This is a genomic window from Streptomyces sp. NPDC054975 (assembly GCF_053609105.1).
The window spans coordinates 1-47,192 of sequence record NZ_JBSGWV010000049.1 but is presented as its reverse complement, the minus strand read 5'-3'; the positions used below and the strand labels follow the sequence as shown (position 1 = coordinate 47,192).

The following is a 47,192-nucleotide window of genomic DNA, read 5'->3' as shown; positions in this document are numbered from 1 at the left end:
CGCCATGGCGGAGCCATGGCAACCGACGACAACGCGGCGAGGCGCGGTGCCAGACTCCGCGAGCCCGGCCTGATCCAAACGAGAGGCCCTAGCGGGCGGGTCAGCCCATTCTGCGCTGGAGGGCGGCCAGGGCGCCGGCCTTGCGGCCGGGGACGCGGCGGCGGAGTGCGACGAGGGCGTTGCCCAGCTCGCGGGCGCGGGCGGGGTCCTCGATCCGTTCCCACTGGTGGTGGGCGCGGTCGACCGCGCCCTCGACGTCGGGGTCCTGGGGGCCCTGGCTCAGGGCGAGCCGGGCGCGGGCGGCACCGATCCACAACTCGCAGCTGCGGGCGGGCTGCCCGGCGAGCCGGGCGAGGTCGGCGCGTACCTCCATCCAGTGCACGGCCTCCGGCGACCGCGCCCCGTACCGCCGCAGCGCCGCCTGCTCCCAGGCCACGGCGACCGCCACGGCCTCCCCGTGCCGCCCGGCATGCGCGGCGGCGAGGATGGTGGGGTGCGGGTCGGGCTCGTGCACCGTGGCGGCGGGGGTGCGCGCGGGCCCCGCAGCACGAACGGCCGGGTCGCCGACGGCGGTTGCGCGCCCGTGCTCCGGCTGTGGCTCGGGTACCGGCGTGGGCATCGGCTCGGGTGCGGCGCCGTCGCGTGGCCGCGCGACGGCGCCCGTCAGGACGATCGAATCGTTGCCCACCGACACGGGCGGTGAACCCACCCACCCCTGAGGCGGGTGCACCGTCGCCGAGGCCCCCGCCTCCTCCGTCAGATATACGGCCTCGCCCGAGCCCGCCTGCGCGGCCGCGTCCGCGTGGAGGTGAGCGAGGGCGGGGCGGGCGCCGGTGCGCCAGACCGCGGCGAAGTGGCGCAGGTACTCCGGCGTCGTGGGCGCGTCGCTCCGACGCGGGGCGGGGGCGACGCGGCCGTAGAGCCGGATGCCTGGGCCGAGCGAGAGGAGACCCGGGGCGGAGCCGAGGCGCTCCCAGAGCTCGGCGTCGACGACCAGGTCCGCCACCACCGTGGTCGTGCCCTGCCGCCGTACCGCCAGCTCCGCCGCGAGCCAGTGCCACGGGAGCCCGGTGTACCGCAGGGTCGTCGCGGTGCTGCGCGCCAGCGCCAGGTGCGGCAGGTGTTGACGGCGGTCCGCCTGGAGTTGCCCCGCGAGGTAGAGCGCGAGCGGTCCCGGCGTCGCGGCCGAGGACCGCAGGCGTGTCAGGACGGTCTGCGGGTCGAGCGGGTCGGCGAGTTCGACGACCGTCGCCACGGGCGTGCCGGTCAGTGCGCCCGGCGGCACCGCCGCGAGCGCGGGCAGCACGGACGCCGCGTCCACCGCCCGGCCGCGCCCTGCCGGCGCCGCCGCGAGCAGGACCGCCGTCCCCACCGTTTGCAGATCGTCGTTCACCACACGAGCACCGTAACCTTCCCACCGCCCCCACCCGTTACCAACCCGATGGCCGATAATCGACGGGCCGTTGGCATATGCCAGAAGCACCACCGTATCGAGTGTTGCCAAATCCCTTACGGGCTGTCTCAGCCTGTGCAACAGTCGTATCCGGGCCTTGTTCCACCGCTCGCCCGCGCCGCGCCTGTATCGGAGTACGACATGCCGTCCCCTCTCTACGCGGACCGTCCAGCCCAGCCGCCGGAGCCCGGCACCGTGGACGCGCTGATCTCGCAGACCCGCCGACTGCGCGGGGACGTGGACGCCGTGCGCCGGGACGCCGTGTTGGACGAGGACGACCCGAAGAACCGCTGGCAGCGTGCCCTCTGCGATCTCGCCGTTCACCAACTCGACGACCTGGGCGCCCACTTGGGTCAGCTCAAGGCCGGCATCCCGGACGAGCTGCCGCAGTCGGCGGGGGTCGGCGGCGCCGAGGTGGAGATCGAGGACGAGGTCGAGGCCGCGTCAGACCCCGGAGCCGCGTACGCCGGCCCCGCACCCGCCCGCACCGGTTCGCTCCTCAGCCGCGTCGGAAGCGCGGAGTGGAACCTGCTGAACGACGAGGTGAGTTGGTCCGAGGAGCTGTACCAGATCTTCGGACGGAACCCCGAGAGCGGCCCGATGTCGCTCGACGAGCTGCCGTCGATGGTCTTCGCCGAGGACCAACCCCTGCTCCAGGCCATGGTGACGGACTGTCTGATCGACGGGAAGCCGATCGACGGCGAGTTCCGCGTCGTCCGCACCGACGGCCGGGTCCGCACGCTGCACATGATGGGCGAGCCGGTCCTCGACTCCGACGGCTGCACGGCCTCCATGTGGGCCGTCCTGCGCGACGTCAGCGAGCTGCGCCGCAGCGAGCGCGCGGTCCGCGAGTCCCGGGACAGCCTCCAGCGCAGCCGCCACATCGAGCGCACCGAGCGCCGGGTCGCCGTCGAGCTCCAGGAGGCCGTGCTGCCTCCATGGCGCGGGTCCCTGAGCTTCGCCCACGGCGGACCGGGTGCCCCGCTCGACGTGGCCGGCCACTATCTGCCGGCCGCCACGACCGGCCTCATCGGCGGGGACTGGTACGACGCGCTGGCCCTCCCCGACGGCGACGCGCTCCTCACCGTCGGCGACCTCACCGGCCACGGGGTCTCCGCGACCTCCTCCATGGCCATGCTCCTGGGTGCGCTGCGCGGCATGGCCGTGGCCGGAATCCGCCCCGGGGCGCTGATGGGCCACCTCAACCAGCTCCTGGAGACCTCGGTGCAGCCGGCGCTCGGCAGCGCGATGTGCTGCCGCTACGAACCGGCCAGCCAGACCCTCTCCTGGGCACAGGCGGGACACCCCGCCCCGCTGCTCTTCCGCGACGGGAGGGGGCACGCCCTGAAGCGGCCGGACGGTGTGCTGCTCGGAGCGACGACCGGGTCCACGTACGAGGAGGCGGCCGTCCGGCTGCTCCCGGGCGATCTGCTCGTGCTGCACACGGACGGACTGACCCGCCGCGGCGGCCTGGACGAGACGGGTACGCAGCGGCTGCTCGACCTCGCCCCCCGGCTGGCCGGAGCGCGCGACGCGCAGGACTGCGTACGGTCGGTGGTGGAGGAGTTCGGCGAGGCACCACGCGAGGACGACGCCTGCGTGATGGTGGTCCGGGTCGGCCACTAGGAGGGCAGACCGGCGGAGACCGGTGCGCCTTTCCCGTACGTACAGGCCGGTGCGCCCATTCCCGTACGTGCCAGGGATTCTCGTCCCTACAGGGGCGATGCCCGCCCGAACCCGCCGCCCGCCTCTGGCCCCGAGCGCGCTCAGATCCCGCCCGTCCGTGGTCGCTTGCCCGTGGGCTTGGGGAGGGCGAGCTCGATCTCCTCGCGCAGGTCCTCGATCTTGGCGTAGCCCGCGTACTGCCCGGTCAGCCGGTACATCTCGCGGAGCCGGTCCCAGGTGCGGTGCGAGGAGGTCTCGCCCATGGAGACCAGCGCGAGCCGGGCGTAGCGGTCGGCCTGCTCCGGGTCGTCGGCGATGAAGCAGGCCGAGGCGAGCGAGATGTAGTCGAAGAGCTTCGAGCGGTTGTGGCCGTGGCGGCGCAGTTCGAGTGCCAGCTTGGCGTGGCGCTGCGCCGGGACCGCGGCGGCGGGGTCGTGCTCGGCGAGGGTGCGGTAGGCCAGGGCCTGCATGCCGTGCATGTCGGCGTCGTCGAAGTTCTGCATCCAGCTCGGCGGCGGGACGTCCGAACGGTCGGAGACGAACAGGTCCTCGGCCTCGCCGAGCGTACGGCGCATGGCCTGGCCCTTGCCCATCGAGGCCTGCGCCCAGGCCTCGATCGTGTGCAGCATCGCCTGGGTGCGGGGCAGTACCTCTTCGCCCGAGCCCGACTTGGCGAGCTTCATCAGGTCGAGAGCGTCGTCGGGCCGGCCCAGGTGGACCATCTGGCGGGCCGCGCGGGACAGGGCCTCCCCGGCGCGCGGCCGGTCACCGCCCTCACGGGCCGCGTGGGCGGCGATGACGAAGTACTTCTGGGCGGTGGGTTCGAGGCCCACGTCGTGGGACATCCAGCCCGCCAGGACCGCCAGGTTGGCGGCCACGCCCCACAGGCGCCGCTGGAGGTGGTCGGGGTGGCGGTAGGCGAGCATGCCGCCCACCTCGTTGAGCTGGCCCACGACCGCCTTGCGCTGAAGGCCGCCGCCCCGGGAGGCGTCCCAGGCGCGGAACACCTCCACGGAGCGCTCCAGCGCCTCGATCTCCTCCGACCCGATGGGAGCGGCCTCGTAGCGGTCGAACCCGGCGGGGTCGGCGTGGAGGGGATCGTTGGCGCGTGGCGCGGTGGCGGGGCGCGCGGGGTCGGTCTGGAGCCAGTCGTGCATGGCGCTGCTGAGGGCGGAGCCGGCGGCGAGCACGGCGCCCGCGCCCACCAGGCCGCGTCGGTTGAGCATGAGGTCCATTCCCGTGAATTCGGTGAGGACCGCTGCCGTACGCTCGGGCGCCCAGGGCAGCCCGTCAGGGTTGTCGGTGTTCCTGACGTTCTGCCGTTTCCCGGCGCGCCCGTGTCGTACGAACCCGAGGTCCTCGATGGTCACGACACGGCCGAGTCGCTCGGTGAACAGTGCAGCCAGCACCCGGGGTACGGGATCGCGCGGGGTCTCCCCCATGTCGATCCAGCGCCTCACCCGTGAGGTGTCGGTCGACAGTTGCGGGTGGCCCATGGCCGCCGCCTGCCGGTTGACGAGCCTCGCGAGCTCTCCCTTGGACCAGCCGGCGAGGCCGAAGAGGTCTGCCAGGCGGGTGTTGGTCTGTCCGGTCACGTCTAAGCCCCCAGGTTCTCGGCTGAGTTGACAGTAGCCCCCTGTCATAGGGCTGGCGACTATTCGCCAGGCTTCGCCAGGGTGCGCCCGATGTTCCGCCACCCGCGCCCCGGTGTCAGGTAGGAAAGCGCCACCCCGCCCCGGCAACCGGCCCTCATTCCCCAGGGTGCGGCCCGGAGGTCGGGCGGGGCGACGCACGCAACTCGTCGGCACACGAAGGGATCTGTCTCCCCATGTACACAGCATCGTCCTCCGTGTCCGCCCCGCCCCGGCCCCAGCACCGTTCCGTACCGGTCGGGAGCGGTCCGTACCTCGCCCCCGTCGTTCCGGCGGCCCGGGCGAGGCGATGGGCGGGCAGTGCCGCTCAGCCGCTCAGCGGAAGAATCGACCTGTCCGGCCCCCAGGGGGCCCAGGTACGGATGGCGATCGCGTCCGTCACCCGGATCTGCCCGGAGTTCAACCCGGTGCAGGTCCTCCGGCGCAGCGGCCGTTCCGTACTGATCGTCGGAACGACCGGGCGGACCACGGCGGTCGCGAAGTGCTTACTGGACCACTCCCCCGCGTGGGTCGAGCGGTTCCAGCACGAAATAGCTGCCTACCGCTCCTTCGTCCGGCACCGTCCTCCGGTGCGCGTGCCGCGGCTGATCGCCGCGGACCCGGAGAACTGCACGCTGGTGATCGAGCGGATGCCCGGGAGGGCGGCGGCGCTGACGCGCCACCCCGTGGAGGCCCCGCCCCGCGCGGACCTGCGCGCGGCGCTCGGCGCGATCGCGCGGCTGAACGCCTGGCGTCCGCCCGCCGGCACCTTCGACGCCCCGCTGGACTACCCGTCGCGGATCGCGCGCTACCACGAGCTGGGGCTCTTCACCGACCGTGACCGGGACGACCTGCAGAAACTGCTGCACGGCCTGGCGCACGCCGGTGGCCGTCAGGGCATGGGGCAGTTCTGCCACGGCGACGCCCTGCTCTCCAACATCCTCCTCTCCCCCACGGGCCCGGTCCTCGTCGACTGGGAGCACGCGGGCTGGTACCTGCCCGGCTACGACCTGGCGACGATGTGGTCGGTGCTCGGTGACGCGCCACTGGCCCGGCGCCAGATCAGCCAGCTCGCCCAGCAGGCGGGGCCGGCGTCCCGGGACGCCTTCCTGGTGAACCTGATGATCGTGCTGACGCGGGAGATCCGTACGTACGAGACGGCCGTGCAGCGCACCATCAGGGAGGCCCCGCCCGCGGGTTCGGTTCCCGTCCCCTCGGGCTCGGTCTCGCCCGGTGAGGAACAGCGCCGGTTGCTGCGCCGGCTGCACGACGACTGCGCCATGGCACGGCGGGCCGTGCGCGCGGCGGTCGGTACGCGCTGAGGCGCGACCGTCCCACGGGGGTGACACGCCGCGCGCCTGGTGCCGACACACCGGGCGCGCGGCGTCCCGCTGTCCGCGCCCCGGCCATTGGTCCACTCCACTGACGCGCCGCAGGCCCGCGCGTCGCCGTCGCGAAACTCCGTGACACAGCCTCTGACATGGGAAATCCCGTGTCGCCGAGGGTGATTGACGGAACGTCCGGAAGCCGCTACCCCTGTACGGGTCCGGCCCCGCACGCCCCCTCATCACCCCTGGTACCTGGAGGCTGCCTTGCACCGTTCCGCGTCGCGCAGACGGGTCCCCCGAGCGGTGGGCGCCGTGGCGTCCGTAGCTCTGCTCCTCCCTCTTCTCTCCGCCGCCCCGCCGGCCACGGCCGGTCCGCCTGAGCCCGGCTCGCTCCAGCGCCAGTTCGCGGCGGCCGCCGAGCGTCAGGGCGTGCCTCCGAGCGTGCTGCTCGCGGTGTCGTACCTGCAGTCGCGGTGGGACGCGCACGGCGGTGCCCCGAGTGTCACCGGGGGCTACGGCCCGATGCACCTCACGGACGCGGTGACCGCGCTGGCCGAGGCGCCGCACCACTCGCACGGCGAGGAGGACGCCCGGGGCGACGACGCGCGCGGCCCGCGCCACGGCGGCCAGGGCGAGACCCCGCTGCCGACGCGGGCTCAGCTGCCGGACCGGCTCAGGACGCTGGACCGGGCCGCCGCGTTGACCGGGATCCCGGCGCAGGAGCTGCGCAGCGGCACGGGGGCGAACATCGAGGGCGGTGCGGCGCTGCTCGCCGCCGCCCAGCGCGCCTCGGGCCGGCCGCTCAGCGCCGATCCGGCCGACTGGTTCGGCGCGGTGGCGCGGTACTCCGGTGCCGAGGACACGGCGACCGCGACGGCGTACGCGAACGACGTGTTCGACGTGATCCGCACCGGTGAGTCCCGTAGGACCGACAGCGGGCAGGTGGTGACGCTCGCGGCGGACCCGCACGTCGAGTCCGCGCCGGGGCAGGTGGAGTCGCTGGGGCTGCGGAAGCCGGGCACCGGGCCGACGGAGTGCCCACGCACGGTGGCGTGCGAGTGGATCCCGGCGCCGTACGAGGAGTTCGGGGACAAGGACTACGGCAACCACGACAAGGCGAACCGGCCCGCGTCCCAGTCGATCGACTACATCGTCGTCCACGACACGGAGGCGACCTGGGACGTCACGCTCAAGCTGGTCCAGGACCCGACGTACGTGTCGTGGCAGTACTCCCTGCGCTCCTCGGACGGGCACGTCGCGCAGCACCTGTCGCTGAAGGACGTCGGCTGGCACGCGGGCAACTGGTTCGTGAACGCCAAGGCGGTGGGCCTGGAGCACGAGGGCTTCCTGACGGCGCCGGACTCCTGGTACACGGAGGCGATGTACCGGGCCTCCGCACGGCTCGTACGGTACCTGGCCCAGCGTTACGACATCCCGCTGGACCGGCAGCACGTCCTGGGCCACGACAACGTGCCCGGCACGGTCACCTCGACGATCCGGGGGATGCACACCGACCCAGGGCCGTACTGGGACTGGGCACACTACTTCCGCCTGCTCGGCCGGCCGTTCACGGCGAGCGCGGGTCCGGACGCGGGTGTGGTGACGATCCGGCCGGAGTACACCGCGCACCAGCCGGTCTACACGGGGTGCGTCAAGGCCGGGGAGGCGTGCGCCCCGCACGGCAGCGGCGCGGTCCGGCTGCACACGGCGCCGGACGCCGAGGCGCCGCTGGTGAAGGACGTCGGTCTGCGGCCGGGTGGTGGGGACTCGACGACCGGGGTCAACGACACCGGGGCACGCGCCTCGACCGGCCAGCAGTACGCGGTGGCCGAGCGGAGGGGCGACTGGACGGCGATCTGGTACCTGGGCCAGAAGGCCTGGTTCCACAACCCGAAGGGCAAGCCGACCGCGTTGAACGCGCGCGGTCTGGTGCTGACCCCGAGGGAGGGCCTGGCGGAGGTGCCGGTGTACGGGCGCGCCTACCCGGAGGCCTCGGCCTATCCGGCGGGTGTCCCGGTCCAGGCGGTCTCCCCGCTGCCGTACAAGCTGCTCGCCGGTCAGTCGTACGTCGTGGGCGACCGCATCCCGGGCGAGTACTTCTTCGCTCCGGTGTTCGATGCCACGGGCCATCGGGTGGTGCGCGGCCAGGAGGAGTACTACGAGATCCAATTCGGCCATCGCGTCGCCTTCGTGAAGGCGGCTGACGTGCGGGTTTCCCGGACCTGAGGCGAATTCGGCCAGGGCGTGCGGGGTGTCGGCGATCGGGGGTCCGGCCGACACCCCGCAGCCGCTCATATGACTAATTTCGGTGTCGCGTGGCCCGTACGGGCGAGGGGTAGGGCTCGGCCGATCACTGCCCAGCCTCACCGAAAGGCCCCGCACGCATGGCTCAGCCCTTCGTTCTGCCGGATTTCTATGTTCCGTATCCGGCGCGGCTCAACCCCCATGTGGAGGCCGCCCGTACGCACACGCGGGCGTGGGCACGGTCCATGGGGATGCTGGAGGGCTCCGGCGTCTGGGAGGAGCACGACCTCGACTCCCACGACTACGCGCTGCTCTGCTCCTACACCCACCCCGACTGCGACGCGGACGCGCTGTCCCTGGTGACCGACTGGTACACCTGGGTCTTCTTCTTCGACGACCACTTCCTGGAGGTCTTCAAGCGCACCCAGGACCGGCCCGGCAGCAAGGCGTACCTCGACCGGCTGCCGCTCTTCATGCCGATGGACCTCTCGACGCCCATGCCCGAGCCGACCAACCCCGTCGAGGCCGGGCTCGCGGACCTGTGGACGCGTACGGTGCCGTCCATGTCCGCCGCCTGGCGGGAACGATTCGCCGTGGCGACCGAGGCACTCCTGAACGAGTCGCTGTGGGAGCTGGACAACATCAACGAGGGGCGCGTCGCCAACCCCGTCGAGTACATCGAGATGCGCCGCAAGGTGGGCGGCGCCCCCTGGTCGGCGGGGCTTGTCGAGTACGCGGCGGGCGCGGAGGTCCCCGAGCAGGTGGCGCACTCCCGTCCGCTGCTCGTGCTGCGCGACACGTTCTCCGACGCCGTGCACCTGCGCAACGACCTGTTCTCCTACCAGCGGGAGGTCGAGGACGAGGGGGAGAACAGCAACGGAGTGCTCGTCCTGGAGAAGTTCCTCGGGTGCACGACGCAGGAGGCGGCCGAGGCCGTCAACGACCTGCTGACCTCCCGGCTCCACCAGTTCGAGAACACGGCCCTCACCGAAGTCCCGGCCCTCTGCCTGGAGAAGGGGCTGAGTCCGCAGGAGTGCGCCGCGGTCGCGGCGTACGCGAAGGGGCTGCAGGACTGGCAGTCCGGCGGCCACGAGTGGCACATGCGCTCCAGCCGGTACATGAACGAGGGCCTGGACACCGGGCCTTCGCGGCTCGACGGGGTGCTCGGGACCTCCGCGCTGGACATCGGGACGCTCTTCGGCCGGCCGGCCGCCTCCCGGTTGCGGTCGCTGACGCACGTTCCGCACCAGCAGGTGGGTCCCTCGCTGCTGCCCGAGTTCGACCTGCCCTACCCGCTGACGCTCAGCCCGCACCACCAGGAGGCGCTGCGGCTCTCCGTGGACTGGGCGGAGCGGATGGGCCTCCTGGAGGACATCTGGGACCGGCCGACGCTGGAGGGCTTCGACTTCGCGGTCTGCTCGGCCGGCCTCGACCCGGACGCCACCCTGGAGGAGCTGGAGCTCAGCGCGGAGTGGCTGACCTGGGGCACGTACGGCGACGACTACTACCCGCTCGTCTTCGGCCGGTCACGGAACCTGATCGGCGCGAAGGAGTGCACCGAGCGGCTCAAGTCCGTCATGTCGCTGGAGGATCCCGAGGCCGGACGGGCGCTGGCCGTCGGTCCGATGGAGCGATCGCTCGCGGACCTGTGGGCGCGGACGGCGGGACCGATGGAGGAGAGCGCGCGCGCCCAACTGCGCGGCGCCATGGACGTCATGCTGGACAGCTGGATGTGGGAGCTGCTCAACCAGGCCCAGCACCGGGTGCCCGACCCGGTGGACTACATCGAGATGCGGCGGCTCACCTTCGGCTCCGACCTGACCATGCAGCTGTGCAAGCTGCGGCGCACGCACACGCTGCCGCCGGAGATCTTCCACACCGGCACGGTCCGGGCCCTGGAGAACTCGGCGTCGGACTACGCGGCGCTCCTCAACGACCTCTTCTCGTACCAGAAGGAGATCGAGGTGGAGGGCGAGCTGCACAACGGTGTCCTGGTCCTCCAGAAGTTCTTCGACTGCGACTACCCGACCGCGGTGGCGATGGTCGACGACCTGATGCGCGGCCGGCTGCGCCAGTTCGAGCATGTGAAGAAGCACGAACTGCCGTTGCTCTACGAGGACTTCGGCCTCGACAAGAAGGGCCGGGCCGCCTTCGCTGAGTACGTACGGGAGTTGGAGGACTGGCTCGCGGGAATCCTCAACTGGCACCGGAGCGTGCGCCGTTACCGGGCCGAGGACGTGCACTCCGGCAGCGGTACGACGCTGGCACGGATGGGTCCGACCGGAATCGGCACGTCGGCGGCGCGGCTGGCGGCCGCCTTCACGCCGTAGCGGAAGGGGCGCGGCCGCTCTCAGGCGGGGCGGCCGCGCAGCTGGTCGAGTTCGCGGCGCTCGCGCTTGGTGGGGCGGCCTGCGCCGCGATCACGGACGGCGGCCAGGGCCACGTGCTCGCGCGGGGGCGGCGGCGGGCTGTTGTCGACGTACGCCTCGGCGGCGACGGGCGGGCCGACGCGCTTGGTGAGCAGCTGCTTGACCTCGACGATCCGCTCGCGGCCGCCGTGGAAGAGCCGTACCTCGTCGCCGGGCTTGACCGGCTGGGCGGGTTTGGCGCGCTCACCGTTGACCTTGACGTGCCCGGCCCGGCAGGCGGCGGCCGCCTGCGAGCGGGTCTTGGTGAGGCGGACCGCCCAGATCCAGCTGTCGACGCGTGCGCTCATCGGCCCCCGGTCCTTGTCTCCTGGTCAGCCCTGCTGGAACAGCTCGGCGGGCAGCGGCTTGAGCAGAGCGTACAGATCGTCGGTGATCGGCCGGTCCCAACTGGCGATGGTCACCAGCACGTTGTCGCTGCGGTCGAACTGCACGCAGGCGATACGGCTCTCGGAGAGCTTGAGTCGACGCACGATCAGCAGGTTGTCGCCCTGCATCACCGGCATGTCCTCGGTGTCGAGGACCTCGACCGGCTCGTCGTTCTCCAGGGCCGCGAGGAGCTGGGCGACCTCGAAGGGAATCTGGCCGTCGGCGAGCTCGCGGGCCGGGGAGCCCTCGGGCAGGTTGCCGATGATCATCGCGGGGCCGCGGCCGCCGAACAGGTCGTACCGGAGGAAGACACCCTGGCAGCTGCCGTCGGGCGCGGGCAGCAGACCGGCACCGAGATTGCCGGGCCAGTCCCCCGGGTCCATGGCCAGGACATCGAAGTCCGGGCCCGCGGGTGTGGCGGCGCTGCGGCGGCGGAGGAAGGACATACGGCCATGGTACGTGCCCCGACCCCCATGGCGACGCGCCGGGGCGGCACGGACGGAGGGGCCGGGGGCGCGCCGTGCGGGTGGGGCCGGGGCTGGGCGTCGGCCGGTCAGGGGCGGGTCGTGCGGACGCGACCGGGGCGGGCCGTTCGGGTGGGGCCGAGGCTGGGCGTCGGCCGGTCGGGGGGTGCCCGTCCCCTCGGGGCGGCGGCCGCCGGCGCGGAGGGTGTGGTCGAGGCCCGTACGGCCGGGTGCACGGGCGCCCGCACCCTCGGCGGTCACGCTCGGCGTCCGGTCGATCGCGGACGGCTGCGGAAAACGGGCGGGGCGCACTCCGTGCGGGCGGACGCGTGCGGCGAGTCCTCGGAGCCTCGCGGAGACCTCGGCGTACGCCGGTACGCGCCCCCGAGAGGTCAGGACGTCAGGCGGAGGAGCCGGACGCGTGCTGCGCGAGTGTGCGCAGCACGGTCAACGCCTCCTGAGCGCGGGCGTGTTCGACGAAGAGGTGGTCGTGGTGGAAGCCGGCCACGACATTGCAGCTCAGTCCGGCCTCGGCGAGTCCCTGCGCGACCACTGCCGTCAGTCCGACCGCGTCGAGCGCCGAGTGGACCCGCAGAGTGATCCACCCGGCCACGTAGTCGTACGCCAGACCGGCCGCGTCGGCCTCCTCCTGGCGTACGACCAGCGTCAGCCCCTCGCTCTCGGCGACGGTGACGACCGGGACGAGACCTGCCGGAGCGGGCCCGTCCACGGTGGTGAAGACGTAGCGGCCGGGGTTGAGCTCCGGCCGCATCCCGGCGACGAGCCGGGTCAGATCACGTTCCGCGTTCATGATCGCCACCCTAGGGCGGCGCCCGACGTCACGTCAGGTCGAACTCGCCCTCCCGCGCGTTGACCACGAAGGCCCGCCACTCCGCCGGGGTGAAGATCAGTGACGGCGCCTCCGGCCGGCCTCCGTTCCGCATCGCGATGAAGCCCTCGACGAAGGCGATCTGGACGTCTCCCGCGCCCTGGCTGCTCGACCGCCAGTCGGCTCCGCTGAGGTCGAGTTCCGGCTTGTCCCACCCCGTGAAGGCGTGCTGGGTGGTGGTGCTCTCCGCCACGTCCGTGCTCCTCCCGCATAGCGCAACGTCGTCGTCCGGGGCTCAGCGTAGCGAGCGGCACCGGGTGCCGACAGACCTCCGCACGGCGGTCAGCCGGCCGGTGGCCGGTCTCCGACGAGCCACATGGAGAAGAACTGCGCGCCCCCTCCGTACGCGTGCCCGAGCGCCCTGCGCGCCCCCTCCACCTGGTGCTCGCCCGCCTGCCCCCGTACCTGCATCGCCGCCTCGGCGAAGCGGATCATCCCGGACGCGCCGATCGGGTTGGTGGAGAGCACACCGCCCGAGGGGTTCACGGGCAGGTCGCCGTCGAGTTCGGTGACCCCGGCCTCGGTGAGCTTCCAGCCCTCGCCCTCCTCGGCGAAGCCCAGGTTCTCCAGCCACATCGGCTCGTACCAGGAGAACGGGACGTACATCTCGACGGCGTCGATCTCCCGGCGCGGGTCCGTGATGCCGGCCTGCCGGTACACGTCCGCAGCGCAGTCCTTCCCGGCCTGCGGTGAGACGAAGTCCTTGCCCGCGAAGAGCGTGGGCTCGCTGCGCATCGCGCCACCGTGCACCCAGGCGGCCGGCCTCGGCGAACGCTCCGCGCCCGCGCGGTCGGTGAGGACCATCGCGCAGGCCCCGTCGGAGGACGGGCAGGTCTCGGAGTAGCGGATGGGGTCCCAGAGCATCGGCGAGGCCTGGACCTTCTCCAGGGTGATGTCGTGCTCGTGGAGATGCGCGTACGGGTTCTTCAGGGCGTTGCGCCGGTCCTTGTACGCGACGAGGGAGCCGACCGTGTCCGGGGCGCCGGTGCGCCGCATGTAGGCGCGGACGTGCGGGGCGAAGAAGCCGCCGGCCCCGGCGAGCAGCGGCTGCTGGAACGGGACGGGCAGCGAGAGGCCCCACATGGCGTTGGACTCGGACTGCTTCTCGAACGCCAGGGTCAGGACGGTGCCGTGGACGCGGGCGGCGACGAGGTTCGCGGCGACGAGCGCCGTGGACCCGCCGACCGATCCCGCCGTGTGCACGCGCAGCATCGGCTTGCCGACCGCGCCCAGGGCGTCGGCGAGGTACAGCTCCGGCATCATCACGCCCTCGAAGAAGTCGGGGGCCTTGCCGATGACGACGGCGTCGATGTCCGCCCAGGTCAGCTCGGCGTCCTCCAGGGCGCGCAGTGCGGCCTCGCGGACGAGTCCGGCGATCGAGACGTCCCGGCGGGCGGCGACGTGCTTGGTCTGGCCGATGCCGACGACGGCGACGGGCTCCTTAGACACGGGTCTCCCCTTCCAGGACGGCCACCAGGTTCTGCTGCAGGCAGGGGCCGGAGGTGGCGTGGGCGAGGGCGCGGTCGGAGGCGCCCCGGTGGATGCGGGCGGCGGCCTCGCCGAGGCGGATCAGGCCGGCGGCCATCATCGGGTTGGCGGCGAGCGCTCCGCCGGACGGGTTGACCCTCACCCTGTCGTCGAGGTCGAGAGCTCGGCGGAGGACGACCTCCTGGGAGGTGAAGGGCGCGTGCAGCTCGGCGGTGTCGACCGGCCGGTCGAAGGCCCCGGCGCGCTCGGCGGCGAGCCGGGTGGAGGGCGAGTCGGTGAGGTCGCGCACGCCGAGGGAGTGGGCCTCGATCCGGTGGTCGATGCCCCGGATCCAGGCCGGGCGGTCGCACAGCTCGCGGGCCCGGTCGCCGACGGCGAGGATCACGGCCGCGGCGCCGTCGCCGATGGGCGGGCAGTCGCCGGTGCGCAGGGGTGCGACGAGGTACTCACCCTGGTCGCGAGCGCCGGGCAGCTGTGCGTGCGGGTTGGCGGTGGCGTCCTGGCGGCTGCGGGTGGCGACGGCGGCGAGGACGGCCTCGTCGGCGTGGCCGGCGTCGATGAGTGCCTGCGCCTGGAGGGCGGCGAGGGCGACGGTGTCGGGCCAGAGCGGGGCGAGGTAGTAGGGGTCGAGCTGCCGGGTGAGGACGTCCCGTACGGAGCCGGGCGAGGTCTTCCCGTAGGAGTAGACGAGCGCGGTGTCGGCCTCGCCGGTCAGCAGCTTCACCCAGGCCTCGTAGAGCGCCCAGGCGCCGTCCATCTCGACGTGGGACTCGGATATCGGCGGCCAGGCGCCCACGCCGTCGAGGGCCATGGTGAAGGAGAACGCCCGCCCGGCGAGGTAGTCGGAGGAGCCGGAGCAGGTGAAGCCGATGTCGGGGGTCTTGAGGCCGGTCTGTCGCAGCACGTCGTGGAGGACGGGCATGACCATCTCGACCTCGGACAGCTCGTCCGTGCGCCGCCGGTGGTCGGTCTGGGCGAAGGCGACGATCGCCACGTCGCGGTTGGCCGTCACAGCAGCTCCTTGTACGTGTCGTAGTCGGCGTCGGGTTCTCCGGTGGGCCGGTAGTGGTCGGGGTAGCGGCCGTCCTCGCTCCACACGGGTTCGACGCGCAGCCCCATCCGCACCTGGTCGTAGGGGATGCCGCCGATCCTGCCGTGGAGCGCGAGTCCGGCGCCGTCGAGGGCGATGTGGGCGTAGACGTACGGGACCTCGATGTCGAGGTTCTTGGCCTTGATGTTGACGATGCAGAAGGTGGTGACCGTGCCGCGCGGGCCGACCTCGACCTGTTCGGTGGTGGCCACGCCGCAGGTGGGGCAGGCGCCGCGGGGCGGGACGTACACCTTGGTGCAGGACGGGCAGCGTTCGCCGACGGTCCTGCGGTCCGCGAGGGCGTGGAGGTAGGCGGTCTGCGCCCGGCCCGGGCTGTACGTGTAGTCGAGCCGGGCGGGGGCGACGATGCCGGTGACGGGGTCGTCGAAGGCGCCGTCGTGGGCGCGCGGCTCGTGCTCGTCGGCGCTCTCGCCCGCGTACGGCTCGAAGCAGGCGATGTCCGTGATGGCGCCGGTCCGCTCGTCGGCCCAGCGGATCCGGACCCTCATGCCGGTGTGGACGGCCTCGGGTCCGGGCGCGTCGAGGGTGTGGAGCAGGGCGGTGTCGGCACCGTCGAGACGGACGAGGACCCAGGCGAAGGGGGTGGCGAGGGGCTGCCCGGTGCGGGGGTCGGGGTTCCAGGCCCAGGTGGTGACGGTGCCGGTGGTGCCGAGCTCGACGAGGTCGCGGAGTTCGGCGGCGGTCTCGGGGTCGTACTCGACGGGCGGGACGAGCACGCGCCCGTCGTCGGTCCTGACTCCGAGGACGGTCCGCTCGCGCAACCCGGTCAGGAAGGCGGACTGGACGGGTCCGAGGGAGCGGGTGAAGGGGAACTCGACGACGAGGGGGGCGCGGAGGGTTTCGGGGGCGGGAGCGGGGGTGGTTGGCATGGGGCTCCTTGGTCGGGGGGCGGGTGGTGGGCGCGGGTCGGTGGCGGCCGCTGCGCGGGGCTTCCCCACCCCGCCGAATCTCAGCCCCGCCGGCGATCGAGGCGCGGGGTCCGGGGCGGAGCCCCAGTTCGGGAAGGGGCGGGGTGGGGAGAAGTCACTCCCTGCGGTAGACCGGCGCCCGTTTCTCCGCGAAGGCGCGCGCGCCCTCCTTCGCGTCCGCCGTGTCGAAGATCGGCCAGCCCCGGGTGAGTTCGGCCGCCAGGCCGTCCGTCTCCGTCATCTCCGCCGTCTCGTACACCGACGCCTTGACCGCCTCGACCGCGAGCGGCCCGCACGTGTTGATCTGTTCCGCGACGGACAGCGCCGCCTCCAGCGCCGTCCCCGCGGGGACGACACGGCCGACGAGTCCGATCCGGGCGGCCTCCTCCGCTCCGTACGGGCGCCCGGTGAGCAGCATTTCGAGGGCGTGCGTGCGGGCGATCTGGCGGGGCAGCCGGACGGTCGAGCCGCCGATCGGGAACAGCCCGCGCTTCACCTCGAAGAGCCCGAAGGTGGCGCTGTCGCCGGCGATCCGGATGTCGGTGCCCTGCAGGATCTCGGTGCCGCCGGCGACGCAGTACCCCTCGACGGCGGCGATGACGGGCTTGCGCGGCCGGTGGTGGCGCAGCATCGCCTTCCAGTGCAGGTCGGGGTCGGCCTTGAGCCGGTCACGGTACTGCTCGCCCGCCATGCCCTTGCCCGCCAGCGCCTTGAGGTCCATCCCGGCGCAGAAGGAGCCACCGGCGCCGGTGAGGACGACGGAGCGGACGGTGTCGTCGGCGTCGGCCTCCAGCCAGCCGTCGTAGAGCCCGACCAGCATCGGCAGTGAGAGCGCGTTCTTGGCCTCCGGCCGGTTGAGTGTGAGCACGAGTGTGGCGCCTTCGCGCTGCACGGTGAGGTGTTCGGTCCCACCCATGGACGTTCTCCCGTCTCCAGACCTAGAACAGGTTGCAGGAGGCGCGGGTCCAGTTCAATAGTTTTCTGACACTCAGTCAGATTGTTCTGCGCGATCCCTTCCCACCTCTGCCGCCCGGCGCTCTAATGACCGCCGAGTCAGTTCGGGCCTGGACGACCAGCGGGGTCAGGAGGAACGGTGGAGTACAACCTTGCCGACCTGTTCGAGTCGGTCGTCGACGTGGTCCCTGAGCGCGAGGCGCTCGTCTACGTCGACCACCCGGGCACGGGGGCGGAGCGCCGGCTCACGTACGCACGGCTCGACGCGGCCGCCAACCGCCTCGCCCACCATCTGATCGACTCCGGCATCCGGCCGGGCGAACACCTGGGCCTGCACCTCTACAACGGGATCGAGTACCTCCAGACCGTCCTGGCCTGCCTGAAGGCGCGGATCGTGCCGGTGAACGTGAACTACCGGTACGTGGAGGAGGAGTTGGTCTACCTCTACAGGGACGCCGACCTCGCCGCGCTCGTCTTCGACGCCGAGTTCACGGAGCGGGTGGCGGCGGCGCTGCCGCAGACGGAGAAGCTGCGGCACCTCGTGCGGGTGGGGACCCCGCCCGGGGACGCGCCCCCGCTGGAGTGCGTGCCGTTCACCGAGGCGGAGGCCGCCGGTTCGCCGGAGCGCGGCTTCGGGCCGCGCTCGGCCGACGACCTCTTCATCATCTACACGGGCGGTACGACGGGGATGCCGAAGGGCGTCATGTGGCGCCAGGAGGACCTCTTCTTCGCCGGGCTCTTCGGCGGCGACCCGGCGGGCGAGCCGGTCAAGCGGCCCGAGGAGCTGGCCGAGCGGGTCGCGGCGGGCGGCTCAGGGATCACCTTCTTCCCCGCTCCCCCGCTGATGCACGGCACCTCGACGCTGACCTCGTTCATCGCCTTCAACTACGGGCAGCGGGTGGTGATCCACCGCAAGTACGTGCCCGAGGAGGTGCTCCGTACGATCGAGAAGGAGAAGGTCTCCAGCGTGTCGCTGGTGGGCGACGCGATGCTCAGGCCGCTGATCGACGCGCTCCACGGACCGCTCAAGGGGACGGACCTGTCCTCGTTGTTCAGCGTCTCCTCCTCCGGGGCGATCATGTCGGAGACCGTACGGGCCCAGTTCCAGGCGCTCGTGCCGAACGTGCTGCTGCTGAACAACTTCGGTTCCTCGGAGTCCGGTTCCAACGGCAAGGCGACGGACGACTCCGGCCCCGAGAAGGGCTTCCGCCTGGAGGTCAACGAGCGGACGCGGGTCGTGGACCCGGTGACGTACGAGCCGGTGGCGGTGGGCGAGCCGGGGCGCCTCGCGCAGCGCGGGCACGTCCCGCTCGGCTACTACAACGACCCGGCGAAGACGGCCGAGACCTTCTTCCAGAAGGGCGAGGAGCGGTGGGTGCTGCTCGGCGACATGGCGACCGTCGACGAGGACGGCATCGTGACGGTCCTCGGTCGCGGCTCGCAGTGCATCAACACCGGGGGCGAGAAGGTCTATCCCGAGGAGGTCGAGCAGGCGCTGAAGTCCCATCCGGACGTGTACGACGCGCTGGTCGCGGGCGTGCCGGACGCGAAGTGGGGCAACCATGTGGCGGCGGTCGTCCAGCTGCGCGCCGGGGCGCCCGCGCTCGATCTGGAGACCGTACAGACCCACTGCCGCACCCGGCTCGCCGGGTACAAGATCCCCCGCCAGCTGGTGATCGCCGATCGGATCGAGCGTTCCCCGAGCGGCAAGGCGGACTACCGCTGGGCCCGCTCGGTTGCGGCGGCCGAGGACAGGGCTTAGAGGACGTCGCGTCGCCGGGGCCAGGCTCCCCCTGGGGATGATCTTCGAAGCCGATGCGGTCGGCGGCGCGATACGGTGGGGATCACTCCCACCCGCGAAGGAACCGTTTTCCCATGCCCGAGACCCTCCGAGGCGACTGCTCGAACTGCTTCGGGCTGTGCTGCGTCGCCCTCCCCTTCGCCAAGTCCGCGGACTTCGCCGTGAACAAGGCCTCGGGGGAACCGTGCCGGAGCCTCCAGGAGGACTTCCGCTGCGGCATCCACACCCGGCTGCGACCGAGCGGGTTCTCGGGCTGCACGGTCTACGACTGCTTCGGCGCGGGCCAGAAGGTCTCCCAGGTCACCTTCGGCGGGGTCTCGTGGCGCGAGGCGCCGGAGACCGCGCGGCAGATGTACGAGGTGTTCCCCGTGGTGCGCCAGCTCCACGAGCTCCTGCGCTACCTCACCGAGGCACTCGCGCGTCCCGCCGCCCGCCCGGTCCACGCGGAGCTGCGGCGCGCCCTGGAGCGGGTGGAGGGGCTGACCGGGGGCTCGGCGGACGACCTGGAGAAGCTGGATGTCGGCGCCGTGCGCGCCGACGTCAACCCGCTGCTCCTGAAGACCAGCACCCTGGTGCGGGCGAGCGCGGGCGCCAAGACCAAGAGCCGGCGGGGCGCCGACCTGATCGGCGCCCGGCTGCGTGGAGCCAAGCTGCGCGGCGCGGACCTGCGCGGCGCCCTGCTGATCGCCGCCGACCTGAAGGGCGCGGACCTCTCCTTGGCCGACCTCATCGGCGCGGACCTCCGGGACGCCGACCTGTCGGGCGCGGACCTCACGGACGCCCTGTTCCTCACCCAGCCCCAACTGAACGCGGCCCGCGGCGACCACGCGACCCGCCTCCCCCAGGGTTTCGAACGCCCCGGCCACTGGGCCTAGGGAGTGTCCGGAAAGTCCGGCCTGGCGCACAGGTACGGGCGCGCGAGCAGCAGGCCGGTGGTGGTCGTGAGGATGCCGAAGTACACCGGGGCGAGGTGGAGGAAGTCCGTGTAGTGGATCGCCCCGTGCACGACGACCGCGGGCAGGAAGCCGAAGGCGGCCGCCGTGGCGAGGGACCAGAACACCCAGGCCTCACCGCGCCGCCAGCCCCAGGCGCTGAGCAGGGTGATCGCCACGGCGGCGGCCATCAGGGCGCCGCCGAAGCCCGCGCGGTCGTGGGCGACGAAGGGGATGAGCCGGGGGTTCACGGCTTCCAGGGTCTGCGTGTCGGCTCCGAGGAAGACCAGGTCGGTCGGGACGAAGACGCCGGTCAGGCCGACGACCGAGATGACGGCGCCGCCGACGAACAGGCCCGCTCCCGTGACGATGAGCAGCAACTGGCCCAGCAGCGCCCGTCGGCGCTCCGGCTCCGGGCCCTCGGGGACCGGGCGCCGCAGCGGGGTGTGCGGGCGCCGGCGGACCGCTGCCACGAACATCGGGAACAGGACGAGGGTGGTGGCCGTGTGCAGAGGTTCCACGAAGCCCGTGGCCAGGAAGTAGAACAGGGTGGGGAAGCCGATGGCCCCCGACAGCAGGTACGTCTCGCGGGCCCAGGGCCATCCGCGTCGGATGCCGCCCACCGCGAGACCGGTGTAGAGGGCGCCGATCGCCACCATCGTGCCGGCCATGGTGATCCGGTCGTGCTGGAGGAAGTGCACGAGGTGGTGGTTGGCGGCATGGAGCTCGTGCAGCGTCATGCCGAGGTAGTCGCGGTCGTACCGGAGCAGCACCGGCCCGAGCGTGATCGCCGCCGCGCCGAGTCCCGCGCCCGTCATGCCCAGTCCGACGAGCAGCGCCCATATCCAGGCGGGCCAGCGGCGCGGGTCGCGTCCCGCCTCGCGGAGCCCGGGCGCCGGTGCGGTGGGGGTGGCGGCCTCGGTGACCCGCGCGAACCAGCCCGGTCCGGCCTCGACGAGCACCCGCGGCCGGGCGAGCACGACGGCGTCCGGGGTGTCGAGCGTGGCCGCAGCGGCGGTGACCGACGGGTCGCAGACGTGGCGCACGTGCGGGTCGTCGGCGGTGGTGAAGCCGTCGACGTGGGGCGTGAGGGCTGCCTCGACCTCGGCGTCGTCGGTGCGGACGACCAGCGGTATCGCGCGGCCTTCGGCGGCCTCGCGGACGGTCTCGACGTCGGCCGCCGCGACGGGTGACACCTCGACGACACCGGCTCCGAGCGGGGCCATGGCGCGGACCGTGTCGCGGACGAGCGCGGGCGGTACGGATATGCCGAGGCGGACGGCGACGGGCACACCGGCGATCTCGCCGGCGAGCCGCTCCGGAGGATGGCGGTGACCGAACGCCCGCGCGATCAGCCGTGCGCCGGCGGGCCGGGAGCCGATCGTGGCCAGCAGCCGCAGCGCGGTGCGCTGCGAACGGCGCGCGCCGAGGAGGGCGGCGGCCGGGCCGCGCAGCGGGTGGTACGTCCAGTCCGGCATCAGCGGCTCTCGTTCTCGGTCGCGGTCACGGGGGTGGTGGGCGGTGACCAGCCGAGCACCGGCGTCATGGAACGCAGCGTCACCCGCGCCGGCGTGAGCCGGGCCGCCGTGTCGCGCAGCAGCACCGCCGGCGGCCACGCCAGCTGGCCGATCGTGCCGAGCCGCGCGGAGCGGCGGGCGACGGCCTGGGCCCGTGGGCGGCGCAGCCGGTCGTACGAGCGGAGTGCCGCGGTCACGTCCGGGGTGCCGTCGAGACAGGCGGCGAGGGTGACCGCGTCCTCCAGCGCCTGGCACGCGCCCTGGCCCAGGTTGGGGGTCATCGCGTGGGCCGCGTCGCCGAGCAGGGCGACCCGGCCGCGCGCGAAGGAGGCGAGCGGCGGCAGGGCGTAGAGGTCGTGGCGCAGGACCGTGTCGGCGGGGACCGCGGCCAGCAGGGCGGGAACGGGATCGGGCCAGGAACCGAAGCGGCGCAGCAGTTCGGCGTGCTCGGTGGAGCCGAAGGCCGTTCCCGGCGGGAGCGACGCGGTCGCGAAGCAGTACATCCGCCTGCCGGGCAGAGCCGTGTAGCCGAACCTCTCGCCGCGTCCCCAGGTCGCGGCGCCCTCGGCGGGCGGCTCCGCGAGGGGTTCGGTGACCATGCGCCAGGCGGTGTAACCGGCGTACCGGGGACCGGGCGCGTCGGGCCACAGCGTGCGGCGGACCACGCTGCGCAGCCCGTCGGCGCCGATGACGAGGTCGGAGCGGGACTCTCCGCCGCCGTGCTGGACGAGGAGTCCGTGGCGGTCGTCGCGGACCGCGGTCACCTCGCTGCCGGGCCGCAGGCACTCCGGGGGCAGCGCCTCGGTGAGCGCCCGCAGGAGCTCCGCTCGGTGCAGGACCACGAGGGGATGGCCGAAGCGGCTCACGAGTTCCGTGGTGTCCGTGCGGGACAGCCAGCGTCCCCTGCGGTCGCGGACGCCGCCCGAGGCCTCGACGGCGCCGAGTTCCCTCACGGCGTCGGCCAGACCGAGGACGTCGAGCGCGCGCAGAGCGTTGGGCCACAGGGAGATTCCGGCCCCGATCTCGGTGAACTCCGGGGCCCGTTCCAGGACTTCGACGCGCCAGCCGCGCCGGTGCAGGGCGATGGCCGCCGCGAGGCCGCCGATCCCGCCGCCGACGATGGTGGCGGCGCGCTGCGGCATGGTTCCTCGCTCGGGTTCTGGGGCTCCGCCGGCTCCGGGAAAAGGGGCGGTGTGGGGCGGGCGGTGGGGCGGTTCGCGGCGCAGGGCGGACTGAGCGGCGACCTATAGCAACATGTCGACACACGCCTGTCAACGTTGATCGTCCACGCCGTCTGTCCGGTCACGAACCGCCCGGATTCGAGCACCCCCTAGGGGACGTACACGTACGGCGTGGTCGTCGTCAGGGCCGTGAAGCCGAGGCGGCCGAGGATCGGTCGGCTCGTGGCGGCCGCGTCGACCTGGACGTAGCGGTGGCCCCGCTCGACGGCGATGCGGGTGCGGAAGGCGACCAGGGCGCGGTAGAGGCCCCTGCCCCGCCAGGCTTCGACCGTGCCGCCGCCCCACAGGCCCGCGAAGTCGGTTCCGGGGTACAGCTCCAGGCGGGCGGCGCTGACGGGTTGGTCTCCGGCCATGGCGAGCACGGCGGCGACGGTGTCGGGCGTGGCGGCCAGCGCGTCGAGGAGCTGGCGGCCGATGTGGGAGCTGTCCCCGCCGAAGGCCCGGTCGTGGACCTCGGTCACCAGCGCGACGCCCTCCGCGTCCGTGACGGGAACCAGCCGCACACCCTCGGGGAGGTCCACGGCGGTCGGCAGCACCGCCCCCTCGGCGACCATCAGGGTCTCCTCGTCCTCGGCGGTGAACCCGGCGGCGAGCAGCCGGTCCGCGAGGTCGGCCGGGCGGTCGTGTCCGTACACCTTCCACTCGAAGGGCAGTCCGAGCGTGGTGAAGTGCCGGATCTGCTCGGCGACGGTCTCGTCGACCTCCTCGGCCTTCCGCTCCTGGAGTCCGGACCAGAGGATGCCGTTCCAGGCGTGGGCCGGGCCGGTCTGCCGTACGACCGGGCCGGCGCGCTCCACGCGGACTCCGGGTCCTTCGGGGTGGGCGCCGAGGCGCAGCTGACGGTCGTACAGGGCGAGTATCGCTTCGTGGTCCATGGCGCAGACTCCAGCACCTGCCGCCGGGGAGCGGCAATCGCATTTCCGCACCCCCGACGGCCGCCGCGGTCAGTCGGGCGCGTGGCGCAGCGGCGTGAGCTGTTCGATGTCGTAGCGGCGGCGGAGCGCCTCGACGGCCGCGTGGTCGACCTCGCCCCCGGCACCGAGGATCTCCATGAGCTCCTCGAAGTACCGCTCGTGGTCGGGCGGCGGGGAGGCCTGGAACAGCATCCGGGCCGGCTCCCCCGTCGGGTTGGCGAAGGCGTGCGGGCAGCCGGGCGGCACCAGGATCAAGGTGCCCGGGGTGGCCCGTACGACCCGTTCGCCCGAGGCGGACTCCCAGTCCCGCCACCGGTAGGAGGTGCGGACGAGGGGCTCGAAGGCGAGGACGTCCAGCTCCCCTTCGAGCAGGTAGAAGAGTTCCTCGCTGTGGCCGTGGGTGTGGGCGCCCACGTCGAACCCGGGTGGGACCTCGACCTCGAAGGTGGAGGCGGTCGGGGTGTGCTCGCCGGTGACCTTGAACGTCACGCGATGCGCCGCCGTCGTCAGGGTCTTGCCGTGGCCGGGCGGGACGACGAGTCCGTCGGCCGGTGGGATCGCTGTCATGGCGCCGTCCGTCCTCTCACCACGTGACCGGCAGGGTCTCGGGGCCGCGGATCAGCGCCCCACGCTGCCAGGGGATCTCCTCCTCGGGCACCGCGAGCCGCAGTCCGGGGAACCGCTTCCAGAGCGTGTCGAGGAGGATCTCCGACTCGATGCGGGCGAGTTGGGAGCCGGGGCAGTAGTGCGGTCCGTGACCGAAGGCGACGTGCGGGTTGTAGCCGCGGTCGAAGTCGAGGCGCTCGGGGTCGGGGAAGACCTCGGGGTCGCGGTTGGCCGTCAGGTAGGAGACGTAGACGGGGTCGCCGGCCGGGATGAGGACACCGCCGACCTCGACGTCCTCCAGGGCGATCCGGGAGAGGCCGACCGCGTTGCGGTGCGGGATGTAGCGGAGCAGCTCGTCGACGGCCTGCGGCAGCAGTTCCGGTTCCGCGCGGAGGCGGGCGAGGTGGTCGGGGTGGGTGAGGAGGGCGTAGACCATGTTGGCGCTGTTGTTGCGCACGGCGTGCGCGCCGCCGATCTGGATGAGGACGGCGAGGCCGACGGCCTCGTGCTCCTCCAGGGTCGCGTCGTCGACGGCGTCGGCGAGGACGGCGGCGAGGTTCTCGCGGCCGGTGCCGTGGCTGCGGCCGATGAGGTCGGTGAAGTACTGGCCCATCTCGGCCTTCGCCTGCTCGCTTGCCTCGCGGCCGGCACCCGCGGAGATGATCGTGTCGGACCACCGCGCCATCAGCGGCTGGTCGGCCTCCGGTACGCCCATCAGCTCGCTGACCATGGCGAGCGGGAAGGGCCGGTTGACCATGGCCATCAGATCGGCGGGGGCGCCCTGTTCCTCCACGGCGTCGAGGAGCCGGTCCATGGTGGCCTGGGCGTGGTCGCGCAGGGCGGCGAGCGCGCGGGCGGAGAAGGCCCGGGCGACGACGCGCCGCATCCGGGTGTGGTCGGGCGGGTCGGCGAAGCCGACGGCGCCGTCCATCGGGATGAAGTGCGGGGCGAGCCGGGTGACCTGGCGGCCGTAGACGGCCTGGCGGCTGAAGCGGGGGTCGACGGAGACGAACTTGACGTCCTCGTAGCGGGTGACCAGCCAGGCATGCCCGTCGCCGTGTGGCAGCCGGACCCGGGTGACCGGGTCCTCGTGGAGCAGCTTGGCGAGGAGGGGGTCGAAGTCGAGGCCGGTGAGGTCGGGCACGGCCCAGAAGTGGACGCGCGGCGGGTCGGCGGAGTGGGGGGTGGCGGTGGTGGTCATGAGGCGACTTTCGGGAGGACGACGGCGGGGCGGCGCAGATCTCGGGTTCTCTCCGAGTTCCCCCGTTGTGCACGGAACGACCAGAAATCGTGTCAAACACACCCAATTGCGCGATCTTGCGGAGCCCGGCGCCTCGGCGGCGCGCCGACCGAGGCACTCCGTCGCTCGCGGACTCAGAAAGTCGGCGCCACCCTCTTGCCAGCGACCGGGTCCGTGCCGATTTACTGACACCGCAAGGCTCGACCGAATGATCGGTCGTCCGTTTCGGGACGACTTCAGGACGGATGAACGGGAGTGGGCGCGGCATGACGGATCTGCTGGACAGCGGCGAACGACTCGGACGCGAGGAGCTGGCGGCGCTCCAGCTGGAGCGGTTGCGGTCGACGCTGCGGCACGCGTACGAGAACGTGGGCTTCTACCGGCAGTCCTTCGACAAGGCCGGACTGCACCCCGACGACTGCCGCACGCTCGCCGACCTCGCCCGTTTCCCCTTCACCGTCAAGACCGACCTGCGGGACCAGTACCCCTTCGGTATGTTCGCCGTCGACCAGTCCGAGGTCCGGCGCATCCACGCCTCCAGCGGCACCACGGGCCGGCCGACCGTGGTCGGCTACACCGAGCGCGACCTGGACACCTGGGCCGACGTGGTGGCCCGCTCGATCCGCGCGGCGGGCGGCAGGCCGGGCCACAAGGTCCATGTGGCGTACGGATACGGCCTGTTCACCGGCGGGCTCGGGGCGCACTACGGCGCCGAGCGGCTCGGCTGTACGGTCATCCCGGCCTCGGGCGGCATGACGGCCCGCCAGGTCCAGCTGATCCAGGACTTCCGGCCCGAGATCATCATGGTGACGCCCTCCTACATGCTGACGCTGCTCGACGAGTTCGAGCGGCAGGGCGTCGATCCGCGGACGACCTCGCTGAAGGTGGGCATCTTCGGCGCGGAGCCGTGGACGGAGGCGATGCGGCAGGAGATCGAGGAGCGGTTCGCCATCGACGCGGTCGACATCTACGGGCTGTCCGAGGTGATGGGCCCGGGTGTCGCGCAGGAGTGCGTGGAGACCAAGGACGGCCTGCACATCTGGGAGGACCACTTCTACCCGGAGATCGTGGACCCGTTCACGGGCGAGGTGCTGCCCGACGGCGAGGAGGGCGAGCTGGTGTTCACCTCCCTCACCAAGGAGGCCATGCCCGTGATCCGGTACCGCACGCGGGACCTGACGCGGCTGCTGCCGGGTACGGCGCGGGTCTTCCGGCGGATGGAGAAGGTCACGGGCCGCAGCGACGACATGGTGATCCTGCGCGGGGTGAACCTCTTCCCCACCCAGGTCGAGGAGATCGTCCTACGGACCCCGGGAGTGGCCCCGCACTTCCAGCTGAAGCTGACCCGTGAGGGCCGGCTCGACGCCCTGACGGTCCGCGCCGAGGCCCGCCCGGACGCCACCCCCGAGGAGCGTGCGGAGGCGGCCCGGTCGATCGCGGCGGCCTGCAAGGACGGCATCGGCGTCTCGGTCGGGGTCGAGGTCGTCGACCCCGAGACGCTGGAACGGTCGGTGGGCAAGATCAGGCGGATCGTGGATCTGCGCCAGAACTCCTAGGCTCCGTCCGCGGTGCTCGCGAACCGGTCGCGCAGTTCGCGCTTGAGGATCTTTCCGCTCGCGTTGCGCGGGAGTTCGTCCACGAAGAGGATCTTCTTCGGGGCCTTGAAGTGGGCGAGCTTCTCACGGGCGTGGGCCATCAGCTCCTGCTCGGTGGCCTCGGTGGCCCCGGACCGGGGGACGACCACGGCCGTGATCGCCTCGATCCAGCGGTCGTCGGGGAGGCCCACGACGGCGACCTCGGCGACGGCCGGGTGGGTGTAGAGCGCGTCCTCGACCTGCCGGGAGGCGACCAGTACGCCCCCGGAGTTGATGACGTCCTTCACCCGGTCCACCACCGTGTAGTAGCCCTCGGCGTCGCGCACCGCGAGGTCGCCGGAGCGGAACCAGCCGCCGCGGAAGGCCTCCTTGGTCTCCTCGGGCTTGTCCCAGTACCCGTCGCACAACTGCGGCGAGCGGTACACGATCTCGCCGGGCGTGCCGTCCGGGACCTCGACGCCGTGCTCGTCGACGACCCTGGCCTCGACGTGCCGGACGGGCCGCCCACAGGAGTCCATGCGGCCCTCGTGCTCGTCCGGCCCGAGGACCGTGGCGAGCGGCCCGATCTCGGACTGGCCGAAGCAGTTGTAGAACCGCAGCCCGGGGAGCCGCTCGCGCAGCCGCTCCAGGACGGGCACGGGCATGATGGAGGCACCGTAGTACGCCTTGCGCAGGCCGGAGAGGTCGCGCCTCGCGAACTCCGGGTGGTTCGACAGGCCGATCCACACGGTCGGCGGGGCGAAGAGGCTGTCGGCGCGGCCCGCCTCGATCAGGTCGAAGAGGACCTTCGGGTCCGGCCCGTCGACGATGGTGTTCTCGGCGCCGACCGCGAGGTACGGCAGCAGGAAGACGTGCATCTGCGCGGAGTGGTACAGCGGCAGCGAGTGGACCGGCTTGTCGTCCGCGCTCAGGTCCAGGGCCTCGATGGCGCTGGCGTACTCGTGGACCAGCGCCCGGTGCGTCATCCTGGCGCCCTTGGGCAGCGCCGTCGTCCCGGAGGTGTAGAGCAGTTGGACGTACTCGCGGGCGTCCCGGTCGGGGTCGTACGTGCCGGGGTCGGCGAGCGCGGCGAGGAAGGAGTCCTCGGTGTCCCGCAGGGCCCGTACGGGAAGGTCGGTGGGGACCCGGTCGGCGAGCGCCGGGTCGGCGAGGACGAGCGAACTCCCCGACTGGCGCAGGATGTAGTCGAGGTCGTCGCCCGTGAGGTGGTGGTTGACCGGGACGTGGATGAGGTCCGCGCGCGAGCAGGCCAGGAAGGCGATGAGGTACGCGTCGGAGTTGTGGCCGTAGGTCGCGACGCGGGCGCTCTCCCCGAGTCCGTAGCGCTCCCGCAGCACGGCGGCCGCCGTGGTCACGGCCGCGTCCAGCTCCGCGTAGGTCCAGGAGCGGTCCGCGTACCGCACGGCGATCCGCTCGGGGGTGCGCTGGGCGCTCGCGCGCAGGACGCCGTCGACGGTGCGGCTGAGGAGTCGTTCCATGACCGGATCCTCGGCGGCCCGGGGTGCCGGGTCAAGTACCGGGGCGGAGCCGGGGCTTGCCCCTGACCCGGGTCAGGGACTGAACGACAGGAAGACGAAGGCCGCGAAGATCGAGAGATGGACGCCGCCCTGGAGCAGGGTGGCCCGTCCGGGTACGACCGTCAGGGCGCTGACGACGGCGGTGAGCACCAGCAGGACCATGTGGACGGCGCCCAGGCCGAGGACCAGCGGCCCGGACAGCCAGATGGAGGCGAGGGCGATCGACGGGATCGTCAGGCCGATGCTGGCGATGGCGGAGCCGTACGCGAGGTTGAGGCTGGTCTGCATCCGGTCCCGGCGCGCCGCGCGCACGGCGGCGAGGGTCTCGGGGAGCAGCACCATCAGGGCGATGATCACACCGACGACGGCCTTGGGCAGTCCGGCGGACTCGACGCCGTCCTCGATCGTGGGCGAGATGAGCTTGGCCAGGCCCACGACGGCGACGAGCGCCAGGACGAGGAGGCCCAGGCTGGCCCAGGTCTCCTGGTCGGTCGGCGGGTCGGCGTGCTCGTCCTCGGAGTCGGCGCCCGCGCGGCCCTCGCGCGGGACCGGCAGGAAGTAGTCGCGGTGCCGGACCGTCTGGACGGCCACGAACACCCCGTACAGGCAGAGGGAGGCGACGGCGGCGAAGGCCAGCTGCCCGCCGGAGAACTCGGGGCCTGCGTGACTGGTCGTGAACGTCGGCAGGACCAGGGTCATCGTCGCGAGGGTGCAGACGGTGGCGAGGGCGCCGCCCGAGCCCTCGGCGTTGAAGACGGCCACGCGGTTGCGGAGCGCTCCGACGAGCAGCGAGAGGCCGACGATGCCGTTGCAGGTGATCATGACGGCCGCGAAGACGGTGTCCCGGGCGTACGTGGAGGTCTTCTCGCCGCCACCCGCCATGAGGGTGACGATCAGTCCGACCTCGATGACGGTGACGGCGACGGCGAGGACGAGGGAGCCGAAGGGTTCGCCGACGCGATGGGCGACGACCTCCGCGTGGTGGACGGCGGCGAGCACGGCGGCGATCAGGCAGACGGCGGCGATCGCGACCCCGAAGCCGGCGAGATCACGGCCCCATGTCAGCCCGAGGTCGACGGCCGCCACGACCGGTCCCCATGTCGTCCACTGCCGTAGCAAGCCTGCCGTGCTCGAACTCATGATCAGTATCCTGCCACATGGCGGCATTCGCCCGAGTTGCCCGGTCGGCCGTCGGAGGGCCCGGCAGCGCCCGCCGCCCGTCCGCCGCAGGCCGTCAGAGCGGGCGCTCGTGACCCTCCCAGTAGGGCTCCCTGAGCCTGCGCTTGTAGAGCTTGCCGTTGGGGTCGCGGGGCATCGTGGTGATGAAGTCCACCGACTTGGGGCGCTTGTAGCCCGCGAGGCGTTCCTCGCAGTGCGCCAGGATCGCGGCGGCGAGCGCCTCCCCCGGCTCGTGGCCCTCGGCCGGTTCGACCACGGCCTTGACCTCCTCCCCCCAGTCGGCGTGCGGGATGCCGAAGGCGGCGGCGTCGGCCACCGCCGGGTGGGTGAGGAGGGCCGACTCGATCTCGGCGGGGTAGATGTTCACCCCACCGGAGATGATCATGTCGATCTTGCGGTCGCGGAGGAAGAGATAGCCGTCCTCGTCGAGGACGCCCAGGTCGCCGACCGTGAAGAAGTCGCCGATGCGGTTCTTCGCGGTCTTCTCCTTGTCCTTGTGGTAGGCGAATCCGCCCGTGGTCATCTTCATGTAGACGGTGCCGAGTTCCCCGGGCGGCAGCCGGTTGCCGTCGTCGTCGAAGACCGCCAGCTCGCTGATGGGCCACGCCTTGCCGACCGTGCCCGGCTTCTTCAGCCAGTCCTCGGCGGTCGCGAACGCGCCGCCGCCCTCGCTCGCCGCGTAGTACTCCTCCACGCAGCTACCCCACCAGTCGATCATCGCCCGCTTGACGTGGTCGGGGCAGGGCGCGGCGCCGTGGATGGCGTGCCGCATCGACGAGACGTCGTACCGGCTCCGTACCTCCTCGGGGAGCGCGAGCAGCCGGTGGAACTGGGTGGGGACCATGTGGGTGTGGGTGCAGGCGTGCGCGTCGATGAGCCGCAGCATCTCCTCGGGGGTCCACTTGTCCATGAGGACGAGCGGATGGCCGATGTGCAGAGCCGCGCTCGCGAACTGGAGCACGGCCGTGTGGTAGAGCGGCGAGCAGACCAGGTGCACGTTGCCGTCGAAGGGCCGGATCCCGAAGATGCCGAGGAAGCCGCCGAGGTACGTCTCCTCCGGGAGCTTGCCGGGCAGCGGGCGGCGGATGCCGCGCGGCCGGCCGGTGGTGCCGGAGGTGTAGTTCATGACCCAGCCGAGGGTGCGGTCCTCGGGCGCGGACTCCGGGAATCCGTCGAGGAGTTCGGCGTACGGCCGGAAGCCGTCGATCTCGCCGACGGCGTGGCGGTGGGTCGCGGGCAGACCGGCCTCGTCCGCGGCGGCCGTCGCGGCGGCGGCGAACCGCTCGTGGGCGAGGAGCACCTTGGCGCCGGAGTCGGCGACGATCCAGGCGATCTCGGGCCCGACCAGGTGGTGGTTGACGGGCACGAGGTAGAACCCGGCCTGGGTGGCGGCGAGATGGGCGACGAGGAACTCGACGCCGTTGGGCAGGACGACGGCGAAGGCGTCGCCGCGCTCCAGGCCGGCCGCGCGCAGCCCGTGGACGAGGCGGTTGGCGTCGGCGTGCAGGCGTCCGGCGGTCCACTCCTCGCCGTCCGGTGCGATCAGGACGGTACGGGAGGGGTCGGCGGCCGCCTGGGACCAGAATCCGTTGGCCTGTTCCTCGCCCATCAGGCGCTCCTCCCCGCGATGCGGTTGATGCGGTCCACGGCCCGCTCGAAGCCGCGGGTGAGCTCGTCGAAGACCTGCTGGACGCTGCGTTCGGCGTTCATCCGGCCGACGATCTGTCCGACCGGGGTGCCGAGCAGCGGCTCGACCTCGTACTTCTGGATACGGGAGACGGCCTCGGCGACCAGCAGTCCCTGGAGGGGCATGGGCAGCGTGCCGGGTCCGTCCGGGTCGTCCCAGGCGTCGGTCCACTCGGTACGCAGCTGGCGGGCGGGCTTGCCGGTGAGGGCGCGGGAGCGGACGGTGTCCCCGGAGCCGGCGGCGAGGAGCTTGGCGGTGAGCGCGCGGGAGTGGAGTTCGGCCTCGGTGGTGGTGAGCCAGAGGGAGCCGAGCCAGACGCCCTGGGCGCCGAGGGCGAGGCCGGCCGCGATCTGCTCGCCGCTGCCGATGCCTCCGGCGGCGAGGACGGGCAGCGGGGAGACGGCGTCGACGACCTCGGGGGTGAGGACCATGGAGGCGATCTCGCCGGTGTGGCCGCCGGCCTCGTAGCCCTGGGCGACGACGATGTCGATGCCGGCGTCGGCGTGGTGGCGGGCGTGCCGGGCGCTGCCGGCCAGCGCGGCGACCAGGACGTCGTGGTCGTGGGCGCGCTGGACCACGTCGGCGGGCGGGGAGCCGAGGGCGTTGGCGAGGAGCTTGATGGGGTAGTCGAAGGCGACGTCGAGCTGGTTGCGGGCGACCTGTTCCATCCAGCCGGTGATCCGCCAGCCGGAGGCCTCGCCCTCGGCGAGTTCGGGGACGCCGTGCTTGGCGAGGGTCGTACGGACGAACTCGCGGTGCCCCTCCGGGATCATCGCCTCGACGTCGGCCTCGCTCACCCCCTCGACCTTCTTCGCGGGCATGACGACGTCGAGGCCGTAGGGCAGTCCGTCGGTGTGGTCCTGCATCCAGTCGAGGTCGCGGGCGAGGTCGTCGGGCGCCGTGTAGCGCACCGCGCCGAGCACGCCGAACCCGCCGGCTCTGGTGATGGCGGCGGCCACCGCGGGGAAGGGCGTGAAGCCGAAGATGGCGTGCTCGATCCCCAGTTTTTGGCTCAGCTCCGTCTTCATGGGCGGCAGGATGCCGCAGGGGATCGGCCGAGGGAAGAGATTTTCTGATGCTGTGTCAGATTCTTTGTCCCGCCGCCCGCTTCCTTGACCCCGACCCACCCCGGTAAGAAAGTTTCAGGCGTTGCGCGTGTGGCCGAAGGATTCTTTCAGTGGCGTGGGAGAGGGTAGGGATGACGGAGGAGTCGGCAGGGAGTGCGGTCGCGGGTGCGGGAGCGGGGCTGGGCACGGGTCTGGGTACGGGAACGGGTCTGGGTACGGGAACGGGTGCGGCGGGCCGGGGAATCGGGCGCCGGGCGTTCGGCGGCCGGCTTCTCGCCCTGGGAGGTGCGGTGATGGTCGGCTCGATTCCGGGGGCCGCCGCGGCCTCCACGCCTCCGGGCGGGGGCCGGACCACGCTGCGGCGCGGATCCGCCGAGCGGGCCGGGCTGCTGCCCGAGCACCTGGACCGGCTGGTCGCCGACGCGGAGACCTTCCTCGGGCCGTCCCCCCGACACCCTTGGTACGCCGGCGCGGTGCTGCTCGCCGGGCGGGGCGGGACGGTCGCGCTGCACCGGCCGATCGGGCACGCCGTGCGGTACGCGGCGTACGACGAGACGACGGACACCGGGATCGAGCTGCCGGCGGACCGGCAGATCCCGATGGCCGAGGACACGGTCTTCGATCTGGCCTCGGTCTCCAAGCTCTTCACCTCGATCCTGGCGGTGCAGCAGATCGAGCGCGGGGCGCTGGAGCTCGAGGCGAAGGTCACGGCGTATCTGCCGGAGTTCGGGGGTGGCGGGAAACAGGACGTCACGGTCCGTCAGCTGCTCACCCACACCTCGGGGTTCCGGGCCTGGATCCCGCTGTTCAAGGAGCCGACGCGGGAGGGGAAGCTGCGGCTGCTGTGGCAGGAGGTGCCGGCGAACCCGCCGGGGACCAGGTACCTGTACTCGGATCTCAATCTGATCGCGCTCCAGCTGATCCTTGAGGAGATCACCAGTCACACTCTGGACACACTGCTCCGAAGCGAGATCACCGCTCCGCTCGGGATGCACCGCACGCGTTTCAATCCCCCGCTCTCCTGGCGGCCGAAGATCGCGGCGACCGAGGACGCCCGGCTGCCCTGGTCGGGGCTCGACCGGGGCATGGTGTGGGGCGAGGTCCACGACGAGAACGCGTTCGGCCTGGGCGGGGTCGCCGGGCACGCGGGAGTGTTCTCCTGCGCCTGGGACCTCGCGATCCTCGCCCGTACGCTCCTCAACGGCGGGGCGTACGGCCCCGCGCGGATCCTGGCCCCCGAGTCCGTGGAGCTGATGTTCACGGACTTCAACACCGCGTTCCCGGGCGACGAGCACGGCCTCGGCTTCGAGCTCTACCAGCACTGGTACATGGGCGCCATGGCGACGCCGCGCTCGGCCGGTCACACCGGCTTCACCGGCACCAGTCTCGTCCTGGACCCGACCACCGACGCGTTCCTCGTCGTCCTCGGCAACTCGGTCCATCCGGTCCGTTCGTGGCGCTCCGGCTCGGCGCCCCGCGTCGCCGCCGCCGGTCATCTGGCGCGCGCCGTCCCGGTCCGCCCCGCGCGGGGCCGGACGTCCTGGTTCTCGGGGATGGCGAACGCGACGACCGCGACGCTGACCCTGCCGCCGGTGCCGGGCGCGGCCCGCCTGGAGTGCGCGCTGTGGTGGGACACCGAGCCGGGCGCGGACGCCGCCCACCTGGAGGCGTCCGGGGACGGCGGCGCGACCTGGGGGCCGGTGCCGTTCACCACCGTAAGGAAAGGACAGGAACCGCTGCCGCATCCGGCCGGGTCGGTGAGCGGCTGGTCGGGGCGGGTCTGGCACCGGCTGACGGCGGACCTTCCGGCGAGCGCAGGCACCGGCGCCGTACGTCTGCGCTGGCGGTACGCGACGGACCAGCGCTATGTCGGACGCGGGGTGTACGTGGACGCCCTCAGGCTCTTGGACGCCTCGGGGCGCCCGCTGTTCGACGACGCACGGCCGGCGGACGCGTCCCGGATCGAGGCGCTGGGCTGGACGGCGTCGGCGGACTGACGCGGATCCTGCCGCCGGTCAGGCCCCCGGGCCCGCCGCGTCCCGCAGGGCCGCGAGGACCGGGCTGATGAGGGGGTGGTCCTCGGCCCCCCGGCGTACCGCCGCGAAGACGCGACGGGTCGGGGCCACGCCGTCCACCGGCCGGATCGCCACCTCGTCCAGCGCCGTGCCCAGCAGCGCCGAGCGCGGCACGAGCGCGACCCCGGCTCCCGCCGAGGCGAGCGCGACCACCGCGCGGAAGTCGTCGGAGGAGTGCTCCAGGCGGGGCTCGAAACCGGCGTACTCGCAGGCCAGGACGGTCACGTCATGGCAGGGGTTGCCCGCGGACTGGCCGATCCAGGCGTCCTTGGCGAGGTCGGCGAGGGCGACCTGCTCGCCCGCCGCGAGGGGGTGGTCGAGCGGCAGGACGGCGTCGAAGGGCTCCGCGTACAGCGGTACGCGCGTCAGCCTGGCGTCGTCCTCGCCGGGCGCGCCCCGGTACTCGACGGCCACGGCGACGTCGACCTGGCGGTCCAGGACCATCAGCAGGCTCTCGTCACCCTCGGCGTCCCGCACGCGCACCCGGATGCCGGGCGAGGTACGGGCGAGCCCGGTGATGGCGGGCGCGACGACGAGGCCGATGCCGGTGGCGAAGGCCGCGACCGTGACCGTGCCGGCCTCGCCCGATCCGTACGCAGCGAGCTCGGACTCGGCGCGCTCCAGCTGGGCGAGGACCGCGTTGGCGTGGCTGAGCAGGATCTCGCCGGCCGGTGTGAGCCGGGCCCCGCGGGCGTTGCGCTCGACCAGCCGGTGGCCGGTCTCCTGCTCCAGGGCGGCGAGCTGCTGCGAGACGGCGGAGGGGGTCAGATAGAGCGCGGCGGCAGCCGCCGTGACCGTGCGGTGGTCGGCCACCGCTCGGAGGATGTGCAGCCGCCGCGCTTCGATCATTCCCCTAGTCTCGCAGGGCGGCGCGCGCGTCGACGAACGCGTCCACAGCCCGGTTCACATCATCGGACGAATGGGCCGCGGAGAGCTGGACGCGGATGCGGGCCTGGCCCTGCGGGACGACGGGGTACGAGAAGCCGATCACGTACACGCCGCGCTCCAGGAGCAGCTCCGCCATGCGCCCCGCCTCCGACGCGTCGCCGATCATCACGGGGGCGATGGCGTGGTCGCCGGGGAGGATGTCGAAGCCCTCGGCGGTCATCCGGGTGCGGAACAGCTCGGTGTTGGCGCGCAGCCGCTCGCGCAGGTCACCGGCCGACTCGAGGAGGTCGAGGACCTTGAGGGAGGCGGCGGCGATGACCGGGGCGAGGGTGTTGGAGAAGAGGTACGGGCGGGAGCGCTGGCGCAGCAGGGCCACGATCTCGGCGCGGGCGGCGACGTAGCCGCCGGAGGCGCCGCCGAGGGCCTTGCCGAGGGTGCCGGTGATGATGTCGACGCGGTCCATGACGCCGTGCAGCTCGGGGGTGCCGCGGCCGCCGGGGCCCACGAAGCCGACGGCGTGGGAGTCGTCGACCATGACCATGGCGTCGTACTGCTCCGCGAGGTCGCAGATCTCGTCGAGCGGCGCGACGTAACCGTCCATGGAGAACACGCCGTCGGTGACGATCAGCTTGCGCCGGGCGCCGCCCTCGGTGGCCTGCTTGAGCTGCTGCTCCAGGTCGGCCATGTCGCGGTTGGCGTAGCGGAAGCGGCGGGCCTTGGAGAGGCGGATGCCGTCGATGATGGAGGCGTGGTTGAGGGCGTCGGAGATGACCGCGTCCTCGGCGCCGAGGAGGGTCTCGAAGACGCCGCCGTTGGCGTCGAAGCAGGAGGAGTAGAGGATCGTGTCCTCCTGGCCGAGGAAGGAGGACAGCCGGGCCTCCAGCTCCTTGTGCACCTCCTGCGTCCCGCAGATGAAGCGCACGGACGCCATGCCGTAGCCCCAGCGGTCCAGCGCCTCGTGGGCGGCGGCGACGACCTCGGGATGGTCGGCGAGCCCGAGGTAGTTGTTGGCGCAGAAGTTCAGGACCTCGCCGGGCTGTCCGCCCGCGGTGACGGCGACCGTGGCGGACTGGGGCGTGCCGATGACGCGCTCGGGCTTGTGCAGCCCTGCGGCACGGATCTCGTCGAGGGTGGTGCGGAGGTCGTCGCGTACGGAATCAAACATGGGTTCAGGCTCCCGTGGTCCAGTCGAGGATGATCTTGCCGCCCTTGCCGGACGCGGCGTCGTCGAAGGCGGCCTCGAAGTCGGTGTACGCGTAGCGGCCGGTGATCACCGGGGCGAGGTCGAGACCGCCCTCCAGAAGGACGGACATCGCGTACCAGGTCTCGAACATCTCGCGGCCGTAGATGCCCTTGATGGTGATCATGGAGGTGACGATCTTCGCCCAGTCGACGGCGAAGTCCTCGCTCGGCAGGCCGAGCATGGCGATCTTGCCGCCGTTGGTCATGTTCGCGACCATGTCGCGCATCGCCCGCGGGTTGCCGGACATCTCCAGGCCGACGTCGAAGCCCTCCTTGAGGCCGAGCGTGCGCTGGCCGTCGGCGATCGTCTGCTCGGCGACGTTCAGCGCGAGCGAGACGCCCGCCTTGCGCGCGAGATCGAGGCGCTCCTCGCTGACGTCGGTGATGACGACGTGCCGTGCGCCGGCGTGCTTGGCCACCGCGGCGGCCATGATGCCGATCGGACCCGCCCCCGTGACGAGGACGTCCTCGCCGACGAGCGGGAAGGAGAGGGCGGTGTGCACGGCGTTGCCGAACGGGTCGAAGATCGCGGCGACATCGAGGTCGACCGGGACGCGGTGCACCCAGACGTTGGACGCGGGCAGGGCGACGTACTCGGCGAACGCGCCGTCGCGGCCGACGCCCAGGCCGACGGTGGCGCGGCAGAGGTGACGGCGGCCGGCCAGACAGTTGCGGCACTTGCCGCAGACGAGATGGCCCTCGCCGCTGACCAGGTCGCCGACCGCGATGTCGGCGACGTCACGGCCGGTCTCGACGACCTCGCCGACGAACTCGTGGCCGAGGGTCAGCGGCGTGGCGATGGTCTTCTGGGCCCAACCGTCCCATGAGCGGATGTGGAGGTCGGTTCCGCAGATTCCGGTCCGCTTGACCTTGATCAGTACGTCTCCGGGGCCGATCTCCGGCTCCGGCACGTCCATCAGCCAGAGTCCCGGCTCTGCGTTCTGCTTGACCAGCGCCTTCAATGCCATGGCTCCCGACGTGCGTGTCCTGTGACCTTCGGGGTCCGGGCGCGGGTTCGCGCTCAAGATCCCCGAAGAGAATCTTCCGTACGACCTGCATCGGGGTCCATCGAGGTTTTCTTAAGCGCGGCCACAGGTCAGCTTCACGCCACGTGCGGGGACCGGCCCCGCGGGTCAGTGTCCGAGCGCCGCCATCGCCGCGTTGTGGCCGGGGATGCCGCTGACGCCACCGCCCCGGACGGCGCCCGCGCCACAGAGCAGGACGTTGGCGTGGCCGGTCTCGACGCCCCAGCGGCCGGTGCCCTCTTCCCCGTAGGGGAAGGAGAGGTCGCGGTGGAAGATGTGCCCGCCGGGCAGCCGCAGGTCCCGTTCGAGGTCGAGCGGGGTCTTCGCCTCGATGCAGGGTCTGCCCTCGGCGTCGAGGGCGAGGCAGTCGGCGAGCGGCTCGTCGAGGACGGCGTCGAGCTCCGCCAAGGTCGCCTTGAGGAGGGCGGCGCGGGCGCCGTCGTTGTCGGCGGCGAAGAGCCGGGCGGGGGTGTGCAGGCCGAAGAGCGTGAGCGTCTGGTAGCCCCGGCCGGCGAGTTCCGGGCCGAGGATGCTCGGGTCGGTGAGCGAGTGGCAGTAGATCTCGGAGGGCGGCGCGCCGGGCAGGCGACCGGCGGCGGCCTCGGCGTACGCGGCGGCCAACTGGCCGTAGCCCTCGGCGATGTGGAAGGTCCCGGCGAAGGCCTCGCGCGGGTCGACGGAGCGGTCACGGAGCCGGGGCAGCCGGGTGAGCAGCATGTTCACCTTGAGCTGGGCGCCTTCGGCGGGCGGCGGGGGTGTCTCGCCGAGGAGTTCGGCGAGGGCCTGCGGCGAGGCGTTGACGAGGACGCGCCCCGCCGCGACCACGCCCTCCCCGTCCGCGGTGCGGTAGGTGACCTCGGCCCGGGCGCCGTCGGTCTCGATCCGGACGGCCTCGTGGCCGGTGCGGATCTCGGCGCCCGCCGCGCGGGCGGCGCCCGCGAGTGCGTCGGTGAGGGCGCCCATGCCGCCGACGGGGACGTCCCAGTCGCCGGTTCCGCCGCCGATGACGTGGTAGAGGAAGCAGCGGTTCTGGAGCAGCGAGGGGTCGTGCGCGTCGGCGAAGGTGCCGATGAGCGCGTCGGTGAGGACGACGCCCCGGACGAGGTCGTCGGCGAAGGTCTCCTCGACGGCGGCGCCGATCGGCTGCTCGAAGAGCATCCGCCAGGAGGTCTCGTCGGCCACGCGGGCGCGGAGCTCCTCGCGGGAGGGCAGCGGCTCCGTGAGCGTCGGGAAGACGCGCTCGGCCACCTCTCCCGTACGGCCGTAGAACGCCTGCCACGCCTCGTACTCGCGGTCGGAGCCGGTGAGGGCGGCGAAGGAGGCGCGCGTCCGGTCCGCTCCCCCGCCGACGAGCAGCCCGCCGTCACCCTTCGGGGTGTACGAGGAGATGGAGCGTTTCCGCACGGCGAACCGCAGCCCCAGCTCGCGCACGATCTTTCCCGGCAGGAGCGAGACGAGATAGGAGTAGCGGGAGAGCCGGGCGTCGACCCCGGCGAAGGGCCGCGTGGACACGGCGGCGCCGCCGGTGGAAGCGAGGCGTTCCAGGACGAGGACGGTGCGTCCGGCGCGGGCGAGGTAGGCGGCGGCGACCAGTCCGTTGTGGCCACCGCCGACGATGACGGCGTCGTACGAGCGCTGTGCGGTCATGTCTCTTGCTAGCACGCGAAGATCGCCCGCGGAACCCCGCCGGCCGCACTGGCGCCGCCTCGTGCGGCGGAGCAGCCGGGCGGCTCAGGCCCGAGGCGTACGGGTGTCGGCGCCGACGCGCAGGGCGGCCACCCGGCGGTACAGCTCGGCGGCCTCGGCGTGGCGGCCGAGTCGTTCGAGGCAGTGGGCCTCGTCGTGGCGGCCTGTCAGCGTGTCGGGGTGATCGGGGCCGAGAATGCGTTCGCGGGCCTCGGTGACCTGGTGGTAGACCGCGAGGGCGTCCGCCCAGCGCGCAAGCCAGCCCAGGCCCACGGCGATCTCGCGGCGGCTGACGAGGGTGTCCGGGTGGTCGGATCCGAGGACGCGCTCCCGGATCGCGCACACCTGACGGGCCTCCTCGACGGCCTCCTCCCAGCGGGCGAGGCGGCCGAGGTTGACGCCGAGGCCGTGGCGGGCGCGCAGGGTCTCGGGGTCGTCGGGGCCGAGCACCCGCGTACGGACGGCGACCAGGTCGCGGTAGAGGTCCAGGGCGTCGCCGCTCCGGCCGACCCGGCCCAGGCAGATGCCGATCTCGTAGCGGGCGGCGAGCGTGTCGGGGTGATCGGGACCGAGGACCTCGGCGCGCGCGGCGGCGACCTCGCGGTAGGAGGCGAGGGCCTCCGCCCAGCGCCCCAACTGGCCGAGGTTGTAGGCCACCTCGTAGCGCGTCACCAGCGTGTCGGGGTGGTCGTCGCCCAGCAGCCGGCCGCGCGCCTCGGCGACCTCCGTCGCCATCCGGTACGCGTCCTCCAGCCGCCCGAGCCGCCCCAGGTTGAAGGCCAGGTTGTGGCGGCAGCGCAGGGTGTCGGGGTGCTCCGGCCCCATGGTCCGTTCGCGGGAGGCGAGCACGGTCACGTACACCTGGTGCGCCTCGGCGTGCCGCCCGAGCCGGCCGAGGACGTACGCGGTCTCCTGGCGGGCGGCCAGCGTGTCGGGATGGTCCGCGCCGAGAACCCGCTCGCGCGCCTCGGCCACCCCGGCGAACTCGCGCAGGGCGTCGGCGTGGCGGGCGAGCCTGCTGAGGGTGAAGCCGAGTTCGTAGCGGCTGGCGAGGGTGTCGGGGTGGTCGGGGCCGAGGACGCGGCCGCGGTCCACGACGACGGACCGGTGGACGTCCTCGGCCTCGTCCCAGCGGCCGAGGCGGCCGAGGCCGAGCCCGGCCCGGTGCCGGCCGGCGAGCACGGCGAGAAGCTCGGGCGGCGCGGTGGCCCGTTCCCGGCCGTCCGGGGAGCGCGGGGGCACGACGCGGGACGCGGTCGTCCACTCCCCCGTCAGCTCGGCAGCGGGGTCGTACGCCGCGCTCCGCGACGCGAGCGCGTCGGCGCTCGCGCGGTGCCCGCCCGTCATCCCCCGTGCCCAGGAGGGCAGTCGGGGAGGCTCCTCGGCGAAGGGCGTCGGCAGGGGAGGGCCGGGGAGGAAGACAGGCGGAACGACGTGGACGCGCCCGACCGTCGCGGTTCCGTTTCCCGTGCGGGCCGAGATGATCCTGCTGCGCAGGACGCCCGCGTCGGTGGGGCGCTCGTCGGGGGTCTTGGCCAGCAGGTCGAGGACGATCCGGTCCAGGTAGTCCGGCAGTTCGGCCCGGTGCGTCCGCAGGGGTTCGGGCGGGGTGTCGCGATGGCCGACGAGGACGGCCCAGGAGTCCTCCAGGTCGAAGGGCGGGGCGCCGGTGGCGATCTCGTACAGCACGCACCCCAGCGAGTACAGGTCGCTGCGGTGGTCGACCGCGCCGCCGCTGATCTGCTCCGGTGACATGTAGTGCGGGGTGCCCATGGCGATGCCGGTGCCGGTGAGCTGGGAGGCGTGGCCGATGTTGTCGCCGAGGCGCGCGATGCCGAAGTCGCAGATCTTCACGGCGCCGTCGCCGAGCCGCATGATGTTGGCCGGCTTGAGGTCGCGGTGGACGATGCCCTGGCGGTGCGTGTAGGCGAGCGCGTCGGCCACCTGCTCGGCGATGTCCACGACCTCGTGCACGGGGAGCGGGTGCTGCTTGTTCTCCTCCATGAGCTGGCTGAGGTTCTGCCCCTCCAGCAGCTCCATGACCAGGAAGAGCACCCCGTCGTACTCGCCGAAGTCATGGACGACGGTGACACCACGGTGCTGGAGGGAGGCGGCGACGCGGGCCTCGCGCCGGAACCGTTCCCTCAGCACCGTCACGAAGTGCGGGTCCCGCGGGGGTCCGAGCGGCTTGAGGCACTTCACCGCGACCCGGCGGCCGAGCGACTCGTCGGTCGCCCGCCACACCTCGCCCATGCCGCCGCGCCCGATCACGTCGTGCAGCCGGTAGCGGCCCTGGATCAGCCTGGTTTCCGCCATCGCGTGCTGTCGCCCCCGTATGTTCTTCGCGCCCTCCCCGGCCTCCCCAGTATGGCCGCCGGATTGCGGAGTTTGTACGGGGCGGGGCGCGCGTCGGGGCCCAGCCGGGACATCGCGTTCAGAATGTGACCTGGCGGCAGCCGCCAGCGGAGCCTGGCCGGAATCGAACGCAGCAGATTGGCCGTCGCGGTGAGCTGGTACGTGACCGTGTCGGGCCGCGGCGCGGGCCTTCCGTACAGCTCGTGGGCGTACAGAGGCAGGCAGTTGTACGCGAGTGACACCACGCGCCGCCAGACGATCTCGCGCGCCGGGACGAGGGCGGGGTGGAGGGGCGGGCGGCGCAGGAAGGCGTCGACGGTGCGGGCGTCGGCTCCGGCGGCGAGTCGCGGTCGTATGCCGTCGAAGTAGGCGGCGAGTTCGTCGGCGGTGGCGGGCACGGTGCGCGGGTCGAGGCCGACGAGCCGGGCGGAGACGCGGTGTTCGTCGATGTAGCGGTCCGCCTGGTCGTCGGTGAGGGGGATGCCGGAGCGGCGGACGACGGAGAGGTACGAGTCGACCTCGGCGCAGTGCACCCAGAGGAGGAGCTCGGGGTCGTCGACGCCGAGGAGCCGGTGGATCTTCCGCACGCGGGCGCCGGCCGCCTCGGCGGCCTCGGTGGTGCCGTAGCTGATCGTGCCGACGAAGTTCGCCGTCCGCAGCAGCCGGCCCCACGCGTCGCGGCGGAAGTCACTGTTGATCAGGACGCCTCGGACGGCGACAGGGTGGAGCGCCTGCAGATACAGCGCGCGGACTCCGGCGATCCACATCACCGGGTCGCCGTGCAGCTGCCAGGTCACGGAGTCGGGACCGAAGAGCCCGGGGTCGGCGTCCTGTCTCATGCCGCTCAGGCTACGGGTGCCTGGGCCGGATCGACCGGGGGAAATCGAACTTCGTCCGTCGACAGGATGCGTGTGACGGGTGTTCCGATCAGGGCCGGGGCGTTGGCGGGCACGGGCCACACCTTCGTGGTGAGGAAGCCGAGGAAGCGCTCGGCCGCGTCCGTGGAATCGAAGGTGAGGTCCACGACGACGTAGGCGGGGTCGTCGACCGGCCGCCGGACGTGGTGCCCCCGTACACCGGCCTGGGCGCGTGCGTCGGCGAAGCGGTCGAAGGCGGCTTTCCAGGTGTCGTAGTCGGTGATCGGGTGCTCGATGTTCAGAGTGATCATGATTCCTCCTCCACCGCCGCCGGGTCCGGCACCCCCGGTCCTTCCATTGTCGTCGCCCCGTGCGCTGCCCGTACACCCGCCGCACTGCCCTGCGCCCACCGCGCTGCCCTGCCGGCACCGCGCCCGTGGCCGCTCGATTGTCAGCGGCGGACGCGGGGCATGCCGAGGCCGATCCAGGAGATGATCTCCCGCTGGATCTCGTTGTTGCCGCCGCCGAAGGTGAAGATGACCGCCGAGCGGTAGCCGCGTTCGAGTTCGCCGTGCAGGACCGTTCCGGCGGAGCCCTCCTTGAGTGCGCCGGCGGAGCCGACGACCTCCATGAGCCAGGCGTAGGCGTCGCGGCGGGCCTCGGAGCCGTAGACCTTGACGGCGGAGGCGTCCTGCGGGGTGAGCGTGCCGTGCTGGACGGCGTTCACCATCTGCCAGTTGAGGAGTTTCATCGCGTCGAGCCGGGCGTGCGTACGGGCGAGGCTGCGGCGGACCCAGCCGAGGTCGATGACGCGGCGGCCGTCGGCGAGCTTGGTGTCGGCGGCCCAGCGCTGGACGTCGTGGAGGGCGCGGATGGCCATCGTGCCGTGGGCGGCGAGGGTCACGCGCTCGTGGTTGAGCTGGTTGGTGATGAGCCGCCACCCCTTGTTCTCCTCGCCGACGCGGCGGGAGACCGGGACGCGGACGTTCTCGTAGTAGCTGGCGGTGGTGTCGTGCGAGGCGAGGGTGTTGATGAGGGTGCAGGAGTAGCCAGGGTCGCTCGTCGGGACGAGGAGCATGGTGATGCCCTTGTGGGCCGGGGCGTCCGGGTCCGTACGGACGGCGAGCCAGACCCAGTCGGCGGTGTCGCCGTTCGTCGTCCAGATCTTTTGGCCGTTGACGGTGTAGTGGCCGGTGGCCTCGTCCCCTTCCCTGACCGCCCTCGTCTTGAGCGCGGCGAGGTCGGTGCCCGCGTCGGGCTCGCTGTACCCGATGGCGAAGTCGATCTCGCCGGAGAGGATCCTGGGCAGGAAGTACGCCTTCTGCTCGTCGGTGCCGAACTGCATGATCGTCGGACCGACCGTGTTGAGGGCCATGAGCGGCAGCGGGACACCGGCCTGGGCGGCCTCGTCGAAGAAGATGAACTGTTCCATGGGGCTCAGCCCCCGGCCTCCGTACGCGACGGGCCAGCCGACGCCGAGCCAGCCGTCGGTGCCGAGCCTGCGCACGGTCTCGCGGTAGAAGCGCTTCTGCGCGGCGGGGTCGGCGTAGCGCGCGTGGACGTCGTCCGGCACGAGTTCGGCGAAGTACGCGCGCAGCTCCTCGCGCAGGCGGTGCTGGGCGGGCGTGTACTCGAGGTGCATGGGGCCTCCCGTGGCTGCGTCCTGGGTACCGTGCGCGCGACGGCGGCCACGGTAGAACGTGTTCCACAAATGGGGAAGCCTCACGACGGAATGGGGAAGCCTCACGACGGTTCGGGCCGGCCGGGGGGGCGTGAGAGCGCGTTCCGGAGGTTCGACGCGTACCGCCTTGGCCCGGGCGCATGGCGTACCGCGTGGCCGGGGAGGTGCGACGCGTACCGCCTTGGCCCGGGGGGGGACGGTCCGGGCCAAGGCGGTCGAGGGCACTGCTGGGCTGTCGGGTGGGTCAGGGCAGGAGCTCGTCCAGGGAGGCGCGTCCCTTCTCCGCCATACGGCGCTCCGCCCATGCGAGGCTCTTCGGATTCACGTCACGGCCGGAGGCGAGGATCAGGTCCTCCGCCGTGTATTCGCCCTCCGACCCGGCATGCAAGAGGCGATCGGGCGTCGGGCTCTCCCCCGGAGATGTCTTGTCGGACTCAGCGTTCATGCCGCCTCCTACTCGTTCTTCCGGTACCGGCCATTCTCGTGTCCGGCTCCCGGGACCGCATCCGGGCAGCCGCCCGCATCGGGGCTCCGCCGTGTCGGTTCCGTGTCGGCCCCGCGTCGGTGGGGGCGGGGAGCGTGGGTACCCAGCCCCGCACCCCGACCACCAGGAGCCCCGATGCCCCCGACGCCACCCACCCCTCTCCCCCTTCGTCGCATCAGGGTCCTCGCCGTCCGCCCGGTCACCCCGCGCACGGTCAGGGTCACCTTCGGTGGCGACTCCCTCGCCGACCTCGCTCTCGCAGGGCCGGACCAGCAGGTCAAGCTGTACTTCCCGCGCCCGGGCCAGTCCGAGCCGGTCCTGCCCGCGCCGGACCCGGCGGGCGACGTGATGCGCTGGTACGCGGCGTACGCCGCGATCCCGGAGGAGGAGCGCCCCTGGATGCGCAGCTACACGATCCGGGCCCACGATCCAGCGGTGGCGACCGTGGACATCGACTTCTATGTGCACGGCGGCGGCGACAAGCCGGAGCACGGGCCCGCGACACGCTGGGCGCGGGCCGCGCGGCCCGGCGACACGCTCGGGATGCTCGGTCCGTCGGCGTACTTCGCCACGCCCGTGACCGTCGGCGGGGCGGACTGGACGCTGCTGGCCGCCGACGGCTGCTCGCTCCCCGCCCTGGCGACCGTCGCGGAGGCCCTCCCACCCGGCCACCGGGCCCTCGCCTTCGTCCAGGTCGAGGACCCGGCCGAGGAGCGGCCGCTCGTGACGCCCGGCGAGTTGACCGTCCACTGGCTGCGGGGGAACGACTCGCCCGTCGAGGCGGTGCGCGCGGCGGCGTTGCCGCCCGGCGCGCCGTACGCCTGGCTGGCGGGGGAAGCCGGGGCCGTACGGGCGCTGCGGCGTCATCTGGTGGAGGAGCGCGGGTACGACCGGCGCGCCGTGCACTTCACCGGGTACTGGCGACGCCACCTCACCCAGGACGACCCGCCCACACCCGACGACCTCGCGGAGGCGCGGGAGCGGCTGGAGTCCACGGAGAGCTGAGGCGGAGCAGGCCGGGGCACCCCCGGGCTCCGGAGTCCGCCACAGCCTTCAGACGAGGGCGGCCGCCTCCTGTACGGAGAGGGCCGCACCCTCCTCGTACAGTCGTGCGTACGTCGCCGGGTCGAGGGCCGTGCGTACCGCCCGCTCCGCGTGTTCCCGTACGGACGCCTCGGTCTGCTCGGTGAACGGCCGGAAGCCGGCGCCTCCCGCTTCCCCGTGCTGGGTGTCGTACGCGCCGAGCAGGCGGGCGCCGTTCTCGGCGTCGTGCGGGGCGCCGCCTCCGGCCCGCGCCCAGGCCGCCGTCGGGAGCAGGCCGACCACGAGGTAGGGCGCCACGAGGTACGCGAGGCGCTCCACGTCCCGTACGGCACGGGTCAGCTGTCCGGCGGCCTCGGCGTACGCCCCGTCGAGACAGTCGAGCCAGCCGCGCAGTCCCCCGGTCACGCCGAGGAAGAGGTCGGGCGTGTCGCCCCGGAACTCCTCCTCCATGCGCTGGATCTGCTCCCGCGCGAGGGCGGTGCGTCCGGTGTGTCCGTAGTGCTGGGCGAGGAGCAGGCGGGCCGTGCTGACGGGCTCCCCGCTCGACTCCTTGGACGCCTTTTCGGCGGCCTCCACGAGGAGCTGTTCGGCCGCCGCGTACGCCTCCGTGTCCGTGGACGGGAGGCGTAGCCGTACGGCGGCGAGCCTGGCCGTGAACACCGTCGCCTGGGAGCGGGCGGCGAGCCCGGCGGCGGCCCGGACGGCGTGCTCGTAGTCGGCGGCGGCCTCGGCGAGTCGGCCCGCCCGTTCGTACGCCTCGCCGCGCGCGGAGAGGGACTCGGCGATGCCCCAGGCGTCCTGGTCCCGCTCGAAGTGGGCGAGCGCGGCTTCGGCGTCGGCGGGGGAACGGGCGCCGAGGAGTTTGGCCCTCAGGAGGTGGGTGAAGGCGAGGTCCCAGCCGAGGCCTTCGGCGCGGCAGGCGGAGAGGAGGGCGCCGAGTGTCTCCTCGAGGCTCGGGAACTCGCCGGTCATCAGGCGGGCGAAGTACCACATGGTGCCGGGCTGGCGACAGTTCTGCGGCATGCCGGGGCGGTAGGCGGAGACGATCGCGTCGAGGCGGGCGCGGGATTCGGGCCGTTCGAGGGCGGTGGCGCCCTCGCCGCCCTCGGCCGTGAGGACGAGCAGCCGGCACCCGCGTCGCGCTTCCCACAGCTGTTCCTCGGACCAGGGCGGGGGCGTGTCGGTGCAGCGGTCGGCGAGAGGGACGGCGTGTCGGACGGGCGGGGCGAACGGGTCGGGGCCGAGGGCGGCCACCGCCCGCGACCAGAGACGGGCGTCCGCCTGCCGGGCCCGGAGCTGCCAGAACCAGCTCATCGACAGGACGAGGCAGAGCGCCTCCTGTTCCGCGCCGAGGTCCACAGCGGTCCGCAGGGCGGCGGTCACGTTGCCGTGCTCGGTTTCGAGGCGGTTCAGCCAGAGCGGCTGTCCGCCGCCGCGCAACTCGGGGTCGGCGTGGCGGGCGAGTTCGCGGTAGTGCACCAGGTGGAGGCGCTCGGCCTCGCCCCGGTCGCCGGCCTCGTCCAGCCGCTCCCCGGCGTACTCGGCGACGGTCTCCAGGAGCCGGTAGCGCATCCCGCCGTCGTCGCCGGGCGCGGCGACGACGAGCGACTTGTCGACAAGGGAGCCGAG

37 protein-coding genes and 1 pseudogene are annotated in these 47,192 nt (G+C 72.7%); 9 read left to right on the top strand and 29 right to left on the bottom strand.

Annotated elements, in window-relative coordinates:
• Positions 1-100: 100 nt before the first annotated feature.
• Positions 101-1,396, bottom strand: coding sequence for a hypothetical protein (locus ACWF79_RS29130; protein WP_453731143.1), 1,296 nt, complete (start codon positions 1,394-1,396; stop codon positions 101-103).
• Between the two features lie 198 nt (positions 1,397-1,594).
• On the opposite strand from ACWF79_RS29130, the gene ACWF79_RS29125 reads away from it, so the two are divergent.
• Complete coding sequence (locus ACWF79_RS29125) at positions 1,595-3,079, top strand: PP2C family protein-serine/threonine phosphatase (protein ID WP_453731142.1); 1,485 nt, start codon at positions 1,595-1,597, stop codon at positions 3,077-3,079.
• Positions 3,080-3,219: 140 nt separating this feature from the next.
• On the opposite strand, the gene ACWF79_RS29120 is transcribed toward ACWF79_RS29125, so the two are convergent.
• Entirely contained in the window at positions 3,220-4,713 is a 1,494-nt protein-coding gene (locus ACWF79_RS29120; RefSeq protein WP_453731141.1) for a DNA-binding protein NsdB, read from the bottom strand.
• A gap of 233 nt (positions 4,714-4,946) precedes the next feature.
• Between ACWF79_RS29120 and ACWF79_RS29115 the strand changes: the two genes are divergently transcribed.
• From ACWF79_RS29115 to ACWF79_RS29105, 3 genes are all read left to right on the top strand, one after another.
• Entirely contained in the window at positions 4,947-6,071 is a 1,125-nt protein-coding gene (locus ACWF79_RS29115) for an aminoglycoside phosphotransferase family protein (RefSeq protein WP_453731140.1), read from the top strand.
• Between the two features lie 309 nt (positions 6,072-6,380).
• A complete protein-coding gene (locus tag ACWF79_RS29110; RefSeq protein ID WP_453731146.1) occupies positions 6,381-8,303 on the top strand; it encodes an N-acetylmuramoyl-L-alanine amidase in 1,923 nt (640 codons plus the stop codon).
• 158 nt (positions 8,304-8,461) lie between these two features.
• A complete protein-coding gene (locus ACWF79_RS29105) occupies positions 8,462-10,651 on the top strand; it encodes a terpene synthase family protein (RefSeq protein WP_453731139.1) in 2,190 nt (729 codons plus the stop codon).
• 20 nt (positions 10,652-10,671) lie between these two features.
• On the opposite strand, the gene ACWF79_RS29100 is transcribed toward ACWF79_RS29105, so the two are convergent.
• The 8 genes from ACWF79_RS29100 to ACWF79_RS29065 form a co-directional block, all read right to left on the bottom strand.
• Positions 10,672-11,037 (bottom strand): RNA-binding S4 domain-containing protein, encoded by a 366-nt coding sequence (locus ACWF79_RS29100; protein ID WP_361434112.1) that lies wholly within the window; start codon positions 11,035-11,037, stop codon positions 10,672-10,674.
• A 24-nt stretch (positions 11,038-11,061) separates the two neighbouring features.
• Positions 11,062-11,562, bottom strand: coding sequence for a hypothetical protein (locus tag ACWF79_RS29095; RefSeq protein ID WP_362014223.1), 501 nt, complete (start codon positions 11,560-11,562; stop codon positions 11,062-11,064).
• 418 nt (positions 11,563-11,980) lie between these two features.
• On the bottom strand, positions 11,981-12,391 hold the full coding sequence (locus tag ACWF79_RS29090; RefSeq protein WP_453731138.1) for an ACT domain-containing protein: 411 nt from the start codon (positions 12,389-12,391) through the stop codon (positions 11,981-11,983).
• Positions 12,392-12,419: 28 nt separating this feature from the next.
• Positions 12,420-12,662: a DUF397 domain-containing protein gene (locus tag ACWF79_RS29085; RefSeq protein ID WP_315892022.1), complete on the bottom strand. Its 243-nt coding sequence runs from the start codon at positions 12,660-12,662 to the stop codon at positions 12,420-12,422.
• Between the two features lie 89 nt (positions 12,663-12,751).
• Positions 12,752-13,918 (bottom strand): thiolase domain-containing protein, encoded by a 1,167-nt coding sequence (locus ACWF79_RS29080; RefSeq protein WP_453731137.1) that lies wholly within the window; start codon positions 13,916-13,918, stop codon positions 12,752-12,754.
• Positions 13,911-14,969: a thiolase domain-containing protein gene (locus ACWF79_RS29075; RefSeq protein ID WP_453731136.1), complete on the bottom strand. Its 1,059-nt coding sequence runs from the start codon at positions 14,967-14,969 to the stop codon at positions 13,911-13,913. Before ACWF79_RS29075 ends, ACWF79_RS29080 begins: the two co-directional genes overlap by 8 nt.
• Positions 14,966-15,937 (bottom strand): Zn-ribbon domain-containing OB-fold protein, encoded by a 972-nt coding sequence (locus ACWF79_RS29070; RefSeq protein ID WP_453731135.1) that lies wholly within the window; start codon positions 15,935-15,937, stop codon positions 14,966-14,968. The genes ACWF79_RS29075 and ACWF79_RS29070 overlap by 4 nt, the downstream gene beginning before the upstream one ends.
• Positions 15,938-16,091: 154 nt before the next feature.
• A complete protein-coding gene (locus ACWF79_RS29065) occupies positions 16,092-16,892 on the bottom strand; it encodes a crotonase/enoyl-CoA hydratase family protein (RefSeq protein ID WP_453731134.1) in 801 nt (266 codons plus the stop codon).
• A gap of 177 nt (positions 16,893-17,069) precedes the next feature.
• Here ACWF79_RS29065 and ACWF79_RS29060 point away from each other — a divergent pair, with 177 nt between their 5' ends.
• Together ACWF79_RS29060 and ACWF79_RS29055 are read left to right on the top strand one after the other, a co-directional pair.
• Positions 17,070-18,692 carry an acyl-CoA synthetase gene (locus tag ACWF79_RS29060; RefSeq protein ID WP_453731133.1) on the top strand — a complete coding sequence of 541 codons (1,623 nt, stop codon included), beginning with the start codon at positions 17,070-17,072 and terminating at the stop codon, positions 18,690-18,692.
• Between the two features lie 113 nt (positions 18,693-18,805).
• The gene (locus ACWF79_RS29055; RefSeq protein ID WP_453731132.1) at positions 18,806-19,606 is read left to right on the top strand and encodes a pentapeptide repeat-containing protein; all 801 of its coding nucleotides are present in this window, start codon (positions 18,806-18,808) and stop codon (positions 19,604-19,606) included.
• Here ACWF79_RS29055 and ACWF79_RS29050 read toward each other — a convergent pair.
• The 5 genes from ACWF79_RS29050 to ACWF79_RS29030 all read right to left on the bottom strand — a co-directional run bounded on the left by ACWF79_RS29050 (position 19,603) and on the right by ACWF79_RS29030 (position 25,142).
• Entirely contained in the window at positions 19,603-21,141 is a 1,539-nt protein-coding gene (locus tag ACWF79_RS29050; RefSeq protein ID WP_453731131.1) for a hypothetical protein, read from the bottom strand. The two genes, ACWF79_RS29055 and ACWF79_RS29050, sit on opposite strands and share 4 nt — an antisense overlap.
• Positions 21,141-22,322, bottom strand: a complete 1,182-nt coding sequence (locus ACWF79_RS29045; RefSeq protein WP_453731130.1) for an FAD-dependent monooxygenase — start codon at positions 22,320-22,322, stop codon at positions 21,141-21,143. Before ACWF79_RS29045 ends, ACWF79_RS29050 begins: the two co-directional genes overlap by 1 nt.
• A 188-nt stretch (positions 22,323-22,510) precedes the next feature.
• On the bottom strand, positions 22,511-23,296 hold the full coding sequence (locus tag ACWF79_RS29040) for a GNAT family N-acetyltransferase (protein WP_453731129.1): 786 nt from the start codon (positions 23,294-23,296) through the stop codon (positions 22,511-22,513).
• A 69-nt stretch (positions 23,297-23,365) separates the two neighbouring features.
• The gene (locus ACWF79_RS29035; protein ID WP_453731128.1) at positions 23,366-23,902 is read right to left on the bottom strand and encodes a cupin domain-containing protein; all 537 of its coding nucleotides are present in this window, start codon (positions 23,900-23,902) and stop codon (positions 23,366-23,368) included.
• A 16-nt stretch (positions 23,903-23,918) separates the two neighbouring features.
• The gene (locus ACWF79_RS29030) at positions 23,919-25,142 is read right to left on the bottom strand and encodes a cytochrome P450 (RefSeq protein ID WP_453731127.1); all 1,224 of its coding nucleotides are present in this window, start codon (positions 25,140-25,142) and stop codon (positions 23,919-23,921) included.
• 305 nt (positions 25,143-25,447) lie between these two features.
• Here ACWF79_RS29030 and paaK point away from each other — a divergent pair, with 305 nt between their 5' ends.
• Positions 25,448-26,737: a phenylacetate--CoA ligase PaaK gene (gene paaK, locus ACWF79_RS29025; protein ID WP_453731126.1), complete on the top strand. Its 1,290-nt coding sequence runs from the start codon at positions 25,448-25,450 to the stop codon at positions 26,735-26,737.
• Here the strand turns inward: paaK and ACWF79_RS29020 are convergent.
• From ACWF79_RS29020 to ACWF79_RS29005, 4 genes are all read right to left on the bottom strand, one after another.
• Positions 26,734-28,254 carry a fatty acyl-CoA synthetase gene (locus tag ACWF79_RS29020; RefSeq protein ID WP_453731125.1) on the bottom strand — a complete coding sequence of 507 codons (1,521 nt, stop codon included), beginning with the start codon at positions 28,252-28,254 and terminating at the stop codon, positions 26,734-26,736. The genes paaK and ACWF79_RS29020 overlap by 4 nt on opposite strands.
• Before the next feature lie 72 nt (positions 28,255-28,326).
• Positions 28,327-29,433 carry a calcium:proton antiporter gene (locus tag ACWF79_RS29015; RefSeq protein ID WP_453731124.1) on the bottom strand — a complete coding sequence of 369 codons (1,107 nt, stop codon included), beginning with the start codon at positions 29,431-29,433 and terminating at the stop codon, positions 28,327-28,329.
• A gap of 94 nt (positions 29,434-29,527) precedes the next feature.
• A complete protein-coding gene (locus ACWF79_RS29010; RefSeq protein WP_453731123.1) occupies positions 29,528-31,081 on the bottom strand; it encodes an acyl-CoA synthetase in 1,554 nt (517 codons plus the stop codon).
• Entirely contained in the window at positions 31,081-32,187 is a 1,107-nt protein-coding gene (locus ACWF79_RS29005) for an NAD(P)H-dependent flavin oxidoreductase (protein WP_453731122.1), read from the bottom strand. The genes ACWF79_RS29010 and ACWF79_RS29005 overlap by 1 nt, the downstream gene beginning before the upstream one ends.
• Positions 32,188-32,519: 332 nt before the next feature.
• Between ACWF79_RS29005 and ACWF79_RS29000 the strand changes: the two genes are divergently transcribed.
• Entirely contained in the window at positions 32,520-34,223 is a 1,704-nt protein-coding gene (locus ACWF79_RS29000) for a serine hydrolase (RefSeq protein ID WP_453731145.1), read from the top strand.
• An 18-nt stretch (positions 34,224-34,241) separates the two neighbouring features.
• On the opposite strand, the gene ACWF79_RS28995 is transcribed toward ACWF79_RS29000, so the two are convergent.
• The 9 genes from ACWF79_RS28995 to ACWF79_RS28955 all read right to left on the bottom strand — a co-directional run bounded on the left by ACWF79_RS28995 (position 34,242) and on the right by ACWF79_RS28955 (position 44,480).
• A complete protein-coding gene (locus ACWF79_RS28995) occupies positions 34,242-35,150 on the bottom strand; it encodes a LysR family transcriptional regulator (RefSeq protein ID WP_453731121.1) in 909 nt (302 codons plus the stop codon).
• Between the two features lie 4 nt (positions 35,151-35,154).
• On the bottom strand, positions 35,155-36,354 hold the full coding sequence (locus tag ACWF79_RS28990; RefSeq protein ID WP_453731120.1) for a glycine C-acetyltransferase: 1,200 nt from the start codon (positions 36,352-36,354) through the stop codon (positions 35,155-35,157).
• 4 nt (positions 36,355-36,358) lie between these two features.
• Positions 36,359-37,393: an L-threonine 3-dehydrogenase gene (gene tdh / locus ACWF79_RS28985; protein WP_453731144.1), complete on the bottom strand. Its 1,035-nt coding sequence runs from the start codon at positions 37,391-37,393 to the stop codon at positions 36,359-36,361.
• Positions 37,394-37,564: 171 nt separating this feature from the next.
• A complete protein-coding gene (locus tag ACWF79_RS28980; RefSeq protein WP_453731119.1) occupies positions 37,565-39,103 on the bottom strand; it encodes a phytoene desaturase family protein in 1,539 nt (512 codons plus the stop codon).
• An 84-nt stretch (positions 39,104-39,187) separates the two neighbouring features.
• Positions 39,188-41,458 carry a tetratricopeptide repeat protein gene (locus tag ACWF79_RS28975; RefSeq protein WP_453731118.1) on the bottom strand — a complete coding sequence of 757 codons (2,271 nt, stop codon included), beginning with the start codon at positions 41,456-41,458 and terminating at the stop codon, positions 39,188-39,190.
• Positions 41,440-42,336 (bottom strand): oxygenase MpaB family protein, encoded by an 897-nt coding sequence (locus ACWF79_RS28970; RefSeq protein WP_453731117.1) that lies wholly within the window; start codon positions 42,334-42,336, stop codon positions 41,440-41,442. The genes ACWF79_RS28975 and ACWF79_RS28970 overlap by 19 nt, the downstream gene beginning before the upstream one ends.
• A gap of 5 nt (positions 42,337-42,341) precedes the next feature.
• The gene (locus ACWF79_RS28965) at positions 42,342-42,665 is read right to left on the bottom strand and encodes a hypothetical protein (protein WP_453731116.1); all 324 of its coding nucleotides are present in this window, start codon (positions 42,663-42,665) and stop codon (positions 42,342-42,344) included.
• A gap of 140 nt (positions 42,666-42,805) precedes the next feature.
• Positions 42,806-43,996 carry an acyl-CoA dehydrogenase family protein gene (locus ACWF79_RS28960; protein WP_453731115.1) on the bottom strand — a complete coding sequence of 397 codons (1,191 nt, stop codon included), beginning with the start codon at positions 43,994-43,996 and terminating at the stop codon, positions 42,806-42,808.
• Between the two features lie 283 nt (positions 43,997-44,279).
• Complete coding sequence (locus tag ACWF79_RS28955; RefSeq protein WP_361966323.1) at positions 44,280-44,480, bottom strand: hypothetical protein; 201 nt, start codon at positions 44,478-44,480, stop codon at positions 44,280-44,282.
• A gap of 174 nt (positions 44,481-44,654) precedes the next feature.
• Between ACWF79_RS28955 and ACWF79_RS28950 the strand changes: the two genes are divergently transcribed.
• A complete protein-coding gene (locus tag ACWF79_RS28950; RefSeq protein ID WP_453731114.1) occupies positions 44,655-45,524 on the top strand; it encodes a siderophore-interacting protein in 870 nt (289 codons plus the stop codon).
• A 48-nt stretch (positions 45,525-45,572) separates the two neighbouring features.
• On the opposite strand, the pseudogene ACWF79_RS28945 reads toward ACWF79_RS28950, so the two are convergent.
• Positions 45,573-47,192: pseudogene (locus ACWF79_RS28945) on the bottom strand (AfsR family transcriptional regulator); the annotation flags it as partial.

Excerpts from the sequence above, each read along its gene's own strand:
- ACWF79_RS29125 (WP_453731142.1), top strand. The coding sequence starts at position 1,595 with ATGCCGTCCCCTCTCTACGCGGACCGTCCAGCCCAGCCGCCGGAGCCC.
- ACWF79_RS29115 (WP_453731140.1), top strand. The coding sequence starts at position 4,947 with ATGTACACAGCATCGTCCTCCGTGTCCGCCCCGCCCCGGCCCCAGCAC.
- ACWF79_RS29105 (WP_453731139.1), top strand. The coding sequence starts at position 8,462 with ATGGCTCAGCCCTTCGTTCTGCCGGATTTCTATGTTCCGTATCCGGCG.
- ACWF79_RS29100 (WP_361434112.1), bottom strand. The coding sequence starts at position 11,037 with ATGAGCGCACGCGTCGACAGCTGGATCTGGGCGGTCCGCCTCACCAAG.
- ACWF79_RS29095 (WP_362014223.1), bottom strand. The coding sequence starts at position 11,562 with ATGTCCTTCCTCCGCCGCCGCAGCGCCGCCACACCCGCGGGCCCGGAC.
- ACWF79_RS29090 (WP_453731138.1), bottom strand. The coding sequence starts at position 12,391 with ATGAACGCGGAACGTGATCTGACCCGGCTCGTCGCCGGGATGCGGCCG.
- ACWF79_RS29070 (WP_453731135.1), bottom strand. The coding sequence starts at position 15,937 with ATGCCAACCACCCCCGCTCCCGCCCCCGAAACCCTCCGCGCCCCCCTC.
- ACWF79_RS29065 (WP_453731134.1), bottom strand. The coding sequence starts at position 16,892 with ATGGGTGGGACCGAACACCTCACCGTGCAGCGCGAAGGCGCCACACTC.
- ACWF79_RS29055 (WP_453731132.1), top strand. The coding sequence starts at position 18,806 with ATGCCCGAGACCCTCCGAGGCGACTGCTCGAACTGCTTCGGGCTGTGC.
- ACWF79_RS29050 (WP_453731131.1), bottom strand. The coding sequence starts at position 21,141 with ATGCCGGACTGGACGTACCACCCGCTGCGCGGCCCGGCCGCCGCCCTC.
- ACWF79_RS29045 (WP_453731130.1), bottom strand. The coding sequence starts at position 22,322 with ATGCCGCAGCGCGCCGCCACCATCGTCGGCGGCGGGATCGGCGGCCTC.
- ACWF79_RS29040 (WP_453731129.1), bottom strand. The coding sequence starts at position 23,296 with ATGGACCACGAAGCGATACTCGCCCTGTACGACCGTCAGCTGCGCCTC.
- ACWF79_RS29035 (WP_453731128.1), bottom strand. The coding sequence starts at position 23,902 with ATGACAGCGATCCCACCGGCCGACGGACTCGTCGTCCCGCCCGGCCAC.
- ACWF79_RS29030 (WP_453731127.1), bottom strand. The coding sequence starts at position 25,142 with ATGACCACCACCGCCACCCCCCACTCCGCCGACCCGCCGCGCGTCCAC.
- paaK (WP_453731126.1), top strand. The coding sequence starts at position 25,448 with ATGACGGATCTGCTGGACAGCGGCGAACGACTCGGACGCGAGGAGCTG.
- ACWF79_RS29020 (WP_453731125.1), bottom strand. The coding sequence starts at position 28,254 with ATGGAACGACTCCTCAGCCGCACCGTCGACGGCGTCCTGCGCGCGAGC.
- ACWF79_RS29015 (WP_453731124.1), bottom strand. The coding sequence starts at position 29,433 with ATGAGTTCGAGCACGGCAGGCTTGCTACGGCAGTGGACGACATGGGGA.
- ACWF79_RS29010 (WP_453731123.1), bottom strand. The coding sequence starts at position 31,081 with ATGGGCGAGGAACAGGCCAACGGATTCTGGTCCCAGGCGGCCGCCGAC.
- ACWF79_RS29005 (WP_453731122.1), bottom strand. The coding sequence starts at position 32,187 with ATGAAGACGGAGCTGAGCCAAAAACTGGGGATCGAGCACGCCATCTTC.
- ACWF79_RS29000 (WP_453731145.1), top strand. The coding sequence starts at position 32,520 with ATGGTCGGCTCGATTCCGGGGGCCGCCGCGGCCTCCACGCCTCCGGGC.
- ACWF79_RS28995 (WP_453731121.1), bottom strand. The coding sequence starts at position 35,150 with ATGATCGAAGCGCGGCGGCTGCACATCCTCCGAGCGGTGGCCGACCAC.
- ACWF79_RS28990 (WP_453731120.1), bottom strand. The coding sequence starts at position 36,354 with ATGTTTGATTCCGTACGCGACGACCTCCGCACCACCCTCGACGAGATC.
- ACWF79_RS28980 (WP_453731119.1), bottom strand. The coding sequence starts at position 39,103 with ATGACCGCACAGCGCTCGTACGACGCCGTCATCGTCGGCGGTGGCCAC.
- ACWF79_RS28975 (WP_453731118.1), bottom strand. The coding sequence starts at position 41,458 with ATGGCGGAAACCAGGCTGATCCAGGGCCGCTACCGGCTGCACGACGTG.
- ACWF79_RS28970 (WP_453731117.1), bottom strand. The coding sequence starts at position 42,336 with ATGAGACAGGACGCCGACCCCGGGCTCTTCGGTCCCGACTCCGTGACC.
- ACWF79_RS28965 (WP_453731116.1), bottom strand. The coding sequence starts at position 42,665 with ATGATCACTCTGAACATCGAGCACCCGATCACCGACTACGACACCTGG.
- ACWF79_RS28960 (WP_453731115.1), bottom strand. The coding sequence starts at position 43,996 with ATGCACCTCGAGTACACGCCCGCCCAGCACCGCCTGCGCGAGGAGCTG.
- ACWF79_RS28955 (WP_361966323.1), bottom strand. The coding sequence starts at position 44,480 with ATGAACGCTGAGTCCGACAAGACATCTCCGGGGGAGAGCCCGACGCCC.
- ACWF79_RS28950 (WP_453731114.1), top strand. The coding sequence starts at position 44,655 with ATGCCCCCGACGCCACCCACCCCTCTCCCCCTTCGTCGCATCAGGGTC.